Source organism: Acinetobacter sp. BWR-L5, assembly GCF_039655985.1.
Classification (GTDB): domain Bacteria; phylum Pseudomonadota; class Gammaproteobacteria; order Pseudomonadales; family Moraxellaceae; genus Acinetobacter; species Acinetobacter johnsonii.
The window spans coordinates 288358-346028 of sequence record NZ_JAGFEV010000002.1 but is presented as its reverse complement, the minus strand read 5'-3'; the positions used below and the strand labels follow the sequence as shown (position 1 = coordinate 346028).

Genomic DNA, 57671 nt, shown 5'->3' with positions numbered 1-57671 from the left:
CAATACCAATCAAAGGACCTCGGGTAAAATATGCTGTTTCAGGTAGTTTCAGTAAGTTTTTCTGTGCTAGCGTATAGGCTTTAGGTAATTCATCTTCGAGCAATGCAAGCATTGGAGCAAGCCCGTGCTGATCATCATGTAATCTCAAGTTATCACTCGATTTAACTGTATCCCACAGCTGAATATAATGATTCGCAAGCTCAGTTTGATGGGTCAATAAGCAGACCCAAATCGTATCGTACAGTAAGTGAAAATGCTCTCCAAGGTCATCTTCAGGTATCTGCTTCACCAGCTCAAGTAAAGTATAGACACGACCATCTAAAACCAATTCTCGGCTCACATCTTCGAGTAACCTTAGTACCATAACTTGATCATGTGCTTGCTGCGCATGATAGATAGCTTCCATTAGGAAACCTTGTGTTTGATACCAAAGCGCGGCTCTGTGGTGTGCTTGCTCATACTGTTTTATGTCAGTCGCTTTAAATCGGTTTTCCAAGAACTCACGAAACAAATGATGTACACGGTACCAATAATGTTGCTCGTCGATGGCTAAAATAAATAAACCACGTTGTTGAATCTCGCCCAAAAAGCTCTGTGCGTGTGGGTGCTCTGTCACTGCTTGCACCAAGGGCAAATTGACTTTTTTCAGCACGCTCATGTGTAATAAAAATATTTGGACACTTGGTGGAAGCTGCGCAAAGACTTGTTCACTCAGATAGTCGACTATCTGCGTATGCACACCACTTAAACTTTGAATAACGGATGCAGCATCATGGTAATTCTTCAAATATAAGTTGGTGAGTTGAATTCCTGTAAGCCAACCTTCAGTTTTATCAATCAGTTGTTCAGCTAATTCTGTTGTTAGGGTAATGTCATCAAAGTTTTGCTGATGCAAAAATTGAATGAGCTCCCTACTTTCTTGTGGCTTAATACTGAGATGAGCTTCAGTCACCCACTTTAAACGACCTGATAAATATTCTTTAGTAAAACTCCAATTGGGTTTGATCCGTGAAGAAATCACCAAATGACAGTTACTAGGTAAATACTGATATAACCACCAAACAATATCTAAACACTCTTGGTTTTCCAACGCATCTAATTCATCAATAAATAAAACGATGTCGGCTTCAATTTCTGCTACTTTCTGAGTTAATTCAATAATGTTTTGCTTATAAATCTGCCCATGTGCAACCGCATACAATGCATTTGATCCCAAAAGTGCCAAACGTAAATACTGATATAGTCGAATGGGATCGTTGTCATCACTATCTATAGTTAACCAGCTTACTTGTTTAGTTTGAGCTAATAGTGCTTCACTTAGTTGATACATCAACGTGGTTTTTCCATAACCCGCTGCAGCATGAATAAATACTAGAGAAGACTGACAATGCTCTACCATCTGACTTAACAACAAAGGACGTTGCATTGCCCTGTCATTCATCATGCTCGGACGACTAAGTTTAGTCTTCAACACTTGCATTTTTACTCATCCAATCTTTTTTATTCAACTACATTCGCAAACTTCACTTCCCTGAAATTTGCATTACTCACAAAATCATGTTCAACCATAATCTTATGCTTATTCAATACTCCAAGCGCCTATAAATTAGTAGAGGGCTGGCTATGACACAATGTGATATTGAATCAAAATCATGATTTCAAATATATATTTTAAACTATTCATTCGCACAATTCTCAAACAATTCTAAATCCATTCTTTCGAGTGGTTTGTATTCATTCAAACATTGTTATGCTCGAAGACATGGAAACATTAGATACCCATACATGGTATCGCATTCTGAAATAACGACATACAAGGAGTTTGTCATGAGTATTGCACAATCTATTAAACATCAAGATCGTTTATTAACTATCAACATCAAAGAAGGTGAAATTCAAAATGCTTTGCCAGGCGTGCATGTTACACCATGCTTTTTAGATCCTGACAATGGTAAATGGATTATCTACGCTCGTTTTGATGCTGGCGTTGTAATGCCACGCCACTTCCACACAGGTGTTGTACATTTCTACACAACTGCTGGTTCATGGCATTATGTTGAATATCCTGAAGATGTTCAAACTGCCGGTAGCTATTTATTCGAACCAGCTGGTTCTATCCATACCTTATCAACCCCTGAAGGTGCTGAAGGCTTCATCATTGTTGAAGGGGCCAACGTGAATCTAAATGATGACGATTCACTCATGTTCATTATGGATGCAGGCTGGATTGAGCGTACATTAATTGCTGTATCGCAACAAACTGGTCAAAAATTGCCAAGCTATATTAAGCCAGGTGCAGAAGTCGCATTTAACGACAAATAAGCTCAGACCTTGAGGACTTTTAGTAAACCCTAAGAGTCCTTATATATTAAAAAAACGGCTTCCAAGGATGAATGAAATGTTTGGCAAAATGATGCATCAATCTTTGTTGATTAGTAATTTAATCGAGCATGCAGCAAAGTACCACTCTGATACCTCAATTATTTCACGTGAAGTGAATGGTCAAATTACAACGACTAATTGGCTACAAGTTCAGCAAAATTCTAAACGCTTAGCAAATGCTTTCACTTCTTTTTATCTACAACAAGGTGATCGTCTAGCGACTATTGCATGGAACAACCATCGACATTTAGAGACATGGTATGCTGTTTCAGGTAGTGGTTATGTTTGCCATACAATTAACCCTCGACTGTTTCCTGAGCAACTCATCTTTATCATTAATGATGCTCAAGATAAAGCCATTTTCTTTGATTCAACCTTCTTACCATTAATCCAAGCGATTCAAGGTAAAGTCCCAACCGTTGAGAAATTTATCTGTTATGGCACACGTGACGAAAAAGTTGCAGCTGCTCTACCCGATGTAATTTTCTATGATGAATTAATTCAAGATCAATCTCATAAATTTGAGTGGCCACAGTTTAACGAAGAAACACCTAGTTCTTTATGCTACACCTCAGGCACAACAGGTAATCCGAAAGGCGTACTTTATAGTCACCGCTCAACACTATTACACAGCATGGCAACGTGTTTCCCAGACTCACTCAACTTGTCTGCATCAGATATCGTGATGCCTGTCGTACCAATGTTTCATGTGAATGCATGGGGCGTTCCATACTCAGCAGCAATGGTAGGTTGTACTATTGTCCTTCCGGGGCCAAATCTGGATGGTGATAGCTTAGCCAGCTTAATTGATGACTATAAAGTAACCATCGCTTTAGGTGTCCCAACCATCTGGCAAGGTTTACTTGCAGCTGCAAAAAAACGCGGCACAACCTTAGACAGTATGAACCGCAATGTTGTAGGTGGCGCTGCGTGCCCACCGTCGATTATTCGTGATTTCAAAGATAACTACGCTTGTGACACCATTCATGCATGGGGTATGTCTGAAACCAGCCCGCTTGGCACCATCAACCAACCTAAAGCAAAACATTCAGCTTTAAGCACTGAAGACTTTGAAAAACTACGCTTAACCCAAGGTCGCCCACCTTTTGGTGTTGAACTTCGCATTGTGGATGGCGATAGCCTAAATCCTTTACCAAACGATGGTCATACTCAAGGTAATCTTCAAATCCGCGGGCCTTGGATTGTTGATCATTACTTCAACCAAGAAAAAAGTGCCACCACAGCAGATGGTTGGTTCGATACAGGCGATATTGCAACATTAAATGCAGACGGCTATATGACCATTTGTGACCGTGCTAAAGATTTGATCAAATCAGGCGGTGAATGGATTTCTTCGGTTGAAATTGAAAATATTGCAGTTGGACATCCTGAAATTCGCATGGCTGCCGCAATTGCAGCACGTCATCCAAAGTGGGACGAGCGTCCAATCTTAATTGTAGTAAAACAGGAAAATTCAATACTCACTGAAGATGAAGCCCGAGCTTATTTTGAAAATAAAATTGCACGCTGGCAGATTCCGGACGTAGTCATTTTTGTAGATGCACTGCCAGTCAATGGCACAGGAAAAATTGTGAAAGCAGAACTCCGCACACAATTTGGTGATGTACTTATCAACAATAAAACGGTTGAATCCGTTTAACTAACTCGAAACACTCATAAGGATATTGAGATGAAAAAGAATATGAAAACAGCATGGATCACAGGTGGTAGTAGCGGTATCGGGCTTGAACTAACCAAGCGATTACTTAAAGATAACTACCAAGTGTGTATTTTCGCCCATGCTGGTATTGAACAAGCGATTGGTGACTTACAAAAACGTTCTCCAGCGGTTTGCGGTTTTGAAGTCGATGTGCAAAACGAAAGCACCCTAGATGCAAAATTTGCAGAAGCAGTAGCTACATTTGGTACGCCCGACTTGTTGATTAATTCTGCTGGTATTAGTATTGCGAAATCTTTTGAAGACATGAGTTCTGAAGAATTTTTACGCCAAATTAATATTAACCTTGTCGGTAGCCGTAACGTTGCACATGCTGCTTTACCTTATTTAAAACAAACTGTTCAGCAAGGTAAAACACCTAAAATCGTGTTTATTGCTTCAGCTGCAGGCTTGGTTGGTTGCTATGGTTATACGGGTTACTGCGCATCTAAATTTGGTGTGATTGGTTTGGCTGAAGTACTCCGCATGGAACTGCGTAGTGAGAAAATTGACGTTGCCGTGGTTTGCCCACCAGAAGTAGACACGCCGCTGGTGACTGAAGAACGTAAAAATGGCTCACCTGTAACAGCTGCATTAAAACAGTTGGGTGGTAGTATGCCTGTTGAAAAAGCTTGTCAAGAAATTTACAGCGGTATTTTCTCTTCTCAGTTTATGATCATTCCAGGCGCACAACTGCGAATTTTGACTAAGATTTCACGTGTCATACCAGATGTATACCGCGGTCAAATTGACAAAAAACTAGATAAAATTCTCAGTAATTTACGTGCAAGTTAAGTGAGTCCTCACTTAAGGACATAATAATTATGTCCCGTCCAAACCCAAGTAAATCATTTGTCTGTTCTAGATAGTATGTTTACTTGGGTTTTTCTGTTTTACGCGCATCTGTAACAATAATTCTTTTACACACCATTCAATATATTAGATGCCATATTGTGTTCAGGCTTTTACTCTTCCCTAATGAGAGTAATTCAGTTCAAATCAAAACAAAACCAGATTATAATTGTCACCTAATTCCTTATTTCGCGTATTTCTCTGACCTTATGAGCAAACATGATTCCTCGCTTTCTAAAGAGCAGTTTAATTTACTGAAAGACTTTAAAAAGCAAATCACTAACCCGCATTCGACTGCCATCAAACAGTCTGAGGCCCAAGCTCAAGTTGCTCCGCCCGAGCCAGAAGATGATTTCGCGTTGTTCCAAAAACAAATGCAAGGTGTCCAAAAAATGGAGACCGCGAACATTGCCAAAATAGAAAAAAATCCAAAGAAAAAAATCGATGCGCAAACTTTAGCAAAACGTGCAGCGGCTGAAGGCCCTATGCATACAGATGCAACTGAGCTGTCCGATACTCAAGCAATGCTCAACCCTGTAGCGAGCCAAGCTGCACTCAGTTATCGCATTGCTACATTACAACACAAAGTATTTGAAGATTTAAAAGCGGGTAACATTCGTTGGTTTGAAGCAGTCGACTTGCATGGTTGCACCGTTGAAGAAGCCCGTGTCGCAGTTTTACAAGTCATTCAAATGGCCAAAGATGAAAATCAAAATGTCATTAAAATTGTACACGGCAAAGGCCCAGAAGCCATTTTAAAAACCTATGTGAATGGTTGGCTGCGTCAACACCGCGATGTATTGGCTTTTGTCAGTGCGCCGGAGAAGCAAGGTGGCACAGGTGCAGTTTTAGTGTTGCTAAAACGTGCTGAAAAGAACCCAAAGTTTAAACAGTAATCGGATTTTTGTCCAAAATAAGGCATTGGAATAGTTTTCTGCTACAATGCCGTCCTTGTTCAATATCAGTGTAAGTGAACACGTCTTATGTCTATGCAGCAATCCTACGCTAACATCTTAACTGCCGTTGGTGAAGACCTAACCCGTCCAGGTCTCCTCGATACGCCTATGCGTGCTGCTAAAGCTTTTTCGTATTTAACGTCTGGTTATAGCAAAAGCTTAGAAGAAGTGACCAATAATGCGGTGTTCCCATCGGACAACCGTGAAATGGTACTGGTTAAAAATATTGAATTTTACTCACTCTGTGAACACCATTTATTGCCTTTCTATGGTCGCGTACATATTGCGTATTTACCTGAAGGCAACGTCCTTGGACTCTCTAAATTTGCACGCATTACCGAAATGTTTGCGCGTCGTCTACAGATTCAAGAAAATCTGACGCAGCAGATTGCAGAAGCGGTTGCAGAAGTGACGGGTGCACGTGGTGTAGCGGTCATGATTGATTCGGCACATATGTGCATGATGATGCGCGGCGTCGGCAAGCAAGAATCAACTACTCGCACGGTTTCTTTTATTGGTGACTTTAAAACCAATAAAGAAGAGCGTCGTGAGTTTTTAAGTGCAGTCCCTGAAAGCTATTAATTGAAACATAAAGCCTCAACCACTGTTGGGGCTTTTTTTATGCATATATCATTGAACGATTCATTTTTTGTTTAGAGGAATACGCAATGTCAGCAATTTGGTTAGCAGGTCATGGTTTGACCCAAGGCGAACAGAGTATTGATTTTCCACGTCCAGACCGTTTGGTCCAAGGCAACCCACAGCGCAAGACCTATAGTCTATATGAACACCCACACATGGGCTGCGGGATTTGGCACTGTGAAGTTGGCTCATGGAATATTCAATTTTCCGACAATAAACAGGAATTTTTTCAAGTGATAGAAGGGATCATCCGTATTCATGATGCCCACACTCAAAACTTCATTGAAGTCAAAGCAGGTCAGGCAGGAATTATTCCACCGAGTTTTATCGGCACATTTGAAGTGATTGAAGCTGTAAAAAAATACTATGTGATTGTTGAGGTATAAGCACCTCAACAACCGATTTGAAACGTCTTAGAACAGTTCGTGTTTAAGTCTGAGATTTAAACACTCAGGACTTTTTCAGTCACATGAATACAGTTACGCCCTTTATTTTTGGCTGCATAGAGTGCCGAATCGGCAGTGTCTAAAAAGCGTTGATAGTCAGGATGACCATTATAAACCGTACAGCCAATACTGACGGTAAAACTAAAACTTTGCCCATGAGCGGTACGAATTGGGGTTTCTTGTATCCGCATGCGAATCGTTTCAGCGATTTGTAAAGCACGCGTGAGATCACTGTCGACCAACAGCAATAAGAACTCTTCGCCACCGACACGGAAGGCATAGTCACTACCCTTCGCTACATCTAACAAGACTTCAGCAATAAAACGCAGTGCCAAGTCCCCTGCGGTATGCCCATATTTATCGTTGATACGTTTGAAATAATCCGCATCAATTGCTAGTAGGCTCAACGCAGCATCATTTTTACGGGCAAAATTAATTTCACGCGACACAATCGTACTTAAATAACGACGGTTTAACAGCTGAGTCAGTGAGTCATTGCCTGAGTCTATATATTCGGTCACTTGAAACAGTTGATCGACCAAATGCTGAATCTGTCGGTTCACGTCACGAATTTCTTGAATGCGTTCTACCTTCTGAGCCTGATCCTGACAGTCGAGCACGTCAAAATTGAGGGTATCGACCTGTTGAATCAGCCTGATAATGGTCTCCACCTGCTCTGCACCCGTAAAGGCATACGCTGCTTTATGCACAAACCATAGACCAAATTCTGACTTAGACAAAGCAATGTGTTGTAACTGTGGATGCTCGGAGAAGACTTTGAACATCAACTCATTTTCCCAGTCGAGCAAAATGCTACGCTGCTTATCTTTTTGTACCGCGACATCTTGCATTGCAGAAAATAAACGATAGCTATGCTTAACTTCGTGGCTTCGCTCAGTATTGGCTTCATAGGATCTGCACATAATTTCTGTCGCAAAACCCATAATTTGCAGCATATAACTCAGCATGTGGTGGTTATTTTCTAGCGGAAGTCCAGCCAAGAGTTCCAAGATCTTGTTTTCAATCTCACGAATACCGCGCATGATCAACCAAGAAGGAATGCCCACCCGCGCATGTACCTGCCCAACTTTTTGTTGTTTTTCAACTGCTGCATAATAAGCTTCATTCACAGCCACGTCGAAACTTTCAATGAGCCATTGGTTTAAACTGTTTTTTAAACGTTGTTGAATGATGTCATCTTTAAAAAAATCTGCAGCCTCAGGCTCCAAGACAATATTGCTATAAAATTCATTGACCAATACAGACGAATGCTGCTGAATAAAATTTTGCGCTTTAACGTGATCATTCACTGAATAATGTTGGCAAATTTTCCCCCATTGCTCGGCCAATTTAGCCATGCATTCATCATTCATAAAACTTACCTATTTATATATTTTTGAGACTTACTAGACATTTATGTGATTAATATAACAAATTTCAATACTTATTTTCACCATCAGCTTTTATTTTCAGCGCTTTATAAAAAGTAAGGCTCGCGTTTGGTTGTTTTAACAGCAATGACTTCCATAAAAAAAGCCCCATTAATGGGGCTTTGAAAAGAGGATCGAACTAAAAGAAATGGAGATAACTCAGACCCGTCTGATCCCAATCTTTTCCTTTTTGCTGTTGATACTGCCAATGAAGCCTCAACGCATGTTGCTGATTGAATAAATATTGCAGCTGAGTATTCAGTCTGACTTGCCATTGATGGCTATCTTCCCAATATGGCAGCTCGACCTGTACCAAACTATTGATATGTTCGCTCCAGATGTTCTGGCAGCCTACCGTTGGCCCAAGTCCCACGCGCCAACCTCGGTCTAAAGCTTTGCCTGCTTGAATATGATTTTGCAATTGTGCATAGCATAAATGTTGATGCTCTTGATCTGCCACACTATAGCCAAACTGACTGGATAGATTGAATACACCGTGTTGATCCTGTTCACTAAATGCACCATCTCGATTTAGTGCTTCTTGTTGCCAACCCATGTTAAAACCCCAGCTTAATGGTGTTTTAAAAGCAGTCAATGGACTGTAGGCATTGACCTCCAGCACATTCAGCTCTTGCAGTTTTAGTCGATCATCGCGATATTCGACGCTACCATCTAGAAACTTAAGCTGTGTACCCAAACGAAAGCCGCCTTGCGGGTCAATCAAGTCATGATAGGCCTGACGATGACTCAGTCGGAAATAAGAGTCTCCTTGTACTTCACCCGCTTCAAACTGAACAGTTCGCGCATGGTGGCCTTTTACTGGATCTACTTTTGGTGCTTCGACCACTTGACGCTGCTTTTCCAAGTCAATCTGACTCCGCAAACCCAGCAGTTGTCGAATACGCGGTTGGGCGTCTTCTGCCGCAATCTTTTGTGCAATTAACTGTAAATATACATGGTCATAGGCCATTTCTAAAATACGTGCCTGATCCACCAAAGCATAGCGATTCAAATAATCTTGCATTTGAGCAGGTTCAAGTTGCGCAACCTGATGCGCAGCCGCTGCCAAAGCTTGACCATGTTGTTTGGCTTGTGCCAACAATTGAGTTTCTAAAGCTGGACGGTAAACACTTTCTGCAATTAGATGGTTTTCATCGACCGCCTTAATAGTCTCAACAGGAATCGCAGCGGTTTTAAATTGTTTTTGTAGGTTGACCTCTGGCCGTACCAAATCAATTAAACCCAGTAAACGATAGGCACAGTTATCACTGATAAAATAGTAAGGAAATTGCACATGCTTGAGTTCCCAAATATGCTCAACCATGGTTTTGGTTTCTTCTGGCGTCAGGGCTAACTCGTACTCCCACAAATCGCGGCTTTCCAAATCACCATATTCTTTCACTTTTCGATAGTACGGCATGAGTGAGTACTCACCAGGGTACTGCCCGGTTAAGCCCTTCCATGCAAAAGAAAAGCTGTCGCTATTGGCCACTGTCGCTGCGTAATTCACGGCATAAGAGACTAAGTTCAGCTGTTTTTGGTCTTTAGGATCGAGCCTTAACAGGGTATGCCCAAACATCGAACTGGGGTTACCCATAAAGTCCGTGGCATAAATTAAAGTCGCCTTATACGGCTTAATTTGCCCAAGCCACTCATCCAGCTCAGGACATGAGGCTTTAGGCAGTTGGTTTGATGCAATATTCAGTTGTCCTATGAGCCATTTTGACCGGGCTGGAAAGCGACATTGAATCGATTGATTAGCTTCGGTTGGAATAAAGAGTGCTGCAATATTGGCATCAAGCTCTTGTTTGAGCTGAGTTTGTCCGTGCGCACTATAAAAGAACGGACGGTAAGTGACTTCACTTTGTCCTGATGAAGTATTGGCATACATCAAACGTTGCCAAGTTACATTTGAGGCAAGCTTAAGCTGCTGTGCTTTTTCAATATAAAACTCTGCTGAGCTAGGTGCTTGAGCAAAGATGGTGGTGCTGAATAGCACGCTTGAGAGGAGGACAACAGATTTCATGCAGTGCTAGCTATTCTTCTTTTTTAGATATGAAAAACCCTGCCGAATGGCAGGGTTTTATGGTGCAATTAAACGTATGCTTTCAATACGTCATCAGTTGCCATTACAGCTTGTAATGATGCTAAAACTTGAAGTGCATCTTGGTTCTGAGCTGAATAGATTTTTGCAAAGTTTTGTTTAGAAACTTCAAAGAAACGTGCTTTATCACCAGATTGAATGTTGAGTAATTCAGCAAGGACATTCAGACTTTCACCCTCACCGACTGCCATATCACGCGCCAAGGCTTCAGCATTTTCGTTTGTAAATGTTACAGCCTGAGCAGTCACAGTACCTGTACCACTACACCCTAAAGTACCAAAAGTGATACCAAAAAGTTGGTTAGCAAAAATACCGTTTGTTGTACCCGCTAAGATTTTAGCGACTTTACCTGACTGACCAGCCCAAATTTCTGAACCAATACCACAACCGACATCATTATCTGCAAATGTAGCGGTCGAACCAACTGCCAAAACCGCAGCCAATGCTATTTTTTTCAACATATGTATTCTCCAGACTCGATTATGTCCGAGTATTTTTTATTGTTCCGTGTCGTGTATATTTTAATCTACACTCCTGTAAGATAACGGTAACAGCCGCATAACGCAAAACAATTTATACTAAAGTGAAGAGGTATATATAAAAAAATTTATGAGCGATATAAGGACCAATTACCGCGTAGGTCTCGTTTGCCTAAAATTTTTAACACCAACACCAAACTTAAGAGTAGCAATAAATACCATGATCCAAGTTTACCCCAACCGACCATATGCCATGCATCGACTTGACTTGGGTACAGCCAGATTTGGTAAAACGTACTGATATTTTCCGCAATCCAAATAATAAAAGCCAACAGTAAAAGTACGGGTAACATCGGCAGTTGAAAACGGTGCTGCTGTAATTCAAAACCAATCTTGGTTTTCCAAAACAGCACTATGCTCCACGCAAACAAAAGGTAACGAATATCGGGAACAAAAAATTTGGACATAAAGTTGATATAAGACAACACCGCCAAGGTCAGCATGAAGGAGAAACGGGGTAAGTATTCAAAAGAAACGTGATAGAGACGTAATGATCGCGCAAAAAAACTGCCCACAGCCGAATACATAAAACCTGCAAACAAAGGCACAGTGAGGATTTTAAACACAGCGGGATGCGGATACTGCCAGGATGCAATTTGTGGATGGGTCAAAAAGATTTCCATCACCATTGCCATCACGTGAAATAGCGCAATCACTTTGGCTTCTGCCCAAGACTCAAGTTTTAAATAGAGCAGACAAACTTGAATCAGCACAGCATAAAACAGTAAATAGTCATAACGGAAAAAGCCGAAATATTCCTGACTTCCCATACTGGCTGTGAAGGCAAAAGCCAATAACAGTAATATCCCAAATAAGGCAGCCGAAGCTGCCTTAGATGAGAACTCAAAACATGATTTTAAAATCGTGATCACGCATGAACCCTAATTGAATTGAAGCTGTGAAACTTAGAGATATTTGGCACTGTATTCATGCACAGTATCAATAAAGGCTTTCGGGTTTTCAGGATCAACCCACTGGGTAATGCCATGCCCTAAGTTTGCAACATAACCTGTTTTCTCACCGCCTGCATAAGCGTCATCTAACATGGCTTTGGTGGCTTTCACGATGGTCTCATGTGAACCATATAATGTTGCAGGGTCTAAGTTGCCTTGCAGTGCCGCACGGTCAGCCACCGTTTGGCGAGCCACATTTAATGGCGTAGTCCAATCTAGACCAAAAGCATCCGCTCCTGTTGCCACCATTGGCTCTAACCACTGACCGCCACCTTTGGTGAATAAGATCACAGGTACTTTACGTCCTTCATTTTCACGCTTTAAACCTGCAACAATTTTTTGCATGTATTTTAAAGAAAATTCTAAATATTCACGGTGTGCTAGCGCCCCGCCCCAACTGTCAAAAATCTGTACGGCTTGAGCACCTGCATCAATTTGCGCATTTAGATAGTCAATAACCGCATCAGCCAAACGATCGAGCAGCGCATGTAAAACTTCAGGTTGCGCATACATCATTTGCTTAGTGAAACGGAAATCTTTGCTCGAACCACCTTCAACCATATAAGTTGCTAGCGTCCAAGGACTGCCTGAAAAACCAATTAATGGCACTTGGCCGCCAAGCGCTGAACGGATCGTCTTGACTGCATTCATCACATAGTCGAGATCAGACGCGGCATTAAACTTAGGTAAATTCGCTACATCTTGTTCAGTACGAACCGTTTTATGAAATTTAGGCCCTTCCCCAGCTTCAAAATAAAGCCCTAAACCCAAAGCATCGGGTACAGTTAAAATATCTGAAAATAAAATGGCAGCGTCGAGCTCATAACGACGTAAAGGCTGTAAAGTCACTTCACAAGCAAATTCGTTATTTTTACACAGCGAAAGGAAATCACCCGCTTGAGCACGGGTTGCACGATATTCAGGTAAATAACGCCCTGCTTGACGCATCATCCAGACGGGTGTGGTATCTACAGGTTCACGTAATAAAGCACGTAGAAAACGATCATTTTTAAGCGTCGTCATTTACTTTCCCATCTCAATTAAATTTGCCCACCATCATAACAAAAAGGTCGAATTTTTAATAACTTCTCATAACACTAAAATTCGATCAGGACAAAGATGCAAACGAATATTTACACAAAACAAATACTGCATCTCCATCTTTTTTCTGTAATACTTCACTAGTTTTTACTTTGTAAATGAATAATTCTTAAGGTTGAATTACATGTTCGTTCGCACAATACTCGCGATGAGTTTAAGTTGCATTCTTGCTGGTACAGCGTTTGCTGCATCTACTACTGAACAACCCTTGACGCCAAAAAAGATCATTGATACTTCAGTTCAAGATCCTATTGATCCTTTAGCAACAGATGTCGCTTCAGCTTCTACTGCGGTTGCAAACAACCAAATTACAGCAAAAGAACAAGCAGACTTAAACCAAGCTTCGCAAACTTTAGATCAACTTGAACAATCTGAAGATAAAACAGCTGACGTTGGTGCTGCACCAAGCAAAACCAGCACTGCACCGACCACCACGACGACCAATCCTGCTGCAGCAAAAGCATCGTGGACATTAAATGGTTTAAACAGTGCAGAATGGTTTGACAATATTGGTAAAGGCCAATTCCCTGTCTATGCACGTGCTCACGTGATGTTGAATAATGCGCATGCGTCTCCGGGTGCAATTGATGGCATGAGCGGTAAAAATACCCTCAAAGCCATTGCCTCTTTCCAGCAAATGAGCGGCTTAAAAGCAACAGGTACCTTAACCAAAGAAACTTGGGATGCTCTAATGGCAAGCCAAGGTTCTAAACCTGCATTTATTGAATACACCATTACCGAAGCAGACTTAAAAGGTCCTTATGCTGCATCAATTCCACGCGATTATGCACTACAAGCCAAAATGAAAGGTTTGTACTACACTCGTGTGACTGAAATGCTAGGTGAAAAGTTCCATATGGATGAAGACTTCTTGCAGAAGTTAAATCCAAAAGCAACCTTCAAAAAAGCGGGCGAAAAAATTATTGTGGCCAATATCCGCAATGAAGTACCAGAAGACATTCATTTGATCGTTGCGCACAAAGGCGCAAAACAGTTGTATTTATTTAACAGCCGTAACCAAATGATTGGTTCTTTCCCTGCAACCATTGGTAGCTCAGACACTCCGTCTCCAACGGGTACTTATAAAGTTACGGGTGTTGCGCCAAATCCATGGTATAGCTACTCACCAAGTAACTTTGTACAGGGCAAAAACTTAAAACCACTTTCTCTACCACCGGGTCCAAACGGTCCTGTAGGGAATATCTGGATTGGTTTAAGCAAAAAATCATTTGGTATTCACGGTACACCAAACCCTTCAGCTATTTCTAAAACAGCATCACACGGTTGTATCCGTTTGACCAACTGGGATGCCAATGATCTTGGCAAAAAAGTGAAGTCAGGTGTTACGGTTAAATTCTTAGAATAATTGGCTTTCTAAGGCATTTACGCTATAAAAGGTGTTCTCTTGAGAGCACCTTTTTTCAATTACAACAATATAAAAATGACGATGAACGCTTTAAAAATAATACTGCCCGTGGTCTGCTTACTATCTTTCTCAACTTATAGCTTTGCCGAATTAGATGAAGAAATCGTGACCAGCGTAGATGCTTCTGCTTATGTGGTGGAATCTGACCATCCATTCGACAGTCTGGATGATCATGAAAAAATCCGTCATCCGCAATACATTCCAGAGCAAGACAGTCTCAGAGAGCCTCTTTTGAATGCACGCTATTACGTCATCGCAGGCAAGTCTCCGATTCACTATTACGCGATTCGAACAGGAGCAAAGCCTAAACTACTTTATTTAAACCAGCCCCACTCTGCGGTTTTTTCAATAGGCGAGGCATATGCTGAAAATCGAGAAAAAATCACCCTACAGCCTCAACTCGACAATACAGTCAAAGATCATGAGCTGTTTTCGATTATGCCCGTCGCGAAGCATCTCGCACTGATTTTTCGTACTCGCTATGCCTATACTCCTACAGAGTTAAAAGCCAATGCGGCCATGAACGCCATCTATGCCAACAATCGCTACCGATACAGCTATGAAATTATTGAAATCGACACGAATGGCAAACAGCTCCACCGCGTGCAATTTGTGGCTCCAATCATTGAAGATGGAATGAGTTTTGGCCCCAAATGGGATGAAGACTTATCAGATTATAATAATGCAATACTTGAATACAGTACCAAGTCGCCAGGCGACTACCAAACCTTGCATCCTTATAACCTTGAAACCCGCTATGAGTACCAACATGGTCAATTGAAGCACTTTGAACAAAAAGTTCTGCTCACCGCCAGTGACAAAGTGTTCTTAAAGAATCCACCCAACTCGATTAATTATGAAAATTATCTCGATGATCAAGATGTACCACTCTCCGTTGAAAGCAGTACTTGCCTTGATGACTATTTTGTTTTTAAAGACAAAGCGGCTCCGCTCGGTGTGAAATGGGGCAATGACTGGATGCAACAGCAGCCGAAGCTACATCAACAATTTTTAGCTGAATATGCGCAAGGCAAAAACTACGTCTGGAAAGATTTCCGTGTACGGTATTGTGATTTAGACTAAGGCTGCAATGTTGCGTTCAATCATTTCAATATTGAAACGCAACATTGCAAATTCACTATTTTAGCGATAAATATAAAACGCTAAAATTACTCCATAGATTAAAAATAAGATTGGAGTTGAAAATGGATGCATTCATTCATCGCAGTCAAGACCGTGGTCATGTCAATATCGGCTGGCTAGAGTCTAAACACAGCTTTTCTTTTGGCAGTTGGTATAACCCTCAATATATGGGCGTAAGTGCATTACGTGTCATCAATGACGACGTGATCGCGGGCCATCAAGGTTTTGGGCAACACCCCCATGACAATATGGAAATCTTGACCTGTGTGCTCAATGGTACCATCACCCATAAAGACAGCATGGGTAACCATGGTGGTATTTCTGCTGGTGAATGGCAACTGATGAGTGCAGGTACAGGTGTACAGCATAGCGAAATGAATCAGGGTGATGAGCCAGTACATTTGCTACAAATTTGGATTACCCCAAATCAAAGAGATGCAGCTCCAACCTATCAGCAGATTCGTCTTGATCCACATGAGCAGCCAAATCAATGGCATGTAATATGTGGTCCAAATGACAATGCTGCAATGCATATCCGTCAAGATGCCGAAGTCAAAACGGCTGTGATTGAAAAAGATCAAATGCTAGAAATTAAAGCTACACAGCATATTAACTACGTGCATGTGATTTCAGGTTCAATCCAAATTGCAGAACATACTCTTCATGCAGGTGACGCGATTGCTTTCTTAGAAGCAAGCGACGTTAAAGCTTTGGAAGAAGCACAAGTGATTTGGTTTGATTTGCCTGAAGTCAAATAAGTCATCACTCACAATAAAAAGCCAACGTCTAGACGTTGGCTTTTTTAATGCAGAACTCAAGCAGTTGTTTCATTTGGTTTAGAGAAAATTCACTGCAAGTAACGCCACAGCCGCAGGTAAGGCTTGAATGTAGATAATTTTCTTACTGGCGGTCAACCCACCATAAATCCCAGCAACCAAAACGCAGCCTAAAAAGAAATTGGCCAGTGGCAGTGCATAAGTTTCGGGTGCACATAGCGCCCAAAATAGACCTGCAGCCAAGAAACCATTGTATAAACCCTGATTTTGCGCCATGACTTTGGTCAGTTGTGCTTTTTCAGGCGTATTACCAAAGGCTTTTAGACCATAAGGCTTATCCCATAAAAACATCTCTAAAACTAAAATATACACATGCAACAGTGCAATTAAAGCAATCAAAATTTGTCCCATCATACGCTTTATCCTTATTTTTGATGAATGATGCTAGATCAGCTTCACAGCTGATCTAGGTCGAAACTCTTAGGGTTTCAAAAGTACTTTACCCTGACGCGCGCCTTGCGTCGCTTTCAGTGCAGCACCTTTAATTTGTGCAAAGCTGAAGATACCTTCAACAGGCAGCAGTAATTTTTTCTGTGCAGCAAGCGTCAATAACTCCACAATTAACGCTTTTTTGCGTTCAGCAGACAATTGCTTATTCACCACACTTGCCCAAAAACCTTTGACTGTGGCTTGTTTAAAAATCAGATCTCCCGAAGAAATCTGCATGGTCTCACCTGTCATGCTACCAAATGAAACCAATAGACTATTTTTGCTCAGTAAAGCCAACATTTCACCACTGGCCTGACCACCAATGGAGTCTACACCCGCAATCAGTGGCTGATCTGCATGAATCGCTTTGACTTGTTCTTTCCAATCAGCTTGGTCTGTTGCTACCACATTTTGAATGCCTAAGGCCTGCATTTCAGCTACAGCCTCAGTACGGCGAACCAAATGAATTACCTTTTGACCACGCGCTTTTGCAATCATTGCCACGGTTTTACCCACCGCACCATTGGCAGTGTTCTGAATCAACCACGAATCTGCCGGCAAGTCGATAAAATCTAAAAGCATCAGTGCACTGATCGGCATCCCAATCAACTGCGCTGCCGTTTCATCATCAATCGCGTCAGTTAAAGGCACGACGCCATGCGCTGGCGCAATAAAATACTCGGCCCAACTGCCATGAACTGCAGCAACTGCTACACGCTGCCCTACCGATACGCCTTGTACACCCTCACCAAGCGCATCAATCACACCCACAGCTTCGCTACCACCAATTGCAGGCAGTGTTGGTTTATAACCATAACCACCACGCACTGTCCACACATCGTGGTTATGCATTGGCGATAGAATCATTTTAATACGTACTTCACCCGCTTTCGGTTCAGGTTGCGGCATATCTGCAGCTTCCAAGACGTCAACAGGTTCACCAAACTGGTGATGAATAATACTTTGCATTTGCTATTCCTTTATCGGCTGTAATAGTTGCTGGGTAGTTTCCAAAGCGAGGTAAAGGGGCTGCTTATCTCGGGCCAGTCTTGCCAATAAAGCTGCTCCCAACCACAATTGATACATGGTTTGTGCCATTTTTTCAGCGTCAATATGCGCTGGAATTGAACCATCTTGCTGCCCGGCTTGGATTAGACCCGAAATACGTTCTGTTAACTTACGCACCCCGAAGTTCAAAATCTGACGCATATCTTCAGACAAATCTGAGACTTCTGCTGCCAATTTGACGATCAAACAATTCTCCGCCCATCCCCCATCGCTATGATGTTCAACATCACTTTCAATATGTGATGAGTTATCAATCCATGCTTGCCAAAGTGCCATCAGGCTTGCATAGGCGCTTCGCTGTTCTTGCTGTATCAGCTGATCGATTTTGACCTTATAGTCGGCTAGATACTGCTGAAGTAGCGCACAGCCGAAAGCCTCTTTCGAAGCAAAGTAATAATAGAATGAACCTTTCGGCACATCACAATTCTTTAGAATTTCCTGTAAGCCCACTCCGACAAAACCTTTATGTAACACCAGTTGAAAACTGCTATTTAAAATGTGTAGTCGTGTTGCCTCACTTTTATCTGATCGTTTCATATCCACACTATAAATCAATAATAGACCAGTCGTCTATAAAATAATGCATCTACCTTTGATACTTCATCTCGAATCATTGGATTACATATAAATTTTGCTGATTAAAATTTTGATATAAATGATTGAAATAAATGTTACATTATACTATAACACAAATTTTCAATTCATCTTATGTCTACACCTTCACAACGTTTACAAGCGATTGACGCCCTCAGAGGATTGGTTATTCTGATCATGATGGTCGACCATGTCAGAGAAACTTTTTATCTGCACCAGCAAGTCCCCGACCCGATGCTGATTCCAGGAACCGAAGAATCCCTTTTCTTTAGCCGGATCTTGGCTCACTTATGTGCACCTGTTTTTGTGGTATTAACAGGCTTATCGGCTTATCTTTACCAAGCAAAAAACAACAGCGTTCAAATGACACGTGAATTTTTACTCAAACGCGGTCTATTTCTGATTTTTCTCGAACTGATCATCATCAACTTCGCTTGGACTGGACAGTTCCCGCCCGATGTCATCTATTTACAAGTGATTTGGGCCATTGGTCTCAGTATGGTGGTTTTAGCTGGCTTGATTGGGCTATCGCAAAAATGGCTCTGGGTGATCAGTCTCAGCATTATTTTTGGACATAATGCGCTGGATCAAGTGTCATTTTCACAGATGCCGATCCTGCAAAATATGTGGTTTATTTTACATGAACGTGGTTGGATCGAATTTGGAGATCTGATTCGTTTTAGAACCTCTTACCCTGTACTGCCTTGGATTGGGGTGATTACCCTCGGCTATTGCATCGGTCATACCGTATTTAACAGCACACACGATGTCTCAAAAAGAAATCAAATCTTGTTAGGCTTCGGGCTGGCCAGTATCAGCTTATTTATCGTTTTAAGAATGATCAATCTCTATGGCGACCAAGCATGGTCAATCATGCCGACCAGCACTGAAACCGTTATGAGTTTTTTGAACTTGACCAAGTATCCGCCATCGCTGCTGTTTATTTTGTGGAATGTCGGACTAGGTTTAATCCTGTTAGTGTTACTTCAAAAGGTTGAAAGTAAACCTTGGGCCAAACCCTTGATTGTCTTTGGTTCCGTGCCGATGTTCTTCTATATCGTACACTTATATGTGCTGAAAGCCCTCTATCTCACTGCGGTCACACTGTTTGGCACAACCCATGGCGAATACTTCGGCGTCGATCATGTCTCCACCCTCTGGCTCATTTCGATTATTTTAACGGTGGCTCTCTATCCGTTGATGTTAAAATTCTCAGCCTTTAAACATAAAAACAAACACATTCGCATTCTTAAATACCTCTAAGGATTTAAGGTGTATAGCCCATTTCACTGAAATAAGATTGATGCTTAGTCCAACTAGGCATCAGATTTCCCGACACCCAGCAAATATGCTTTATGCGCCAACGAATGTCTGAAGCAAAAATTTACTTTGCTTTAGTCTGCAATGCTAAGCAGATTGAAATTAAAACCATCCCAATCCAACCGATTGGTGCAAGTTGTTCTCCCACCAACAGGATTGCAAATACAGCGGCAACCAAAGGTTCAAACAAGGTCAAGGTAATGGCTTTACTGGCAGGCACAGTTTTTAAGCCATATCCAAATAAAACATAGCCCAAAAACATTGGGATCAACATCATATACCCCACGACATAAAGGTTGATGTTTTCTTCAAACAAGTTTGAACCTGTTATCCATAAAGTCGGAAGTAATAATAAAGAACCGAGTCCGAAGATGAGCCCCATAGACGCTTTTGCATCCATTCCTTGGTCAATCATTCGTTTTGCCGCCCAAGAATATAAAGCATAGGTCAATCCCGCAACCGCCCCTAAAGCAATACCCAACATTGGTCGATTTTGGGACAAATGCTCCGTGGTTGCTACAGCATGTGATTCCCCGAGAGAAAGTAGCGCAACGCCCGTCACTCCCAATACGAAACTCATCAGCCATGTCATCGAAAGTGCTTTTCGGTCAAACACCCTTTCTAAAAGTGCAGTAAATAAAGGCGCCGTACCAATCGACACGACCGTACCAATGGTGATGCCTGCATAGTGCATCGATGAATAAAAGGCCAACGGATAAATAAAAACCGCAATTACGCCTACACCGAGCATCACCGCATTGGCTTTGATATGTGCCAGATGGTTGATAATACTTTTTCGCGCCAAAAGTGCCTGTAACAGTCCACCACCACCCATCGCAGCAGCGCCAATAGCCAAAGGACTCAAATTAGGTGCAAAAGATGCCACTGTGCCCGTCGTTCCCCATAGAAAAGCAGCGAACAGCACCGCGATGAAACCATAATTCGGTACCGCAGAAACAGACTGATTCACGTACTGATTTCCTGTGCTAAAAGTGTTTTCACCATCGCTGTTGCAGCTTGTACTTTTTCGCTCGAGCTTTCCAAGCCTGCTCGCGCAATCGATCCCTCTAAAACAAAAGACAACAACAAAGCCATTTGTTTGACCTTGTATGCGTCCGAAATGATATTGGCAAGCTGTGTAGAGATAATGTTTTCAATTTCATCCTTATGCCGTTTTACAGCCAAGCGCTCGGCGCTGTGCGCTGGGAACTCAGCAGCAGCATTCAACAAACCACAGCCCCGAAAACCTTTTTCATAGGCAAACTCAGCATGATCTTGATAGGCTTCAAAAACCGCAACAATTTTATCAATAGGGGTATTTGCCTGTTGGTTTCGAAGCGCATACAAATCTAACCACTCTTGATGCCGTGCTTCTATATAAGAAGTGATCAAGTCAGCCTTCGTCGGGAAATTATTATATAAGGACATTTTGGCAACTTTGGCCTTATCGGTAATGCTGTTAATCCCTGTACTGGTGATGCCATCGTTATAAAACAGAATTGCAGCTGCATCTAAAATTTTCTGTTTCGCAGTTTTCGTATTCATCACACTCAACTAAGTAGACCGATCTACCTAATTTATAGAATCTGTAAAAATATGCAAGTCACCTTTGCTTATTTAATGAAGGAAATATCAGATGAATCAAATACAGGAGAATACCCTTCAATCACCCCATCGCGATGGCGGTGGATAGAAAGCGAAACGGAACAATCGCTCTATACTTTTACAAAGCATATGTAGTTCCAACTTAGAGGTAATGAGTTGCTAGATAAACCAAACGAAGGATGCTAAAAAAACCCATCTGAGAAATTGAGAAACTTTCGAAAAACTGATCTACAGAAATGACTGCTACGCATTACAACTGCATAGTCTCTATAACTGTTTGCCTAAAACGAATAGTGAATCTAAAAAGGGATCGAGTTGGACAGCTCAATAGTTATAAAAGAAGGTTAAATACCTTAAATAAAAAAAGCAGTAAGAGAAGGTCTGACTGCTTTTTTTAGAATTTGATCACTGCCGATCTATGTGGTGTTCCCCACACTACTTGACGTAATGGCCCAACTTAAACTTGGGTTATCGATTAATGATTCGTTTTAATTTGTATTTAAAAATAATTTGGCGGAAGCGGTGAGATTCGAACTCACGGAGGACTCACACCCTCGTCGGTTTTCAAGACCGGTGCATTAAACCGCTCTGCCACGCTTCCATGGGCGCTATCATATAAATAAAAATATTTTTTGGCAAATATTTTTCATCTCACGGCCTGCAAAAAGCCACTATTCAGCTAAAAAATATTCAATCTCAATAAGATATTAACTTTACAGCCCACATATGCCAGAAAATTGAGCGATAACTCTGGCATCTTTTAGAAATTAATTTAAAAAAGGCATAAAAAAACCCTGACTCAATCAGGGTTTTTTGAATTTGGCGGAAGCGGTGAGATTCGAACTCACGGAGGACTCACACCCTCGTCGGTTTTCAAGACCGGTGCATTAAACCGCTCTGCCACGCTTCCATGGGCGACATCATATAAACATTCAATCTACTTGGCAAATACTTTTCTTCAAAAATCACACCAAGTGGCTAAAATTAAAACAAAATCTTTTAGTTCTCTGAACTTTCAGGTCTGTCATAACGAATTGAATTGACATACCAGTGTTTTTTTCCAGTTGGCGTCAACACTTCAAATTCATCATTGACTTGTTTGGACAGTAAAGCCCGTGCCATCGGTGAGTCGATGGAGATGTGCTGCGGGTGATGATCGTAAATTTCATCCACCCCGACGATGCGTAAGGTTTTTTGTTCCCCTGCGTCATTTTCAATCTCGACCCAAGCGCCAAAATAAATCTTGCCAGCCTGCTCTTCAGAAAAGTCGATAATACGAAGTTCTTCGAGGCGTTTTCCCAAATAGCGAACCCGTCGATCAATCTTACGTAAGATCTGTTTGTTGTACTGATAATCCGCGTTTTCACTACGGTCGCCAAGGCTCGCCGCCCAGTTTACTTTCTTGGTAATTTCAGGGCGTTCTTCATGCCAAAGCTGCTTTAATTCCGCCACCAATTTGTCGTGACCTGCACGTGTAATTAAGTTTGATTTCATGATGAATGCCGTCTAAATCTGCTTATTGATTTACAACAAAGGATTATTTTATCCCTTATTTCTCCACAACAGAAGTTTATAAAATAAATTCCTGAATTAAATTAAATCTTTATGTTACATTTTTCAAAAAAATATTGCACAAAATTTGACACTTTTAAAATTGCTATATATTATGCGCACATCTTAAATTAGTTGCCTATTTTTTAATCTATGTAGTTTTTCTACATAATCTTCTTAATCCCATGTCATTTTGAATGACGTCATGAATGCCCAACCTCTTATTGAATTTAGACAACTTGAACTCGTTTTAAGGCATGTTTTTGCCTTTGCGTTCTAGGGCATAAATTACTTGTAGCGGAGACAACATGCACAGTAGTTCAACTTCTGGATCGAGGCTTTGCCTTAATTCATTAACTTTCTCTCTCCCGTTGAAAGCCCTTGCTTTAAGTACTTTGTTAATTCCATTTCATAGTATTAATGCAAGTAAGACCTACCAGTATGATAACGTCGTCAATCATAATAAATTGACTGTCGTTTCAGTGGAAAACCCAACGACCGTTTTTAAAGATGGTCAGCATTTGCATGGTTTTGGTTATGACCTTGCACGTAACTATGCAGACAGCTTAAATGTAAAGCTAGACTTCAAAACCGTCCCCGATAATGCGACAGCACTGAAATGGGTAGCACAGGGCAAAGCAAATTTTGCAATGACGACGGCAAGTGTTCAAACGATTGAGCAAAAAAGTCTCGCAACCTTTTCTGCTACTTGTGGTGATTTAAACGTTTTACGTAAAAATGGCCTCAATACTGAGCTGAACTGGGTATTTAAACATGCGAATGATCCATTGACGCAAACGGCGAGTGGATTTGTCTGCCGTGGTAAACAATCTGGTTCAATTGGTCAATTGGCCTCATTTTACAACCGCAATGTCGTGAAGCCTGAAAACTGGAATACGATTCAACGCGATTTGCGTCAGCGTATGCCGATCTATAAGGCCAGTTTTAAAAGCACAGCGCAAAAGTACGATTTAGATTGGCACTTATTAGCAGCGATTGGTTATCAAGAGTCTTATCTTAAACCGAACTCCATTTCTCCCACGGGTGTCCGCGGTTTGATGATGTTGACCAATAGCACAGCCAAAGCCATGGGTGTAAGTAACCGTACCGATCCTGCGCAAAGCATTCAAGGTGGTGCCAAGTACTACGACCAAATGCTGAGTCGCTATGATGATATCCCCTTTCCTGACCGGAACTGGTATGCACTGGTTGCGTACAATATGGGACCGGGTGCGGTGAATCAGATTCAAAAACGCATTCAGGCACAAGGTCAAGACCCAAATAACTGGCTCAATTTGTATGCTTACTTACAACAGAACCAAGCGAAGAATGGCCGTTACCGTCAAGCACTACAGTATGTGACACGTATCCGTGCTTATCTTGAGCACATTAAAACCACGCCGCAGCTGGTCAATATCTAAAAGATCCTCTCTAGTGGCATAAAAAAAGCTTACCTTTATAGGTAAGCTTTTTTTTATTTCAGAACGCTTAAGCCGTTTGCTCAAGCACTTTCTTAAATAAATCTTTTTGCTCTTGGCTTGGCTTCGCTGTTTGCAATGCCATCAACTGTGACATATCACCTTGAACTTTTATTTTACCTGTCATGAACGCTTGCATTGCTGCAGCCATATCAAACTCAAGGAACACTTTACGCAGTGTTTCAGCATCCATGTTCAAGGTTGTTTTCGCGTTTGAAGACAAGCCTTTTTTAATTGCGCCGCCATCTAAAGATAATTCGGTATTACCCGCATTGTCAGCAACAACTAAGTTAATTGCAAGATTCGCAAGTGCTGGCGGCAGGTTCAAATTCCCCGCTTGAGCAGTTAATGTTTCTACAGTTGAAAACCAATCATCAGTTAAAAAAGCAGGCATGATGTTTCCTCAATTCTTTGTTCGTTGTGTGCTGCCTATCCAGACGGCATCATTGTGAAGCTAAATATGCTCGGAGATTGTTATAGCATGTATATCCTACATGTGCCTAAAGTTTTTTGTACGTACCGTTCATATTTTATATTTCTTATACAAAGTTTATCAAAATCATCCACATAAAAAAAACACCAATCATTGATTGGTGTTTTGCATTGGCCTAACTGACAAAATTAGTCTGCTGCAAAGCCAAGATTAACCATGTTAATGCGTTTGTTCTCCGATTCATCTTCCGTTGAACAACTTTCACCTTTAAAGTCGAATTCACGTTCGCTATCTAACGCTTCAAAATCGAATAACTCACGATCCGCCAACTGCGATGGCGAGACATTTTGTAAAGCACCAAAAATACTGTGTAAACGTTTCGGATGCGCTTTATCCCACTCCCGCAACATGTCATTTAACATGGCACGTTGCAGATTTTCCTGTGAACCACACAAGTTACACGGAATAATCGGGAACTGACGCATTTCAGCATATTTAATGATGTCTTTTTCTTCCACATAAGCCAGTGGGCGAATCAAGATATTCTTTTTATCTGACGATAACAATTTAGGAGGCATCGCCTTTAAGCTGCCGCCATGGAATAAATTTAAGAAGAAAGTCGCCAAGATATCATCACGATGATGCCCCAATGCTACTTTGGTCGCGCCAATTTCTTGCGCAAAGCCGTATAAAGAGCCACGGCGTAAGCGTGAACAAACTGCACAGTAGGTTTTGCCTTCAGGCGTTAAACGTTTGGTGATGCTGTAGGTGTCTTTTTCTAAGATATAGTAGGGAATATTATTCTCTTCTAAATAACGTGGTAACACGTCCTCAGGGAAACCGGGTTGCTTCTGGTCCAAATTCACAGCCACCACATCAAAATTGATCGGTGCAATGCGTTTAAACTGCAACATAATATCGAGCAAGGTATAACTGTCCTTACCACCGGAAATGCAGACCATCACTTTATCGCCTTCTTCGATCATTTTAAAATCGCGAATGGCATGACCCACCTGACGGCGTAACTTTTTCAACAGACGATAATACGCAGAGCTAGTGGGTAGTTCTGGTTTAAAATTAAATCCCTGATTGGACTCAACTGGCGAGAACATAGACGAGTTAAACCTTAAAAAAAATACCGCGCAATTTTATCCGATTCGCAGCCATCTCGCACCTAAAGAATGTAAATTCTCATGAATTGTCATTGCTGTCATATTCATGTATTGAAATCGGTTTAACTTTGAACGATTGCGTTCATATTTTAGCTGAACTGCTTATGTTTTGGACTTTTCCACATTTTTCCACAAAAGCTGGGGATAACTTTGTGGATTCTAATCGACTTGACAGGGTGTCCCCCCCACTCTTTAAGGCTTCTATTTAAATTGATCATTTTTTGATCAATTTATTTACTATTAAATTTCAATGACTTAATCCAGTCAAGCAATCCTCATTAAAAATAAATTAATTATTTTTTTTGATTACTTGCTCAACAATTTGACTTGATTTTTACAAAGACATGGATTTTTTGAACTTAAAATAGTTTCAGACGGTTCTTTTTTTGCTAAACTCATTTCTAGTCACTGAAATCGATTTTTTTACGATTAATAATAGATAATGAAAAATAAGCTGCTTTTGAGTCGTTTTTACGTTTTGGGGTGTATGACGATTTCGTTCATGGCACTAGATTGTCACGCGGGTCAAACCATCTACCAATTGAGAGACTCCAACGGCACGACCTTGTTAACCAATAAACAAAGTCGTTATAGCAACTTAAAAGTCGAAAAGAAAACCTATTATCCAGACAGTAATATCCACAGTTATAGTAACTGGGGGGGGTCTGAGTCCTCCGTGTTGCCCAGTTATAGTCGCAACAAAAATGCTTTTGACCACATTATTCGCCAAGCGGCTCAAACCCACGGCGTTTCTGAAGGTTTAATTAAAGCGGTCATGCATACCGAATCAGGCTTTAATGTCAATGCACGCTCACCTGTTGGGGCTCAGGGGCTTATGCAACTCATGCCTGCGACAGCACGGCGCTTTAATGTCTCTAATGCGTATGATCCACAGCAAAACATTAATGCGGGTGCAAAGTATTTGGCATGGCTGATGAAACGCTTTAACGGCAACACCAGTCTTGCGCTTGCAGGCTACAATGCTGGAGAAGGCAATGTACAAAAGTACGGCGGTATTCCACCCTTCCGTGAAACTCAAGACTATGTTCGCCGCGTGAGTAGCCGTTATAGCAATCTATATGCGGGCGGGATTAACATTTCTGCAGGCTCGAATAACACACCAGCCAATGCTCAAGTCATTGCGCAATCTGCACATTACGATACGGACTCTTCCCAAAGCACACAACTCAGTGTGAGTCGTAGCGCACCTTCACGCCAAATTATCCTCGCAGCCGATGGCAGTTTTACTGATGCGCCTGGTTCCTATGCCACAGCCAATGCAACCGCCTCTGCCCGCATTCAAATTTCAGAATAATTTTTATAGCAGTTTTATTATTTTTTCTTGAATTTTGAAGAGTTTCACCTCATATTGAGATCAATGATTTTCGATTTATAAATCAGATTATTTTTTTATTATAAGAGGATTTTCTCAATGATGCGGATTGGTTTGTTCTTGCTAACCAACCTCGCGGTACTGGTTGTAGCTGGCATTATCTTGTCACTCTTCGGTGTCGGTAGTTACCATGGCGCGGGTGGCTTAAATCTAGGTAACCTACTGGTTATCTGTTTTGTCTTTGGTATGGTTGGCTCAATGATTTCTCTATTCATGTCAAAATGGATGGCGAAAAAAACAACTGGTACAGAGTTAATTGACCCAAATGCCCCGCGCAACCAAGCTGAAGCATGGTTGTTACAAGAAGTCGCTCAATTGGCGCAACGTTCTGGTATTAAAATGCCAGAAGTCGGTATTTTCCCGTCTTACCAATCTAATGCTTTTGCTACAGGTTGGAACAAGAACGATGCATTAGTTGCCGTTTCTACCGGCTTACTTGAGCGTATGAATAAAGACGAGCTTCGTGCAGTCTTGGCTCACGAAATTGGTCACGTGGCCAATGGTGACATGGTGACTTTGGCGCTCGTTCAAGGTGTCGTGAACGCCTTTGTGATGTTCTTTGCACGTGTCGCAGGTGATTTCATTGACCGTAATGTCTTTGGCCGTGAAGACGGAGAAGCTCCAGGTTTAGCTTATTTTGCCATTACCATCGTGCTGGATATTGTCTTTGGTATTTTAGCTTCTGCAATCGTGATGTGGTTCTCCCGCTACCGCGAATATCGTGCAGATGAAGCAGGCGCACGTCTTGCAGGCAAACAAGCAATGATTTCAGCCTTGTTACGCTTACAAGCGGAGTCACAGCTTCCAGATGCGATGCCTAAAGAAATGAAAGCGTTTGCGATCGCGGCAGGTCAAGAACAAGGCTTCAGTTTAGCCGCTTTGTTCCAAACTCACCCGACGATTGAACAACGTGTTGCTGCTTTACAACAGCTCGATTGTCCATAAACAATTCGTTCACAAGATTTTAAAAAGCCTCCACTTGGAGGCTTTTTTGTGATTCTGCATAACAGAACATTTTTATTCAATCGTCACTTCGATACAGCGTAATAAACTGCCATTTGGGTCAATGATGCAAAACTGGCGGATCTCATCAAAATCCTGAATATCGGTCATACGAGCGCTTTCCCACAACGACCAATTCACTTTAGACCAGTATTCATAATAGGGTTGAATTTCCGCTACGCGAATACAGGCACTATGCCATGAACTGTTAGGGTCTAAATGCGGATGATGGAAAAATTCCAGTGTCATTTCGCCCAAACGCATAATCATCCACTCGGGGGACTGATACACCAGATCAAAGCCCAAGCTATGATAAAATGAAGCAGTGCACGCCAACTCAATCGCTGGCAAATTTGCCGTAATCTGACCTTCAAATTTCATGAGTGGCTATCCTAAGTTTAGTCCCTGTAACCAATGCCACATCACACTGCCACCCCACCACAATAAGCCCATAAAACACACCAAAAAGATCAGGCCAAACAAATCGGGGATGTGTAGCCAAAGCCATGCCACTACTGGATTTCGCCAAAATGCGGATTGCTGCTGTTTCTTTTCCAATTTTTCATGAAGAAAAGGATGCGTCACATGATGCTCTGAATGGATTTGGTATTCTTCCCGAATATGGTCATGAACCACATCCAGTGCTTTACGACTCGGACGTATAAAAATATCAAACAATGTCCCTAACACTGGGATAAAACCGACCACAGCGTCAATCATAGCCAGCTTCAATACAGGGCTCAATTTCTCTTGCGGCACGCCAATTTGCTTGGCTTTATAAATGGCATAACACGTTAGGGCAAAACCTGCGATATCCCCAGCAATCGGAACAGTACTCAATGCGGCATCGGCACCGACTCCCTGCTTGGTGAATGGGATACGTACCACAGAATCCATCATATTGGCATATTTGGCCAAATCACGCTCTAACCGAATGACATCTTGCTGGCTCATTTTTTTTTGTTCTAAGGGTTCAGGCATGTTGTTACTGACCTCCATCATTTCAACCACTTTAACATCATAAAACCACTGAATTATGCTGGTTTTCATGACTTTTTTCTGTGCTAACTTTGTGCTGAAACAATTACTTATTAGCTTAAGACAAGGTCAGGATTTGTGACGCAATCAGTAGATATACCACCACGCCTGACGCATCACAAATTGAGGTGACTAAAGGTGCAGATGCACTGGCGGGGTCGAGTTTCATTCGGTTTAATATAAACGGCAGACTCATACCAATCAGACAACCCATCAACACAATGCCCATCATACTCAGTGCCAATACTACAGCGACCAAAATGTCCCCACGGAAATAGCCCAAGATAGAGACTGCCGTTGCCATGGTTCCACCCAAGCACAGCGCAACCAAACTTTCACGTCCTAGCAAATAAAACCAGTCTTTAAAATGTACATCACCAGTTGCCAGTGCACGTACCATTAAGGTTGCGGATTGAGACCCCGCATTTCCTCCACTTCCCACCAGTAAAGGTAGGAAAAATACCAAAACAATATGTGCCGCAATCAAGTCTTCAAAGTGCGCAATCCCCAGCCCTGAGAGTAAACTGCCAAAAACCAGAAACACCAACCAAAACACCCGCTTCTGATACAGTAAGAGGATTGGAGCCGTTTTAATACTCATCTGCGGACTGGCCGCAACCGCACTACTTTTTAGAATATCTTCTGTGGTTTCTTGTTGTACCACATCCATTGCATCGTCATAAGTCACAATCCCCAATAGACGCTGCTGCTCATCGACAATGGGCAAAGCCATAAAATCATAATGAGCCAGTTTCTGTGCAATACTTTCCTGATCCTCACTGACTAAACCCGTAATGACATGGCTGGTCATAACCTGTCCAATCAATTGCTCAGGCGGAGACTGAATAATTTGCCGCAGCGAAATCACACCGTGTAAATAACGCGAGGCATCGGTCACATAGATGAGATATAAAGTTTCACTTTCCGCTGCATGCTGTCGTATATGTTGAATCGCCTGTTGCATGGTCATTTCGGCATGTACCGTAATGACCTCGGTGCTCATAATTGCACCCGCAGACTCAGCTGGATAGTGCATTAAATCATTCAGCTGAGCTTGAACATGCGTATCTAACTGCGGAAAAATATGACCTTGAACGTCCTGCGCCAAGCTTTGAAATAAATCGGTGCGGTCATCCGAATGCATATGAGCCAGTAGCTTCAGCAACAAAGCCTGAGGCAATTGTGCTGCTAGCTGCTGCTGCTCGGTTAATGCTAAAAACTCAAAGACATAACTGGCTTGGGGTAATTGTTCCAATAACCGAATTTGGTCATTTATAGGCAGGCCCATTAAAATATCAGCCAAATCCGCAGTGCTGTACTGTTTCAGACTTTGGATAAAAGCATGGTTATCGGGCTGATTTAATTGCTCTTGGAAATCTTGCTGTGAAAATGACGGATTTGGCATACACCACTCAAATATTGTTTTTCTTTATCTATGCGAGTATAGCAAAGGATCTTTAAATGTCAGGCCTTTCAGCCTGATTGGGTTAAAGGTTCGCTTTGCTTATTCATACTGCACAAGAATGTTTCGGATTCGATCTTAAACCTCGTCCTGAGGTGTTCGTCCATGAAACACACGGCGAACCAAGACATACATTAAAGGAATAAATAGCAATACCAACACCGTGCCAAAAATCACGCCACCGAGTACACTCACCCCAATTTCCTGACGACTTGCTGCCCCTGCACCAAAGGCAAAGACCAGAGGTGTGACACCCGCGCCAAAAGCCAAAGACGTCATTAAAATCGGGCGTAGACGTAAGCTTGCGCCTTCCAAGGCAGCTTCAATTGCGGTTTGGCCTTTTTGCTGCGCCAGTGAAGCAAACTCCACAATTAAAATCGCATTTTTACAGGACAGACCAATTGTAGTCAGCAAGGCAATTTGGAAGTAAATATCATTCGGAAAACCCGTCAGATAACTGAACAAAATATTGCCACCGATACCGAGTGGAATTGCACTCATGACTGCAGTTGGAATACTCCAACTTTCATAAAGTGCAGCAAGGCATAAAAAGATAAAGCCTATGGAGACCAAATACAGCAGCAATGCTTGGTTATTGGACTTGTTTTCCTCGAACGATAATCCGCTCCATGCCAGATCAATACCATCATGCCCTCGTACCATATCTTGTACGTCTTGCATGGCTTGTCCCGAACTGACATTTTGTGCTGTATCCGCTTCCATTTCTAGTGCGGTATAGCCCATAAAGCGATTCACCACCTCAGGGCCTCCGCTCCAAGACACTTGGGCAAAATTTGTAAATGGAATCATTTGGTTCAGATCATTACGTACGGTCCACGCTTGAAGATCATCAGGTTTTGAACGAAATTCGGCATCCCCTTGCATAATTACCCGCTTAATCCGACCACGGTCAATAAAGTCATTGATATAACTTCCGCCCCAAGCACTGGATAAAGTGCTATTAATGGCGGTCTGGCTGAGTCCATTGGCCAAAGCTTGCTTTTGGTTCACATCCACTTTGAGTTCCGCTTTATCTGGGTTAGAACGTTTATCTAAATTGCTAAAACTAGAATACTGCTTCGATGCTTCCTGCAAAGTTTTGAACTGTGCTTCTAAATAGGCACGACCTTCGCCATTGATATCACGTATCCAAAACTCCATGCCATCGGTTTGCCCTAAGCCACTGACTGAAGACGGCATATTTACATTAATTTGTGCATTTCGATGCGATCTAAAATGAGCAATCGCCCGTTCTCGAATCGCTTGTGCGGAGTTCTCTTTCCCCTTACGTTCATCCCAATGTTTCAGCGCAATAAAACCTTGACCTAAATTTTGTCCCGTCCCCGAGAAATTACGACCATAGCGGATCATCACTAAATTGATATTGGCCTGTTCTTTATCTAAAAAGTATTGGCGAATTTCTTCTCCCACCACACGGCTTTGACTCAGCGGTGCACCATCGGCCAATTTAAACTGAACACTTAAAATGCCCTGATCTTCACTGGGAATAAAACTGGTCGGCAAAGCCCGATAAAACAGCGCAAAGACGGCAATTAACGCCACAAAAACCACCAGCATGATTTTACTGTGCTGAATGGTCTGCTTACTCAACTTTAAATAACGCTGTTTTAACTGATCTAGCTTCAGATTAAACCAAGTTGCCCATCGTGCCGATTTATCATTGGGTTTTAAAATTAAGGCACATAGTGCAGGTGTCAGAATCAGTGCAACCAGCAGCGATAGCGCCATAGCAGCAACTAAGGTCATTGAAAACTGACGGTAGATCACTCCTGTCGAGCCGCCGAAAAAGGCCATAGGAATAAACACTGCGGTTAACACCAAAGTAATCCCAATCAATGCCCCACTGATTTCCTGCATCGATGCAATTGAGGCTTGTTGAGCACTCATCTGCTGTTCATGCATCAGCCGCTCAACATTTTCCACCACCACAATCGCATCATCCACCAGAAGCCCGATGGCTAAGACCAATGCAAATAAGGTTAAGGTGTTGATACTCATGCCGAGCACATACAGAATGGCGAGCGTGCCTAAAATTACAACAGGTACTGTGATAGTAGGAATCAACGTTGCACGCCAATTTTGCAAAAAGACAAACATGACCACAATCACCAAAAGCACTGCTTCAAACAGTGTTTTGACCACTTCCTTAATCGACTCTTGCACAAAAGGCGTGTTATCACGTGGATAAACAATTTGATAGCCTTCAGGCAGTTTAGAAGATAAACGGGCAACCTCTTGCTTAATCAATGCAGACGTCGCTAAGGCATTGGCACCTGAAGACAGTGAAATGCCCATCCCCGCTGAAGGAAAACCATTAATGGTATTAAATGACTGGTAATTTTCCGCGCCTAGTTCCACCCGTGCGACGTCTTTTAAATAAATAAAACTGCCATCGCGGGTCGATTTAACAATGATGTTTTCAAATTCTTCAACGGTTTTTAGACGTGTACCCGAAGTAACTTTGGCATTTAAATATTGATCTGACAGGCTGGGTAACTCGCCAATTGCCCCTGCGGCCACTTGCGTGTTTTGCGCTTCAACCGCCGCACGAATATCACTCGGCATCAGTCCATATTGACGCAATTTGTGCGGATTCAGCCATAAGCGCATGGCATACTGCGCGCCAAAGACATCAACCTCACCCACCCCATCAATACGGGCTAAATCTTGCTCCAAATGCGTCATCATATAATCAGAGAGTGCAATATTGCTGCTTTTGCCTGTTTGGTCATATAGGCCAATTACCATATGCGTATCGCCAAGCGACTTATAGACATTGACCCCTTGACGCTGTACATCTTCTGGTAAACGGTTAATCACCCCATTGATGGCATTTTGAACTTGAACCTGAGCGGTATCTGGGTCTGTTCCATTTTCAAAACTAATGCTGATTCGACTACGGCCATTCGAGTCACTGCTCGAACTAAAATACAGTAAATGATCAATCCCTTTAATTTGCTGCTCTAAAACCTGAGTAACGCTCTCCTCCACCGTCTCTGCCGACGCACCTGTATATGTTGCACTCACCGTAATTCGCGGAGGTGCAATATCGGGGTAGCGCTCTACAGGCAACTGAAAGGTGGCAAATAAACCAAATGCCATCACGATAATCGCCAGCACACCAGCAAAAATTGGACGATGAATAAAAAATTTAGACAGCATGGGTCTGCGGTACTCTTGGGTCTGAGGCTAGATCTAGAAACTGGGCATCACTTCATGCTTGATCTTCTATGACGAATCATTAAAAAACAAGACTTAACAACATGAAATAGAACATTAGAGCTAAATATGAAGAAACTATGAAGAAAGCTTTTTGACCAATTGATGACATCCTGTAATTTTTCGCAATTTGTCATTGATCTGAGATATTAAAATTGAACACTGAGTCCGCAACACCACAATAAAATGTTGAGGAACACATGTTAAAAAGAACATTATTGAGTTTTATTTTTTTAGGCTTATTGGGCTGTCATCATGATGAGAAAGACAATGCAACGTCGCAACCACCGCCAAACAACGCCGAATACATTGAGCCTAAACTCCTCATTATTGGACATCGCGGCGCCAGTGCGCTACGCCCTGAACACACCTTAGCCGCTTATCAAAAAGCGATTGATGATGGTGCAGATTTTATTGAGCCTGATTTGGTGCCAACTCTAGACGGTTATTTAGTCGCTCGCCATGAAAATGAAATCGGAGGAACCACCAATGTCAGCAGCTTACTGCAGTTTGCAGAACGGAAGACCAGTAAAGTCGTTGATGGCGTGACTTACACAGGTTGGTTTACTGAAGACTTTACTTTAAACGAGCTGAAGCAACTGAAGGCACGAGAACGCATTCCAGAGATTCGTCCAGCAAATGTCCGATATAATGATCAATTTGATCTGCCCACTTTAGATGAAATTATTGAACTCGTAGATGCGCACTATAAAAAGACAGGAAAAATTGTGGGCCTGTATATCGAAACCAAACATCCCAGCTATTTCCAAGGTCTTAATTTAGCCATGGAGCAACTTCTATTAACCACGTTGGCCAAACACACCTACAGTCGCGATATTGCGCCGGTTTATATCCAGTCGTTTGAAGTCAGCAACTTAAAACAGATGCGTCAGCAGTTGAATCAATTAAAATCGATTCGACATGCCAAAATTATTCAACTCTATGGCGGCAAGTCCGAACAACCTGCCGATGCTGTGCTTGCCAAATCAACACTCCGCTATAGTGATATGGCAACACCTCAAGGGCTAAAAGATGTCGCAAGTTATGCGCATGGTGTTGGGCCAAGTAAAACCTATATCGTGCCGAATACTCAGCCAGCGACCCCGACCAGTTTTGTGAACGATGCACACGCAGTGGGCTTAAAAGTACATCCTTATACCCTACGCCCAGAAAACAATTTCTTGCCAGACTATTTAGACTGTAGCGCCATTGCCGCTGAAAAGTGCGAAAAAGGCGCACTGGCAGAGTTTGAGATTTTATTTAAAGCGGGAGTGGATGGTGTCTTTACCGATGATCCCGCTTTAGGTCGTCAAGCCGCCGATGCTTTTTTGAAAAAATAGAATAGATCATCTACGAAGCAAACCAGACAACTGAGCATCTCGTTTACTTCCAACCCATATCCACCCTTTAACTATAGAGATTAAAAAGCAGGCTTTTTAATCTCTTTTCTCTTATTTTAGGTATACATAGATTAAGCACTTTTTGAATACTATAATTAAGTGACTTTTAATATAGATCATGTATTGTGGCTGAAATTTTAAAATGGTTGATGGTATGAACCAATATTCCCCACTCAAAGGCAAGTCAGGTTTTAGACGTATTTTTAATGCAACACATTATTCTATTTCAGGTTTTAAGGCCGCATTTGCGCACGAAGCTGCTTTTCGCCAAGTCCTGTTGATTAACCTGATTCTGATTCCAACAAGTTTTTTCTGTGATGTCAGTCGCTTAGAACAAGCCCTCATGGTAGCCGTCTGTTTACTTGCAATTATTGTTGAGTTATTCAACTCAGCGATTGAGGCGATTGTGGATCGTATTTCACTGGAGCGGCATGAGCTTTCAAAAAATGCCAAAGACATGGGTAGTGCTGCACAGTTTGTTTCTTTAAGTATTATTTTTATTGTTTGGCTACTGATTCTGATGCCTTAACATTTTTGTTCAATATTTCACGCGCAAGCTGTTCAACAAGCTTAAAATTAAGTCATAAAAAAACCCTGCTTTCGCAGGGTTTTCTTTTGAATCAGTTCAGTGCTTAGTGAGCAGCGAATTGGTTCATTGTGTTTTTAGCATCATCGTGCGCTTTAAGAGCGTTGTCACCAGAGAAGATTTCTTTGTGATCATCACCGATGTCAGAACCCGCCATTGCTTGGTGTTTAACACAAGCGATACCACCACGGATTTCTTTACGTTGTACGCCAGCAACATAAGCCAACATACCTTCAGAACCGAAGTAACCTTGTGCAAGCTCATGAGTAGAAAGCGCAGCAGTGTGGTAAGTCGGAAGTGTGATCAAGTGATGGAACACACCCGCTTCACGAGAAGCATCTGCTTGGAACGTACGTACTTTCTCATCAGCATCAGCAGCTAATTCAGTTGCATCGTACTCAGCGCTCATTAATTTAGCACGGTCGTAAGCAGAAACGTCTTTACCTTCAGCAACCCAACGGTCGTAAGCTTGTTGACGGAAGTTCAACGTCCAGTTGAATGATGGAGAGTTGTTGTAAACAAGTTTCGCATTTGGAACTGTTTCTTTAACACGGTTAACCATGTGCGCGATTTCGTCAACGTTTGGAGTCGCAGTTTCGATCCAAAGAAGGTCAGCACCATTTTGAAGGCTAGATACACAGTCAAGAACAACACGGTCAATTTGTGTGTCTGGACGGAATTGGTATAAACCAGAAGCCAAACGTTTTGGACGGTGAAGTTTACCATCACGCTTGATTAGGATTTCGTCTTCTTGAGCATCAGCAATGTCAATTTCAACAGTGTCTAGGAAACCGATGTATTGAGAAGCGATGTCGCCTGGCTCTTTAACCACTGGGATTTTCTGAGTCAAGTCAGCGCCTTCAGAGTCAGTACGCGCAACGATGATACCGTCATCAAGACCCATTTCTAAGAATGCATAACGTAATGCATGGATTTTAGAGATGAAGTCTTCGTGAGGAACAGTTACTTTACCAGCTTGGTGACCACATTGTTTCGCGTCAGATACTTGGTTTTCGATTTGTAGTGCACAAGCACCCGCTTCGATCATTTTCTTAGCAAGTAAGTAAGTCGCTTCTTCGTTACCGAAACCAGCATCGATATCCGCAATAATTGGTACAACATGAGTTTGGAAACCGTCGATTTGCGCGGTGATTTCAGCAGCTTTAGCTGTATCGCCTGCTTCGTTTGCTTTTTTAAGCGCACGGAATAAGTCGTTTAATTCTTTAGCATCAGCTTGGCGTAAGAACGTGTAGATTTCTTCGATCAACGCAGGTACTGAAGTTTTTTCATGCATAGATTGGTCAGGAAGTGGACCGAATTCTGAACGAAGCGCAGCAACCATCCAACCAGAAAGGTAGATGTAACGACGTTCAGTCGTACCGAAGTATTTTTTGTTCGCAATCATTTTTTGTTGTGCGATGAAACCGTGCCAGCAACCCAAAGACTGAGTGTATTTGCTAGAGTCAGCATCATAAGCAGCCATATCACGACGCATAATTGCAGCTGTGTATTTAGCGATATCTAAACCAGTTTTGAAACGGTTTTGGATTTGCATACGCGCAGCATCTTCAGGACTGATGTCTGCCCAAGTGCTACCGAATTTTGCTTTTAATTCGCGGATTGCATCAATCGCTGTTTGATATGTAGTCATGATATTTCCTGTAATAATATTAGGATTTTCTTCAACGAAAAGCTAAAATCAGACCCTCAAGCTTTTGCTTAGATTTAGAGCGCTTCGTTGCGATGAATACAGATTAGATTGACAGAAAAAATTAATCCAATATTCTGCATTAATTTTCAGTATTTATTTAAAAAATATATAGATAAAAGTCTAATTATATTTCGAAAAATCAAAGCCAAGTATTTGTTATTATTAAATTTAAATAAAATAAGAAAACCGTAAAAAATACATACTTTGTCGAATATTTCTTCATTAGACTTAAGTCTCGGCCGTTGAAAAAAAGAGTTCAAACCGAAAATCAATACTTAATTTGACCCAAATGACAAAAGTTCAATATTCAGCAAAAAGAGTATTTATCACGCTTTTATTCAACCAACAATAAGCCATCTCAAGCCATTTTCTAGGCGATAATCTGAGCCTCAATTTACGCATATTGAGACATTGCTTAGGACTAATATGCTCTCCGTTTTTAAGCATAAAAACCCATTTTCTGAGAAAATGAAGGGGGTATTCTTTATACAACCCGATGCTTTTTTTTTCGTCAGTTTATTACACAAGCCCGATGGCTTATGGCATAATGCAAATAATTTCATGATTTTATTCTCGGTATTTATTTTATGAATCTGGAGCGGGTTGATCTAAACCTCTTAATTTACTTGGACGTACTTTTACGCGAAAAAAATGTAACCCGAGCAGCTGAACAATTGGGTGTCACCCAACCAGCAATGAGTAATATTCTACGTCGTCTTCGTAACTTATTTAATGATCCCCTGCTAATTCGTTCTTCTGAAGGTATGACACCGACCGAACGGGCTTTAGAATTACAACCCCGCATACGTGACGCTCTTTCTGATCTCTCCATGATTTTGGAACCTCGTACCGAGTTCCGTCCTTATACCTCAAATCGTGTTTTCCGTATTATGACTTCGGATTATGCCGAAGCAACCTTAGTTCCCCGCCTCGTTAAAGCATTACGTTCTGAAGCTCCCAATGTGGTTTTAGACTTCTTAACTCCAAGTGATGTGTCATATCGTGATATGGAACAAGGTAAAGTTGATCTAGCGATTAACCGATTTAACGAAATTCCACAAAGCTTCCACCAAGTTTTGGTCTGGCGTGACAGTTTTTCATGTTTGCTCAACGGTAAACACCCCGCTGCCAGCAACTTAAACCTAAAAAGTTACCTTGATGCACAGCATATTTGGGTTTCTAAAACAGGTATGGGCGTTGGTTTCGGTGTTAACCCTGAAAAACAAGCAGGCCTCGGTTGGATTGATCAAGCTTTAGAGCGTATTGGACAGAAACGTAAAATTTCGGTCTTCACTCGACATTATCAAATGCCTGCACTATTGGCTTCAAATGTAGACTTAGTCGCGACTTTACCTACCCGTATTGCACGCCTACAAGCCAAAAGTCAAAATCTCCTGATTAAAGATCCACCTTTTTATATTCCAGAATTTGAGTTGAAAATGGCATGGTGTCCACTGTTGCATCACCATCCTGCACATCGCTGGCTTAGACAGCTGATTTTGTATGTGGCACGTCAAATGATTGAGGAAGAAAATCGTGAGTTTTTAGGCAATAACTCGCAATTCTCACATTATTAAGCATTCAAGCTCTAAATAATTCATTTTCATACCAATAACTCAGGTATGATAGAAGACAGTAAGTGATTACTGTCTTTATTTTTTTGTGTTAAAAATATTCATAATAACGATGAATCACAGGTGGATTCCGTGAGCCTTTTTCAAAACATAGTTATCATTCTAGTCCTGATTGCTGGGGCGGGTTTCTTGTCTCTGACAGAAATTGCACTGGCTGGAGCACGTAAGGTCAAGCTGAAAATCTTGGCTGAGTCGGGCGATGATCGCGCACAGAAAGTTTTGAATTTACAAGAAAATTCTGCTGACTTCTTTGCCGCTTCACAAATTGGCTTAAACGCAGTGGCGATCTTGGGCGGTATTTTAGGTGAAGGGGCTTTTCGTCCTTACTTCATGAGCTTTGTTTCTCGTTTTTATACTGGCCCCTGGTCTGAAACTATTAGCTTTGCTCTATCTTTCACTTTAGTCACCTCGCTATTTATTTTGTTTGCTGACCTCATGCCAAAACGTTTGGCCATGATTGCCCCAGAGAAAATCTCTATTGCGGTGATTAACCCCATTCAGGTATTTATTAAGGTCTGCAAACCTTTGGCTTGGATTATTAATGCCCTTGCCAACTTGTTATTCCGCCTGTTTAAAGTGAATACCACACGTGATGACAACATTACCTTTGATGACATTTCTGCAGTGATGGATGCGGGTGCGCAAGCTGGGGTGCTACAAAAGCAAGAACATCATTTCATTGAAAACGTATTTGAGCTTGAAGAGCGGAACGTTCCTTCAAGTATGACCACGCGTGAAAATGTGGTGTATTTTACTTTAAATGAATCCGAAGCCAGTATTCGTCAAAAATTGGCTGAATATCCTTATTCTAAGTTTTTAGTCTGTAGTGAAAATATTGACGATGTAATTGGCTATGTCGATGCCAAAGACATTCTGGTCCGTATTCTGAATAATCAATCTTTACTGCAACTCAATGAAAGCACTATTCGTAATGTTTTAACTATTCCAGACACATTAACCTTGTCTGAGTTATTAGACCGTTTCCGCTCCACCAAAGAAAAGTTTGCCGTTGTGATTAACGAATATGCTTTGGTCGTGGGCGTCATCACCCTGTCAGACATTATGATTACGGTGATGGGCGATTGGGTTACTCCAATTGAAGCCGAACAACAGATCATTAAACGTGATAATAATTCATGGCTGATTGATGGCAGCACACCGATTGAAGATATGAAGCATGCACTGGCCATTGATGAAATGCCGGATGAAGAAAATTATGAAACTTTGGCTGGTTTTATGATGTACCGTCTGCGCAAAATTCCACGCCCTGCCGATACCGTAGAATACGCAGGCTTTAAATTTGAAGTGGTCGATGTCGACCATTTTAAGATTGACCAACTTTTAGTGACGCGCCTACTTGAAGAAACACTACAGCCTGAAACCAAAACAGTCGATGAATAGAAACATCGCCTTGAATCAAAACCTTGCAACTGCAAGGTTTTTTTATGGCTTCAGTTGTAAGTATATGGAGTTATACAAAATAAGTATCTTAACCATACTTTATAGATATATATTATTTATTAGAAAAATAGAACGAAAAATCACATATGTTTAAGAGCATTTAAAAATCATGCTGAATTGCATACTATCGCTGTCACTTGATGAATAAACAGACTTAACACGTTCAAAGGATTGATCCATGCTGACCATTTTAGGTTTAGGCATGATTATGTGCTTCATGTACTTAATCATGTCCAAACGACTGAGCGCTCTTGTTGCTTTAACTTTAATCCCTATCATTTTTGCATTACTTACTTATGTTTTAAGTCTCTTTGTTGACAACCTTGCTGGATTTGATATTGCTGAACTTGGCAATATGATGATGGAAGGCATTAAAAAGCTCGCTCCTACGGGCGTAATGCTCCTTTTCGCAATCCTTTATTTTGCAATTATGATCGACACGGGTCTATTCGACCCTTCAGTGAAGTGGATTTTAAAGCAGGTTAAAGGTGATCCTTTAAAAGTGACCCTTGGCACCATTACGCTGACTTTAATTGTTTCCTTGGATGGTGACGGTTCAACCACTTACATGATCTGTGTTGCCGCAATGCTACCACTGTATAAGCGTATTGGTATGAGCCCTTTAATTATGGCCTGCCTAATGATGCTCGCGAGCGGCATCATGAACCTAACCCCATGGGGTGGACCAACGGCACGTGCTGCAACCGCATTGCATGTCGATCCAAACGATGTCTTTGTTCCGATGATTTTACCAATGCTCGTTGCAATTGGGTGGTTATACTTCCTCGGCTTTATGTATGGCCGTATGGAGCGTAAACGCATTGGTATTGTGGAATTAGATATTAGCCATGGTGACAGTATTCAGATTTCGCAAGAACCAGAAGCTAACCGTGCCCACTTAAGATGGTTTAACGCACTACTGACTTTGGTCTTGATGGTCTGCTTAGTGATGGGTGTTTTACCTGCGGCTATTCTGTTCATGGTTGCCCTGTGTATTGCCTTGGTGGTGAACTATCCTGATTTAGACATGCAAAAGCGTTTGGTTGGTAACCACTCTGCCAGTGCCCTAGCTGTAGTCGGGATTATCTTCGCGGCAGGTATTTTTACCGGTATTTTATCGGGTACAGGTATGGTTGAAGCCATGTCTCAAGAACTGGTTGCCATTATTCCAGAAAGTATGGGGCCGTATTTAGCACCTATCACGGCTGTGATTAGTATGCCACTGACCTTCTTCATGTCGAATGATGCCTTCTACTTTGGTGTACTGCCTGTACTCTCTGAAGCCGCTGGACACTATGGTATCACTCCTGTGGAAATGGCTCGTGCATCGATTGTCGGTCAACCTGTACACTTACTGTCTCCACTGGTTCCATCGACTTACTTACTCTGTGGGTTGGCAGGAATTAACTTCGGTGAACACCAAGAATTTACCATCAAGTGGGCGGTGATTACCTGTTTAGTGATGCTGGTTACAGCAATGGTCTTTGGTATTTTCCCACTTTACTCAACGCTGGGCTAATTAAATACCTACACTGAGTTATAACGAAACTTAAGCTCAATAATCGATAAATACCCGATGTATCACATCGGGTATTTTCATTTATAATGCCTTGATATAACAATACAATAGAGTCAAGCTTATGTCTTTTTCATTGCCTGCTATTTTGGCATGTACTTTCTTTTATTCTGCGCTGTATCTGATTTACTATTATTTCGCCCAATACAGCCACACACTGCTGATCGTAAGTGCGATTGTTTTGCTGATTTTAGCATGGCGAATTACACCTTATGCTTATGAACGTGGGCAACGCAGCTTTAATGATACTCTGTCTTTTGGACAGTATTTTTGGGATCCACTGATTACATGGTGGCGACTGTTTGTTTGGCCCATCAGCTTATTACTGGCTTGGATTTTTCATAGTTAAATAGAAGCCATAAAAAAGCACCCGAAGGTGCCTTTGATACTACGATCTTAACGACCATACAATTCAAGCAATTTATCTAAAGTCGCTTGATAGTGAATGGTAATATCTTCAGATAAAATTTTATATGCGCTGTCAAACTGAACCATTGGCCAGCCTTCTTTCCAAAATGGGAAGATGTTGTGCAAATCATGGGTCACAGTCGCATCTTCACGTACAATGGCTTGTGCTACTTGCGACAAAACTTGTGCTGTTTCCGCACCATCAATCGCCATGTAGTCAATCCCACGTACTTTTAAAATACGGATGCGGTCTTTCTTATAGCGAATTTTTTTGGCTTGACCTTCATTCAGGCCCAATGCCAAAGCTACAGCTTCAACAAACTTACTTTCAAAAGATTGGTTCAAAGCCACAATCGCAAGTTTATGTGCTTCTTGACGACCCGCTTTACCGCCTTTACGAATCTCTTCTTTTGCCTCTGTATCAAGCTCATCGTCTTTCATAGACTGCAAGATGTCTAAAATTTCGATATCACTTAAAGATTCAGGAGAATGATCAGTCATGAACTGCCCTTAGACAAAAAAATTGAATCCGACATTTTCGCATAATTCAGAGTGAAAAAGCGAAATTGTTGTGCTTTTCTCTGTGAATATCCTGTTTCACGTATTTTTTTGAGCCATCCCCTTCCAAATCTACTATAGTAAAGGCTATTTTTCTCATACGCTCTTTTTTGACGATGCAATCCAAACAAGTTCAACTGTTACTGCAACAATTAGAGTCCCGCTACCCTGCCGCATTTAAACGTAATTACTTGCTTTATAGTCAAATCAAAACACGCGGTATTTTAGATGACCAACGTGAAATTATTCCGTGGGTTTTGGCGGTGATGATTTTTATTCCAATCAGCTTAATTCTAAAAGATTTTTACTTAACTCACTTGGAGAATCTTGATCCGCTGCAAAGTCACAGTTATGCCATTATTAGTATTTTATTGGTGCTGATGTGGGTCTTACCCTTTGTCATTAAGCAAATTAAACATTCATCAAACTCCTTGTATCAACTGCAACGCCATGCGCCCATCAAACTCGCTGCAGTGATTCTTTTAAGTGGACTAAATCTGATGTTCCTTGAAAGCAGTTTGCTGATGTGGGTCTTGTTTTATTTTGGTGTGAACTTTGGTTTTGTGCGCTTCTATAAAGAAAATTTATTTCGAGACCACAGCCAGTCGGTTGAACATCATCAGTTACAACAACTCAGACGTGTCTGTTTTTGGGCCTATAAGCAAACGGTCAAATCTCGATTCCAGTTGCGCTTTAGCTCCCATCAATCTGAAGATTATCAGGCACGGAAAACCCAGCTGGGGCATGAAGCAGATTTATATGTGCAACTGCTGAAGTATGAGCATGCTTACTGTAAGCAGATTAAGCACATCGATCTCGACAGTTATATCGATGAAAAACTATAAAAAACCGAGCAATGATGCTCGGTTTTTCTAAGGTCATTTTATGCCGTTTGTTTTAATGCACTGACTGGCAATAATGTCGAGTCTAATATCACTTGATGCGAGCGAGTTTCGTCAACGATGTATTCTTTGTGCTTAATGCTATCCACAAAAATCCAATCCGCTTGCACCTGCTCTGCGGTAAAACGGACTTTCAAATAACCGCGCTGATTTAAATTGCAATAACTCAGCTCATCAATCAAGGTTGTAAAAGCAAACTCAAACTCTTGGAGTTGTTGCATTGGAATAGACAAATACTTTTCCATACCTGGCGAGGAAACTGAACTTGTCGCTAACTCCACACCCACAAATTGCCCTGTTAAATCGTGTAAGTCCGAAGCCCAAGCATTATGTGTATCACCAGCCAAGACCACGACTTTTTTATTTAAATACTGCAGTGTGCCGTACAGCGTCTCCCTTTCAACCGCATAACCATCCCATGCATCTAAATTGTAAGGAACCACAGTTTTAATACGAGACAACTGCTCTACTGTTAAAGATGGATCATGATTTAAGTAACGAAGTTTTATTTCTACTAATTCTTTAATGAGTTGATTAACCTGCGCCAAAACCTCTGGAGTCACCGCGCCGCTACTGATTGCACTGAGCACTTGTAACATCTCGGCTGGAACAAGCATTTTGCTCATCAACACCTGCTGACCCAAAACTTGCCATGTGGCTTTAGAGCTCGCAAGTTGCTGTGTTAACCATGCGCGTTGATTCAACCCCAGTAACGTTCGATTTGGGTCTTGCATATCTGTAGTAAAGCGCACAACATCCAAACCCGATGCGGTTAAATAATCTGCATAATCTAACTGTTTACTCCGCGCTAGAATACGCGTATCCAACATATTCAACTGCACTAAATTACCAAAGTTAAACTGGCGATAAATATTCAAATGATCTTTTTCAGAAAGCGGACGGATTGGCATCCACTCAAAATAGGCCGCCAGTGCCGCAAGTTTACGTTCAAGGAAATCGCCTTCAGTATCTGACTGATGATTTTCAGCACCCTTTTCCCATGTATCATTTGCGAGTTCATGGTCATCCCAAATCACAATAAAAGGATGACGTTGATGCGCGGCCTGCAAATCTGCATCTAGTCGGTATAAAGCATAACGTTTGCGATAGTCATCTAAGCGAATAATTTCTAAGCTATTATCATCCGCCAGTGCACGCCCCATCTCTACTGCTTCTTCTGTTGCATAGCCTCCCATACCATACTCATAGATGTAATCTCCCAAATGAATGACAACATCCACATCCTGTTTGGCCATTTCTTTATAAACATGGAAATAGCCCGCTGGATAATTTGAGCATGAGCAGACCGCAAACTGTACCGACTGTACTTGCGTTGCCAAGGTTTTGGTTTGCCCTGTGGTTGAATATGTCGACGCCGATTTAAAACGGTAGAAATAAACTTGCCCCGCAGCAAGTCCCGTCACATCCACTTTCACCGTAAAATCTTGTGCAGCTGTAGTCAGCACCTTTCCTGTTGCTGTAATGTGTTTAAAGTCTGCATCTTTTGCCACTTCCCAGAGCACCTCTAAACGCGCACTGCTATCCGATGGTGTTACGCGTGTCCAAATGATAACTTGAGTTTGTAAAGGATCACCACTGGCAACCCCATGCAAAAACTGCACTTGCGTAGTGGGCTGTGTGTTTGAATCGGCGTCATCACCACAAGCGGTCAGTGAAATAGGTAAAGATAAAGCACCAAATCCTGCCAAAGTTTTTTGAATAAGTTCTCGGCGGTTCATTTTTTTTGTCATGTGGATTGCCTAAAGACGATATGGACTTGAAATTTATGCGAAAAAGATGACATCCATATCTCAAGTCGATGACATTTTTATGACGCCTGAACAAGTGCAGACAGATAATTTTGCTATTTTTTAAACATAAACCGCTGAATTGATTGAAAAGAAAGCAAATAATCACAAATAGACTTGCCAACTTTTATTTCGTCCTCTATTATTGCGCTCATGCCCGAGTGGTGAAATCGGTAGACACAGGGGATTTAAAATCCCCCGCCCACAAAGCGTGCCAGTTCGAGTCTGGCCTCGGGCACCATTCTTAAGCTAATTAAGATGGTGCAATAAAAAAATCCAGCGATATGCTGGTTTTTTTATGTCTATAATTTATGCATCGAAGCACATAACAATCACAATATGAAAAAGAATACCTTCATTATCATCCTGAGCCTAGTTTTTGCAAACGTCAGCCATGCAAACCCCACCTCACAGCAAACAGATAGCGATACCTTTTATGACTTGTTTGCAGGCACAATTATTGAAAAAGACCGTCAACTCTATTTACATGCGTGTAAATCAGTAGATGCTCATTTTAAATTAAGCTTTAATCACACTAAAGATGAGCAACATATTCGTAAGGTCATGAAAAAGCATCCAAAATTTTGGCTGAATCTCAGTGCAAATGCTGAAATGGTCGAAGGCGAATACGTGATGACAGTCGATGCGATTGGAGATGAACATTTGAACCAAAATTGTCATCTCACCGATCTTTTAGATGAGTTATAACAGCAATCTCAGCTTCTAAAGCAAAACCAACAGAACTTGAAATGAGAGAGTGGCTCACCACTCTCTGTTCACCACCAATTCTTCCATTTCAATATCCATAAACCCAGCATCTTGTACCACCATCATCATCGCTTCAGCAATAAAATCAGCAGCAGAGTCATCTAATGATGAATCTAGATCTTCAAAATGCGGCTTCATTTCATTAATTTCAGCCACTGTGGCATTGGCATATTGATAAATATCACCCTCAGATTTTGCTTTTACAATTTTTTTAGCAAAAGTCTCGACATGCTGCTTCACTTCAGCAACAAGAATATCGGGATAATATTCATCATCAAACATAGGGAGAAGTAAATCTGCAAACATACAGGCACTCAAAATGAGAAACTTAAAAAACGAGTCTGTATAACATAAACCAAACAAATCGCCAAATAAAAAAGCAGCATCTGAAGATGCTGCCAGTCTAACAATCTGATATAGATCAAATTTTCAAATTAAATCATTAGCTCGGCATTCCGCCGCCCCATTAAGCCATATTCATCGCTTGCCAAACCTTGATCGCATCACTCATGGCTTTAACATCATGGGCACGCACCATACACGCGCCTTGTTGAATACTCAGCAAATGTCCCGCTACAGAACCCACAGCCCTCTGCCCTGCATCTGCCCCACCTAAGGCTTCGCCGATAAAGCGTTTCCGTGATAATGCGGACAAGATAGGATACCCAAGTTGATTCAGCTGATGGAATTCTTTTAAAAGCTTAAGGTTCTGCTTTGCATTTTTAGCAAAGCCAAAACCCGGATCAATCATGATATTTTCAGCTTTGACACCAGCCTTGAGTGCATCCGTCACGCGCTGGGAAAGCTCAGTCATCACATCTAGAGTGACATTATCATATTGATCTAAACCATTCATGGTGGTCGGTTCACCACGCATATGCATGATAATCACTGGAATATTCAGTTCAGCTGCCGTCTCTAAAGCATTAGAACGTGTTAATGCTCTCACATCATTCCAGATATGTGCGCCTGCTGCGACTGCAGCTTGAATCACTTCAGGTTGAGAGGTATCAATCGAAATGACTACATCAAGTTCAGCCAAAGCTTCCACCACTGGGACGACACGACGAATCTCTTCTTCAACCTCAACTACAGATGCACCTGGACGTGTAGATTCACCCCCAACATCGATGACTGTCGCCCCATCCACAATCATTTGCTGAGCATGCGCAAGCGCTTGTGCTTCGCCATTATGTTTACCACCATCACTGAACGAATCTGGCGTCACATTTAAAATACCCATCACATGCGGTACCGATAGATCGAGTGATAGCTCACCACAACGTAGGATTTTCTTCGGCAAAGCCATCAATTGCATGTGATATTCTCCAGTTCAACTTGCGTTATCTTAACGCGTTCCCACTTTTACGTGCTTATTTTTCTTCATCGGTGGCGGAAAATCGCGCAATAAAAAACCACCCGAAGGCGGTTTTTTATTTTAACTTTTAAAAATTAAGTTGCTGATGGTAATGGTGGCGGTGTGCTTGGACCATCTGTTGGAGTTACATCAATCACAGGATTTTCTGCAACATACACTTTTGGTGGTTGTGGCTCACGACCTTCCATAATGTCACGAATTTGCTCTCGATCAATCGTTTCCCATTCCATCAAAGCTTTCACCATCGCATGAGCAATATCTTTATTGTTTTCCAAGATATTGCGTGCGACATGGTATTGCTCATCGATGATACGGCGAACTTCAGCATCTACTTGCTGCTGCGTTGCTTCAGAAATCGTACGACTACCAATGCTGCCCATGAATGATTGCTGAGAATCATCTTCATACACCATTACACCAAGTTTGTCAGACATACCGTACTTAGTCACCATCGCACGTGCCATTTTAGTTGCGCGTTCAAAGTCGTTTGAAGCACCTGTCGACATTTGGTTGATAAAGATTTCTTCAGCAATACGACCACCAAACAAAATTGAAAGTTCATTCAACATTTTGTCTTTATAGTGGCTGGTTTGGTCATGTTCAGGCAACTGCCATGTTACGCCCAACGCCCAACCACGCGGCATAATGGTCACTTTGTGTACAGGGTCTGTACCCGGTAGAATTTCAGCCACAATCGCATGACCAGCTTCATGGTACGCGGTTGCACGACGCTCTTCTTCACGAATCACCATCGACTTACGTTCAGGGCCCATGTACAACTTGTCTTTTGCATCTTCAAAATCATGCATATCGACAGTGTTCTTGTTACGACGCGCAGCAAATAATGCAGCTTCGTTCACAAGATTCGCCAATTGTGCACCCGAGAAGCCCGGCGTACCACGTGCAAGCACTTGTACATCGACACCAGTCACTGAAGGTAATTTTTTCATGTGAACATTTAAAATTTGCTCACGACCTTTAATGTCTGGCAGACCAACCATTACTTGGCGGTCAAAACGACCTGGACGGAGTAAAGCTTTATCCAGTACATCGGCACGGTTTGTCGCAGCAATGACGATAATACCTTCATTACCTTCAAAGCCGTCCATTTCCACCAACATTTGGTTCAAGGTTTGCTCACGCTCATCGTGACCACCACCTGTACCTGAACCACGATGACGACCCACAGCATCAATCTCATCAATAAAGATGATACATGGTGCATGACGTTTCGCTTGTTCAAACATGTCACGGACACGAGACGCACCCACACCCACGAACATTTCAACAAAGTCAGAACCAGAAATACTAAAGAATGGTACTTTCGCTTCGCCTGCAATTGCTTTTGCAAGTAAAGTTTTACCTGTACCCGGTGGACCCACCATTAACACGCCTTTAGGAATCGTTGCACCTAAACGTTTAAATTTTGAAGGGTCTTTTAAGAAATCAACAATTTCTACAACTTCTTGCTTTGCTTCATCACAGCCAGCGACGTCGGTAAAAGTCACTTTAATTTGGTCTTCTGCCAACATTTTTGCTTTTGACTTACCAAAACTCATTGGACCGTTTTTACCACCTGCTCCGCCACCCATGTTGCGCATAAAGAACATGAATAACAAAATGATTAAAAGTACAGGGAAGCTTGCGATCAAAAGTTGCATCAATAAACCTTGACGTGCAGGTGCAGTACCTTCAACGACAACGTTATTTTTAATCAGATTAGGCATAAGCTCTGGGTCTTGAACCGCAGGACGAATACTTTCAAACTCTGAACCGTTTGATTTTTGGCCATGAATTCGTTCGCCATCAATTGTCACTTGCTTAATTTGACCAGCATTCACCGCAGCAACAAACTCTGAATAATTCATCGCTGTCGGCTTTTCATTGCTACTGACATTACTGAAAATAAGGATCAGTACGCCCAGTATCACTAGCCACAATATGGCATTCTTGAAGAGATCGCTCAAAGCTTTATTCCCATATCAATCTAATTTGATCATGCCCTATCGGGTGACCTTAAAGTTTCTGCTGAAGATCAGCTTCGCAAAATAATAAAAAGGTACAAAATGCACAATTTTTAACGACTTGGCAAGTAAACTTTATTTGAAAGCCTTCTTACGGCCTTGCCCAACTAAGAATACTTCCTTAGATCGGGCACGTGATGCAGCAGGTTTTACTGTCTTTAACACATCAAAGTTGTCGACTACTTGCTTACGGAACTCGTCAAAGCCTGTACCTTGGAATACCTTTACAACAAATTGACCATTTGGACCGAGCACTTTCGTAGCAAAATCGATGGCCAATTCACAGAGGTAAATCTGGCGAGGTTGATCTACAGCCTTGTTACCTGAAGTATTGGGGGCCATATCTGAAATTACAACGTCTACTTTACGTCCATCTAAAATATTTAACAATTTATCGAATACTTCTTGCTCACGAAAGTCACCTTGCAAGAAGGTCACATCTGGAAGTGCATCCATTTCCAAAATATCAGATGCAACCACTAATCCTCGATCACCGACCAGCTTTCCTGCAATTTGTGACCAACTTCCAGGTGCAGCACCCAAGTCAACCACGGTCATGCCAGGACGAATGATGTTATATTTTTCTTGAATTTCAAGTAATTTATAAGCTGCACGTGCTCTATAACCTTCTTTTTGCGCTTTTTTCACAAAATGGTCATCAAGGTGCTCTCTCATCCACGCACGGCTACTTTTGGATAACTTTTGGTTGGTAATGCGTGTTGCCATATCTCTCTAAAACATTAAAATTTCTTAAACTTAATTGTACGTTAAATTCTCTAGGCTTGCAGTATACATCTGTATCCAAATCTTGGGTTTTAGTTGTTTTTTTCTATTATCTAAATCGATTATTTCCACAGAATATACAGCGTTTAATTTCGCAGTTTGTTATACTAAGCCGTTTTTAAAATTAGGTTATCTTTATGGCGACTTTATCCATTCAGGAACGCAAGCGTTTGCGTCAAATCGGTCATGCTTTAAACCCTGTGGTAATGCTTGGCGGTTCAGGTCTGACTGAAAATGTCGTTGAAGAAATTTTACGTGCTTTAAACGACCACGAATTGATTAAAGTCAAAGTCGCGGGTGAAGACCGTGAAGAGCGCGCTGCAATCATTGCAGAAATTGCCTCAACTACAGGTGCAGAAATTGTACAGACCATTGGTAAAATTGCGTTGCTTTACAAAAAAGCGGCGAAACAAAATGCCAAATTGTCTAATTTAGTTCGTTTCGCTCACGCAGCAAAATAATTGTAGTTTTTTATGGCAAGTTACGAACTCAGTGCATTTGATCGTCGCTTTCAAGCAATTTCGCTTGTTGGTGCGATTGAACAACAAAGCCCATATGCTCTCAATATCGGCTTTTGGTTACGCGATCCCAATTTGTACATGCACTGGCCCGAAGTCGTGAATGCAAATCCTCGTCAAGACTTTTTATGGGAAAACACCTGTTTTGAAGTCTTTATCGGGGTAAAAGGCGAAGATTATTATCGCGAGATCAATCTCTCCCCTTCGCAAGCTTGGCAGGCCTATCAGTTTGAGGAATATCGCTATCCTGAAGATATGCCGCCACAGGTCGCTTACGATATTGAACTCAATCAATTGAAGCGCACCCACTATGGTTTAAATGTCAGCATTGATCTGACTGAATTTATGCTGCAACACAAACTCAAATGGGCTGACCTATATCTGGGTTTATCCGCGGTGTTGAATACATCACAAGGTCAACAGTTCTATGCCATGCAGCATAGTGGTCAACAAGCTGATTTTCACAATAAACGTGACTGGTTGCATCAGTTTTAATCCAGACAAATAAACCAGAGCAATAAAAAAGTGAGGCTATGACCTCACTTTTTTATGCACTTAATCTTGAGCCTCGTACAGCTAGATTACTTACTTGAAACCTTATTCCACGCATCTAAGGTGTGTTCTTTTGAACGCTTGAAAGTTTCAGTCAACTGATCTTTATGTTTTACTGAAATTTCGCTGACATCACCTTTTAACTCTTTACCTAGTTTGGTCAAGTCATCTAAAACGGCCGTAAACTCAGTTTTAACAAACTCTTTTAGTTCAGTTAAGTCTTTTTGAGAGTTCGATAGCTGCCCTTTAATGGTTTCTAAGCGCAGTAAAAGATCTTGTTTAAATTGGCGGAGTTGCTCTTGCACACTGGCATTCAACTGCTTCGCTTCAGCCTCAAGCTTTTCTTTACTTTCAACTACCGCTTCAGTGACCTGCTCTGTCGCTTCTTTCGCCACTTGCTCAAGCTTTTCAGTGCTTTCTGCAACGACTTCTTTCAACGCTGGCTTTGGTTTGGTCACTTTGTCTTGTTCAGTCATGATGTTATTCCTGTTGTTATATACACAGCGACAGCTTAGCGTGATTCGATAAAATTTAGATTTTGATTTGTTAGACAATTATTTGTTGTTACATTTTTCTTTACAAAACTTAGAAACAGCTTCCGCTACAAAATAAAAGCACTTTATCTTGCTAATTCCATCTTATTGGCATGGACTTTGTTAGTGAAGTTGCGTATAGTGCCATGTTAAGTTCAAGCGAGCAGACATAGGGAGGGTAGGTTTTTAGATAGCCTTCCTTTTTTTTCGTCTACTCGCTTTTTTACAGCCTAAATTTCAGGAGCTTTGGTTTGAGCACCCCAGCAATTTTAGCCCTTGCCGATGGTACGATCTTTAAAGGAACGTCTATTGGTGCATCGGGTAGTACGACTGGTGAAGTCGTTTTCAACACTGCCATGACTGGCTATCAAGAAATTTTGACTGACCCGAGTTATGCACAGCAACTTGTGACTTTAACATACCCTCATATCGGTAACACAGGTTGTAATGATGAAGACGCTGAGTCAGGTCGAATTCATAAAGTATGGGCCAACGGATTAATCATTCGTGACCTACCTTTATTGCATAGCAACTTCCGATCAACGCAATCTTTAGGCGAATACTTAAAAGAACATAATGTTGTCGCAATTGCGGATATTGATACACGTAAATTAACACGTATTTTGCGTGACAAAGGTGCGCAAAATGGTTGCATCCTTGCTGGTGAAAATATTTCTGAAGAGCAGGCTTTAGAAAAAGCACGCGCATTCGGTGGTTTAAATGGTTTAGACCTAGCGAAAGAATGCTGTGATCCAACTGGTTTCGAATGGACAGAAGGTTCTTGGGTATTAGGCAAAGGCTTCACACAACCTGAACTTAAATTCCATGTTGTTGCATACGACTACGGTGTCAAAACCAACATCTTACGTATGCTTGCAGACCGCGGTTGTAAACTCACTGTCGTGCCTGCACAAACTCCTGCTGCTGACGTGCTAGCATTGAATCCAGATGGCGTGTTCTTATCGAACGGTCCTGGCGATCCAGCTGCATGTGACTACGCAATTGAAGCTGTAAAAACAATTGTAGAAGACGCTCGCAACCTACCCGTCTTTGGTATTTGCTTGGGTCACCAAATTCTTGCACTTGCCTCAGGTGCAAAAACAGTGAAAATGCCGCATGGTCACCACGGTGCTAACCACCCTGTTCAAAACATGGAAACAGGCACAGTGATGATTACTTCTCAAAACCACGGCTTCGCAGTGGATGCAGAAACACTTCCTGCAAACTTGAAAGCTACGCACAAGTCTTTGTTCGATCAAACTCTTCAAGGGATTCATCGTACAGACAAACCAGCGTTCAGCTTCCAAGGTCACCCTGAAGCAAGCCCTGGTCCGCATGACTGCGCACCATTGTTCGATCATTTCATCGAACTTATCGAAGCATCTAAGAAGTAATTAAGGAAGCGATCATGGCTAAACGTACAGACATTAAAAGTATCTTAATTATTGGTGCAGGTCCGATTGTCATCGGACAGGCATGTGAGTTTGACTACTCAGGTGCGCAAGCGTGTAAGGCTCTTCGTGAAGAAGGCTACCGTGTTATTTTGGTGAACTCTAACCCAGCAACCATTATGACCGACCCTGCGATGGCAGACGCAACATATATCGAGCCAATCACTTGGCAGACTGTTGCACAAATCATTGAAAAAGAGCGTCCAGATGCTGTCCTTCCAACAATGGGTGGTCAAACAGCATTGAACTGTGCGCTTGCACTTGATGCCAACGGTATTTTAGAAAAATACAATGTTGAATTGATTGGTGCGACTAAAGAAGCAATTGAAAAAGCTGAAGACCGTAAACTGTTTGATGAAGCAATGCGTAAAATTGGTCTTGAATGTCCAAAAGCTGCGATTGCTGAAAACATGGAAGAAGCTTTAGAGATTCAAGCGCGCTTCGGCTTCCCTGTGATTATCCGTCCGTCATTCACGATGGGTGGTTCGGGTGGCGGTATCGCTTATAACAAAGAAGAATTCCTTGAAATCTGTGAACGCGGTTTCGATCTTTCTCCAACCAAACAATTATTGATTGATGAATCTTTAATTGGTTGGAAAGAATACGAGATGGAAGTTGTTCGTGACAAAAACGACAACTGTATTATCGTTTGTGCGATCGAAAACTTTGACCCAATGGGCGTGCACACAGGTGACTCAATCACTGTTGCGCCTGCGCAAACATTAACAGACAAAGAATATCAATTGATGCGTAATGCATCTTTAGCAGTTCTTCGTGAAATTGGTGTAGAAACAGGTGGTTCTAACGTTCAGTTCGGTATTTGCCCAGATACTGGCCGTATGGTGATCATCGAGATGAACCCGCGTGTATCGCGCTCATCTGCCCTTGCATCAAAAGCAACAGGTTTCCCGATTGCAAAAATCGCCGCGAAATTGGCTGTCGGTTATACCCTTGATGAATTAAAAAATGACATCACGGGCGGAACGACTCCTGCTTCGTTCGAACCTGCAATTGACTACGTGGTAACAAAAATTCCACGTTTCAACTTCGAAAAATTCCCACAAGCAGATGCAACACTGACCACACAGATGAAATCTGTGGGTGAAGTAATGGCCATTGGTCGTAACTTCCAAGAGTCTGTAAACAAAGCACTTCGTGGTCTTGAAGTGGGTGCGTGTGGTTTTGATGAAAAAATCGCAGTAGGAACTGAAGGCGCGAAAGAAAAGATCTTGGTTGAACTTAAAGTTCCGGGTCCAGAGCGTATTTGGTATGTGGCTGACGCATTCCGTCATGGTTTCACCTTAGAAGACGTGTTCCAAGCGACGAAAATCGATAAATGGTTCTTGATCCAAATCGAAGACATCATCAAAACTGAAAATGAAATCAAAACTTTAGGTTTTGGTGATCTAAACGCAGACAACATCCGTTCGTTCAAACGTAAAGGTTTATCTGACCTTCGCATCGCGAACTTGATGGGTATTTCACAAAAACAATTCCGTAAGCACCGTTGGAACTTGGGCGTAACGCCAGTTTACAAACGTGTGGATACCTGTGCAGCAGAGTTCGAATCTGACACTGCATACATGTATTCAACTTACGATGATGAGTGTGAATCAAACCCATCTGATAAAGATAAGATTATGGTGATCGGTGGTGGTCCGAACCGTATTGGTCAAGGTATCGAATTCGATTACTGCTGTGTGCACGCGGCACTTGCAATGCGTGAAGATGGCTACGAAACCATCATGGTGAACTGTAACCCTGAAACAGTTTCAACAGATTACGACACTTCAGATCGCTTGTACTTCGAACCAATCACTTTGGAAGATGTACTTGAAATCGTTCGTACTGAAAAGCCAAAAGGCATTATCGTTCAGTATGGTGGTCAGACTCCGCTTAAATTGGCTCGTGCTTTAGAAGAAGCAGGTGCGCCAATTATCGGTACATCACCAGATGCGATTGACCGAGCAGAAGACCGTGAACGTTTCCAACAAATGATTCAACGTCTTCAACTTCGCCAGCCAAACAACAGCATTGTAAAATCTGCTGAAGAAGGTATGGCTGAAGCATCGAAAGTAGGCTACCCACTGGTGGTGCGTCCTTCTTATGTACTCGGTGGTCGTGCGATGGAAATCGTATACAACGACGAAGAGCTTAAACGCTACTTACGTGATGCGGTACAAGCATCAAATGAAGCGCCAGTTCTTCTTGACCGTTTCTTAGATGATGCGATCGAAGTTGACGTAGACTGTGTATCTGACGGTAAAGACGTTGTGATTGGCGGTATTATGCAGCACATTGAACAAGCAGGGATTCACTCAGGTGACTCAGCATGTTCGATTCCTCCATACTCACTCTCAGTTGAAATCCAAGACGAAATGCGTCGTCAAACCGTTGCTATGGCGAAAGAGCTTGGCGTTGTTGGTTTGATGAATGTACAGTTTGCTGTGAAAGGCGAAGACGTTTACATCCTAGAAGTGAACCCACGTGCGTCTCGTACTGTGCCATTCGTTTCTAAATGTATCGGTGAGTCTTTAGCGAAAGTTGCTGCGCGTTGTATGGCGGGTCAGTCTTTAGAATCTCAAGGATTCACTAAAGAAATCATCCCGACTCACTTCTCTGTAAAAGAAGCGGTGTTCCCGTTCAACAAGTTCCCGGGTGTTGACCCTATTCTTGGCCCTGAGATGAAATCTACAGGCGAAGTAATGGGTGTAGGTAAAACATTTGGTGAAGCATTCTACAAAGCTGTGTTAGGCTCGAATGAACGCGTACCGGGTCTTCCTACAGAAGGCGAAGTGAAGCATGCATTTATCTCTGTGCGTGATTCAGACAAGCCTCGTGCTGTTGGTATTGCGAAGCAACTGGTAGGCTTTGGCTTCAAAGTACTTGCGACTGGCGGTACTTATGAGTTCATTAAAGCTGCGGGTATTGAGTGTGAACGTGTAAATAAAGTCACTGAAGGCCGTCCTAATATCGTGGACCGCTTGAAAAATGGCGAAGTTCACCTCATTATCAATACAACTGAAGGCAAACAAGCTCAACAAGATTCGTTCTCGATTCGTCGTTCAGCGCTTCAAGCGAAAGTGTATAACACTACGACCTTGAACGGTGCTGATGCTGTATGCCAAGCTTTTGCGATTCAATTGCCAATGGATGTATACCGTTTGCAAGATTTACAAACTGTAGGTTAATTCGTTTACCGAGAAGTCCCGTCACCTCTCGGTGGCGGGCTTTTTTCATTTATAAACCTATATTTTTTACACTCATAGACTTGAGGGACAACAATGCAACGTTATCCTATGACTCCC

The 57671-nt window shown here is 41.9% G+C and carries 52 protein-coding genes and 3 tRNA genes (2 of these 55 only partly in view); 27 read left to right on the top strand and 28 right to left on the bottom strand.

The genetic code is table 11. The features are described from left to right. Positions 1–1480, bottom strand: the 5' portion of a protein-coding gene (locus JZ787_RS05140; protein WP_346311824.1) for a LuxR C-terminal-related transcriptional regulator. 1202 nt of this gene lie to the left of the window's left edge; only the first 1480 of its 2682 coding nucleotides appear in the window; it begins with the start codon at positions 1478–1480; its stop codon lies beyond the left edge, outside the window. Between the two features lie 347 nt (positions 1481–1827). Between JZ787_RS05140 and JZ787_RS05135 the strand changes: the two genes are divergently transcribed. The 6 genes from JZ787_RS05135 to JZ787_RS05110 all read left to right on the top strand — a co-directional run bounded on the left by JZ787_RS05135 (position 1828) and on the right by JZ787_RS05110 (position 6935). Next, the gene (locus tag JZ787_RS05135) at positions 1828–2322 is read left to right on the top strand and encodes a 2,4'-dihydroxyacetophenone dioxygenase family protein (protein ID WP_168158110.1); all 495 of its coding nucleotides are present in this window, start codon (positions 1828–1830) and stop codon (positions 2320–2322) included. A 76-nt stretch (positions 2323–2398) separates the two neighbouring features. Beyond that, a complete protein-coding gene (locus JZ787_RS05130; protein WP_346311823.1) occupies positions 2399–4042 on the top strand; it encodes a long-chain fatty acid--CoA ligase in 1644 nt (547 codons plus the stop codon). Between the two features lie 30 nt (positions 4043–4072). Further along, entirely contained in the window at positions 4073–4894 is an 822-nt protein-coding gene (locus tag JZ787_RS05125; protein WP_234964691.1) for an SDR family NAD(P)-dependent oxidoreductase, read from the top strand. 266 nt (positions 4895–5160) lie between these two features. Further along, entirely contained in the window at positions 5161–5847 is a 687-nt protein-coding gene (locus JZ787_RS05120) for a Smr/MutS family protein (RefSeq protein ID WP_004695682.1), read from the top strand. Between the two features lie 93 nt (positions 5848–5940). Continuing rightward, positions 5941–6489, top strand: coding sequence for a GTP cyclohydrolase I FolE (gene folE, locus JZ787_RS05115; RefSeq protein WP_171054237.1), 549 nt, complete (start codon positions 5941–5943; stop codon positions 6487–6489). An 86-nt stretch (positions 6490–6575) separates the two neighbouring features. After that, positions 6576–6935, top strand: a complete 360-nt coding sequence (locus JZ787_RS05110) for a cupin domain-containing protein (RefSeq protein ID WP_279735427.1) — start codon at positions 6576–6578, stop codon at positions 6933–6935. Between the two features lie 56 nt (positions 6936–6991). Here the strand turns inward: JZ787_RS05110 and JZ787_RS05105 are convergent, their stop codons facing one another. The 5 genes from JZ787_RS05105 to hemE all read right to left on the bottom strand — a co-directional run bounded on the left by JZ787_RS05105 (position 6992) and on the right by hemE (position 13044). Further along, positions 6992–8368 carry a diguanylate cyclase gene (locus JZ787_RS05105; protein WP_234964692.1) on the bottom strand — a complete coding sequence of 459 codons (1377 nt, stop codon included), beginning with the start codon at positions 8366–8368 and terminating at the stop codon, positions 6992–6994. A gap of 196 nt (positions 8369–8564) precedes the next feature. Next, positions 8565–10451, bottom strand: a complete 1887-nt coding sequence (locus JZ787_RS05100; protein ID WP_346311822.1) for a DUF4105 domain-containing protein — start codon at positions 10449–10451, stop codon at positions 8565–8567. A gap of 68 nt (positions 10452–10519) precedes the next feature. Next, positions 10520–10990 carry a DUF3015 family protein gene (locus JZ787_RS05095; RefSeq protein WP_346311821.1) on the bottom strand — a complete coding sequence of 157 codons (471 nt, stop codon included), beginning with the start codon at positions 10988–10990 and terminating at the stop codon, positions 10520–10522. A gap of 146 nt (positions 10991–11136) precedes the next feature. Then, positions 11137–11937, bottom strand: a complete 801-nt coding sequence (locus JZ787_RS05090) for a DUF817 family protein (RefSeq protein ID WP_346311911.1) — start codon at positions 11935–11937, stop codon at positions 11137–11139. A gap of 36 nt (positions 11938–11973) precedes the next feature. After that, positions 11974–13044: a uroporphyrinogen decarboxylase gene (gene hemE, locus JZ787_RS05085; protein ID WP_346311820.1), complete on the bottom strand. Its 1071-nt coding sequence runs from the start codon at positions 13042–13044 to the stop codon at positions 11974–11976. A gap of 202 nt (positions 13045–13246) precedes the next feature. Here hemE and JZ787_RS05080 point away from each other — a divergent pair, with 202 nt between their 5' ends. The 3 genes from JZ787_RS05080 (at position 13247) to JZ787_RS05070 (ending at position 16449) form a co-directional block, all read left to right on the top strand. Next, entirely contained in the window at positions 13247–14488 is a 1242-nt protein-coding gene (locus JZ787_RS05080; RefSeq protein ID WP_346311819.1) for a L,D-transpeptidase, read from the top strand. 81 nt (positions 14489–14569) lie between these two features. Further along, positions 14570–15631 (top strand): hypothetical protein, encoded by a 1062-nt coding sequence (locus JZ787_RS05075; RefSeq protein WP_346311818.1) that lies wholly within the window; start codon positions 14570–14572, stop codon positions 15629–15631. A 122-nt stretch (positions 15632–15753) separates the two neighbouring features. Beyond that, positions 15754–16449 carry a pirin family protein gene (locus tag JZ787_RS05070; RefSeq protein ID WP_346311817.1) on the top strand — a complete coding sequence of 232 codons (696 nt, stop codon included), beginning with the start codon at positions 15754–15756 and terminating at the stop codon, positions 16447–16449. Between the two features lie 78 nt (positions 16450–16527). On the opposite strand, the gene JZ787_RS05065 is transcribed toward JZ787_RS05070, so the two are convergent. From JZ787_RS05065 to JZ787_RS05055, 3 genes are all read right to left on the bottom strand, one after another. Then, complete coding sequence (locus tag JZ787_RS05065) at positions 16528–16881, bottom strand: DUF1304 domain-containing protein (protein WP_168158118.1); 354 nt, start codon at positions 16879–16881, stop codon at positions 16528–16530. Positions 16882–16947: 66 nt separating this feature from the next. After that, positions 16948–17925: a zinc-binding dehydrogenase gene (locus JZ787_RS05060; protein WP_346311816.1), complete on the bottom strand. Its 978-nt coding sequence runs from the start codon at positions 17923–17925 to the stop codon at positions 16948–16950. Between the two features lie 3 nt (positions 17926–17928). Further along, entirely contained in the window at positions 17929–18561 is a 633-nt protein-coding gene (locus JZ787_RS05055; protein ID WP_005400463.1) for a TetR/AcrR family transcriptional regulator, read from the bottom strand. A 171-nt stretch (positions 18562–18732) separates the two neighbouring features. Here JZ787_RS05055 and JZ787_RS05050 point away from each other — a divergent pair, with 171 nt between their 5' ends. Beyond that, positions 18733–19881 (top strand): heparan-alpha-glucosaminide N-acetyltransferase domain-containing protein, encoded by a 1149-nt coding sequence (locus tag JZ787_RS05050; RefSeq protein ID WP_346311815.1) that lies wholly within the window; start codon positions 18733–18735, stop codon positions 19879–19881. A gap of 121 nt (positions 19882–20002) precedes the next feature. Here JZ787_RS05050 and JZ787_RS05045 read toward each other — a convergent pair whose 3' ends face one another. The 5 genes from JZ787_RS05045 to greB all read right to left on the bottom strand — a co-directional run bounded on the left by JZ787_RS05045 (position 20003) and on the right by greB (position 23037). Beyond that, positions 20003–20908 carry an EamA family transporter gene (locus tag JZ787_RS05045; RefSeq protein WP_346311814.1) on the bottom strand — a complete coding sequence of 302 codons (906 nt, stop codon included), beginning with the start codon at positions 20906–20908 and terminating at the stop codon, positions 20003–20005. Beyond that, on the bottom strand, positions 20905–21483 hold the full coding sequence (locus JZ787_RS05040) for a TetR/AcrR family transcriptional regulator (RefSeq protein WP_346311813.1): 579 nt from the start codon (positions 21481–21483) through the stop codon (positions 20905–20907). The genes JZ787_RS05045 and JZ787_RS05040 overlap by 4 nt, the downstream gene beginning before the upstream one ends. 571 nt (positions 21484–22054) lie before the next feature. Next, a tRNA-Ser gene (locus JZ787_RS05035) sits at positions 22055–22144 on the bottom strand. Between the two features lie 219 nt (positions 22145–22363). After that, a tRNA-Ser gene (locus JZ787_RS05030) sits at positions 22364–22453 on the bottom strand. Positions 22454–22542: 89 nt separating this feature from the next. Further along, entirely contained in the window at positions 22543–23037 is a 495-nt protein-coding gene (gene greB / locus JZ787_RS05025) for a transcription elongation factor GreB (RefSeq protein WP_346311812.1), read from the bottom strand. A 365-nt stretch (positions 23038–23402) separates the two neighbouring features. Between greB and JZ787_RS05020 the strand changes: the two genes are divergently transcribed. Next, positions 23403–24515, top strand: coding sequence for a transglycosylase SLT domain-containing protein (locus JZ787_RS05020; RefSeq protein WP_279688138.1), 1113 nt, complete (start codon positions 23403–23405; stop codon positions 24513–24515). Positions 24516–24582: 67 nt separating this feature from the next. Here JZ787_RS05020 and JZ787_RS05015 read toward each other — a convergent pair whose 3' ends face one another. Together JZ787_RS05015 and ttcA are read right to left on the bottom strand one after the other, a co-directional pair. After that, on the bottom strand, positions 24583–24966 hold the full coding sequence (locus tag JZ787_RS05015; protein WP_004695646.1) for an SCP2 sterol-binding domain-containing protein: 384 nt from the start codon (positions 24964–24966) through the stop codon (positions 24583–24585). A 227-nt stretch (positions 24967–25193) separates the two neighbouring features. Next, positions 25194–26117: a tRNA 2-thiocytidine(32) synthetase TtcA gene (ttcA, locus tag JZ787_RS05010; protein WP_224468602.1), complete on the bottom strand. Its 924-nt coding sequence runs from the start codon at positions 26115–26117 to the stop codon at positions 25194–25196. A gap of 502 nt (positions 26118–26619) precedes the next feature. On the opposite strand from ttcA, the gene JZ787_RS05005 reads away from it, so the two are divergent. Then, on the top strand, positions 26620–27492 hold the full coding sequence (locus JZ787_RS05005) for a lytic transglycosylase domain-containing protein (RefSeq protein ID WP_346311811.1): 873 nt from the start codon (positions 26620–26622) through the stop codon (positions 27490–27492). A gap of 117 nt (positions 27493–27609) precedes the next feature. Continuing rightward, entirely contained in the window at positions 27610–28515 is a 906-nt protein-coding gene (gene htpX / locus JZ787_RS05000) for a protease HtpX (RefSeq protein ID WP_004695643.1), read from the top strand. A gap of 72 nt (positions 28516–28587) precedes the next feature. On the opposite strand, the gene JZ787_RS04995 is transcribed toward htpX, so the two are convergent. From JZ787_RS04995 to JZ787_RS04980, 4 genes are all read right to left on the bottom strand, one after another. Next, positions 28588–28953, bottom strand: a complete 366-nt coding sequence (locus JZ787_RS04995) for a bleomycin resistance protein (RefSeq protein WP_168158125.1) — start codon at positions 28951–28953, stop codon at positions 28588–28590. Positions 28954–28959: 6 nt separating this feature from the next. After that, the gene (locus tag JZ787_RS04990) at positions 28960–29553 is read right to left on the bottom strand and encodes a DUF4112 domain-containing protein (protein WP_005400444.1); all 594 of its coding nucleotides are present in this window, start codon (positions 29551–29553) and stop codon (positions 28960–28962) included. A 115-nt stretch (positions 29554–29668) separates the two neighbouring features. Then, positions 29669–31015, bottom strand: coding sequence for a magnesium transporter (mgtE, locus tag JZ787_RS04985; protein ID WP_218289006.1), 1347 nt, complete (start codon positions 31013–31015; stop codon positions 29669–29671). 135 nt (positions 31016–31150) lie between these two features. After that, positions 31151–34255 carry a multidrug efflux RND transporter permease subunit gene (locus JZ787_RS04980; protein ID WP_346311810.1) on the bottom strand — a complete coding sequence of 1035 codons (3105 nt, stop codon included), beginning with the start codon at positions 34253–34255 and terminating at the stop codon, positions 31151–31153. 257 nt (positions 34256–34512) lie between these two features. Here JZ787_RS04980 and JZ787_RS04975 point away from each other — a divergent pair, with 257 nt between their 5' ends. Both JZ787_RS04975 and JZ787_RS04970 read left to right on the top strand, forming a co-directional pair. Further along, on the top strand, positions 34513–35652 hold the full coding sequence (locus tag JZ787_RS04975) for a glycerophosphodiester phosphodiesterase (protein ID WP_346311809.1): 1140 nt from the start codon (positions 34513–34515) through the stop codon (positions 35650–35652). A 214-nt stretch (positions 35653–35866) separates the two neighbouring features. Then, on the top strand, positions 35867–36241 hold the full coding sequence (locus JZ787_RS04970; protein ID WP_183173011.1) for a diacylglycerol kinase: 375 nt from the start codon (positions 35867–35869) through the stop codon (positions 36239–36241). Positions 36242–36344: 103 nt separating this feature from the next. Here JZ787_RS04970 and JZ787_RS04965 read toward each other — a convergent pair whose 3' ends face one another. Next, the gene (locus JZ787_RS04965) at positions 36345–37949 is read right to left on the bottom strand and encodes an isocitrate lyase (protein ID WP_005400439.1); all 1605 of its coding nucleotides are present in this window, start codon (positions 37947–37949) and stop codon (positions 36345–36347) included. Between the two features lie 647 nt (positions 37950–38596). Between JZ787_RS04965 and JZ787_RS04960 the strand changes: the two genes are divergently transcribed. The 4 genes from JZ787_RS04960 (at position 38597) to JZ787_RS04945 (ending at position 43029) form a co-directional block, all read left to right on the top strand. Next, positions 38597–39586 (top strand): LysR family transcriptional regulator, encoded by a 990-nt coding sequence (locus tag JZ787_RS04960; protein WP_005400438.1) that lies wholly within the window; start codon positions 38597–38599, stop codon positions 39584–39586. Positions 39587–39715: 129 nt separating this feature from the next. Then, complete coding sequence (locus JZ787_RS04955) at positions 39716–41044, top strand: hemolysin family protein (RefSeq protein WP_087013174.1); 1329 nt, start codon at positions 39716–39718, stop codon at positions 41042–41044. 238 nt (positions 41045–41282) lie between these two features. Beyond that, on the top strand, positions 41283–42623 hold the full coding sequence (locus JZ787_RS04950; RefSeq protein ID WP_005400436.1) for a CitMHS family transporter: 1341 nt from the start codon (positions 41283–41285) through the stop codon (positions 42621–42623). Positions 42624–42744: 121 nt separating this feature from the next. Beyond that, the gene (locus JZ787_RS04945) at positions 42745–43029 is read left to right on the top strand and encodes a hypothetical protein (protein ID WP_346311808.1); all 285 of its coding nucleotides are present in this window, start codon (positions 42745–42747) and stop codon (positions 43027–43029) included. 47 nt (positions 43030–43076) lie between these two features. Here JZ787_RS04945 and JZ787_RS04940 read toward each other — a convergent pair whose 3' ends face one another. Continuing rightward, positions 43077–43589, bottom strand: coding sequence for a hypothetical protein (locus JZ787_RS04940; protein ID WP_004695616.1), 513 nt, complete (start codon positions 43587–43589; stop codon positions 43077–43079). A gap of 173 nt (positions 43590–43762) precedes the next feature. On the opposite strand from JZ787_RS04940, the gene JZ787_RS04935 reads away from it, so the two are divergent. After that, positions 43763–44491: a hypothetical protein gene (locus tag JZ787_RS04935; protein WP_346311807.1), complete on the top strand. Its 729-nt coding sequence runs from the start codon at positions 43763–43765 to the stop codon at positions 44489–44491. A gap of 38 nt (positions 44492–44529) precedes the next feature. On the opposite strand, the gene JZ787_RS04930 is transcribed toward JZ787_RS04935, so the two are convergent. Continuing rightward, complete coding sequence (locus tag JZ787_RS04930; protein ID WP_346311806.1) at positions 44530–46299, bottom strand: alkaline phosphatase D family protein; 1770 nt, start codon at positions 46297–46299, stop codon at positions 44530–44532. 212 nt (positions 46300–46511) lie between these two features. Between JZ787_RS04930 and JZ787_RS04925 the strand changes: the two genes are divergently transcribed. Both JZ787_RS04925 and JZ787_RS04920 read left to right on the top strand, forming a co-directional pair. After that, positions 46512–46597: transfer RNA gene (locus JZ787_RS04925), tRNA-Leu, on the top strand. A 98-nt stretch (positions 46598–46695) separates the two neighbouring features. Next, positions 46696–47064: a hypothetical protein gene (locus JZ787_RS04920; protein ID WP_346311805.1), complete on the top strand. Its 369-nt coding sequence runs from the start codon at positions 46696–46698 to the stop codon at positions 47062–47064. A 54-nt stretch (positions 47065–47118) separates the two neighbouring features. On the opposite strand, the gene JZ787_RS04915 is transcribed toward JZ787_RS04920, so the two are convergent. The 4 genes from JZ787_RS04915 to rlmE all read right to left on the bottom strand — a co-directional run bounded on the left by JZ787_RS04915 (position 47119) and on the right by rlmE (position 51252). Further along, positions 47119–47430 (bottom strand): DUF5713 family protein, encoded by a 312-nt coding sequence (locus JZ787_RS04915; RefSeq protein ID WP_004982696.1) that lies wholly within the window; start codon positions 47428–47430, stop codon positions 47119–47121. 160 nt (positions 47431–47590) lie between these two features. Beyond that, on the bottom strand, positions 47591–48442 hold the full coding sequence (folP, locus tag JZ787_RS04910; protein WP_346311804.1) for a dihydropteroate synthase: 852 nt from the start codon (positions 48440–48442) through the stop codon (positions 47591–47593). 134 nt (positions 48443–48576) lie between these two features. Beyond that, complete coding sequence (ftsH, locus tag JZ787_RS04905; RefSeq protein WP_005400430.1) at positions 48577–50469, bottom strand: ATP-dependent zinc metalloprotease FtsH; 1893 nt, start codon at positions 50467–50469, stop codon at positions 48577–48579. Positions 50470–50601: 132 nt separating this feature from the next. After that, positions 50602–51252, bottom strand: coding sequence for a 23S rRNA (uridine(2552)-2'-O)-methyltransferase RlmE (gene rlmE, locus JZ787_RS04900; protein ID WP_004695608.1), 651 nt, complete (start codon positions 51250–51252; stop codon positions 50602–50604). Between the two features lie 194 nt (positions 51253–51446). Here rlmE and yhbY point away from each other — a divergent pair, with 194 nt between their 5' ends. Together yhbY and JZ787_RS04890 are read left to right on the top strand one after the other, a co-directional pair. Beyond that, positions 51447–51770, top strand: a complete 324-nt coding sequence (gene yhbY, locus JZ787_RS04895; protein ID WP_004695606.1) for a ribosome assembly RNA-binding protein YhbY — start codon at positions 51447–51449, stop codon at positions 51768–51770. Between the two features lie 12 nt (positions 51771–51782). After that, the gene (locus JZ787_RS04890; protein WP_004695605.1) at positions 51783–52322 is read left to right on the top strand and encodes a DOMON-like domain-containing protein; all 540 of its coding nucleotides are present in this window, start codon (positions 51783–51785) and stop codon (positions 52320–52322) included. A gap of 86 nt (positions 52323–52408) precedes the next feature. Here JZ787_RS04890 and JZ787_RS04885 read toward each other — a convergent pair whose 3' ends face one another. After that, a complete protein-coding gene (locus tag JZ787_RS04885; RefSeq protein WP_010327273.1) occupies positions 52409–52855 on the bottom strand; it encodes a hypothetical protein in 447 nt (148 codons plus the stop codon). A gap of 308 nt (positions 52856–53163) precedes the next feature. Between JZ787_RS04885 and carA the strand changes: the two genes are divergently transcribed. The 3 genes from carA to greA all read left to right on the top strand — a co-directional run. Then, complete coding sequence (gene carA / locus JZ787_RS04880) at positions 53164–54306, top strand: glutamine-hydrolyzing carbamoyl-phosphate synthase small subunit (protein ID WP_346311803.1); 1143 nt, start codon at positions 53164–53166, stop codon at positions 54304–54306. A gap of 14 nt (positions 54307–54320) precedes the next feature. Further along, on the top strand, positions 54321–57554 hold the full coding sequence (carB, locus tag JZ787_RS04875) for a carbamoyl-phosphate synthase large subunit (protein ID WP_010327274.1): 3234 nt from the start codon (positions 54321–54323) through the stop codon (positions 57552–57554). 93 nt (positions 57555–57647) lie between these two features. After that, positions 57648–57671: the start of a transcription elongation factor GreA gene (greA, locus tag JZ787_RS04870; RefSeq protein WP_004695598.1), read on the top strand. Its footprint extends 453 nt past the window's final position; only the first 24 of its 477 coding nucleotides appear in the window; its start codon is at positions 57648–57650; its stop codon lies beyond the right edge, outside the window.

Excerpts from the sequence above, each read along its gene's own strand:
- JZ787_RS05135 (WP_168158110.1), top strand. The coding sequence starts at position 1,828 with ATGAGTATTGCACAATCTATTAAACATCAAGATCGTTTATTAACTATC.
- JZ787_RS05130 (WP_346311823.1), top strand. The coding sequence starts at position 2,399 with ATGTTTGGCAAAATGATGCATCAATCTTTGTTGATTAGTAATTTAATC.
- JZ787_RS05125 (WP_234964691.1), top strand. The coding sequence starts at position 4,073 with ATGAAAAAGAATATGAAAACAGCATGGATCACAGGTGGTAGTAGCGGT.
- JZ787_RS05120 (WP_004695682.1), top strand. The coding sequence starts at position 5,161 with ATGAGCAAACATGATTCCTCGCTTTCTAAAGAGCAGTTTAATTTACTG.
- folE (WP_171054237.1), top strand. The coding sequence starts at position 5,941 with ATGCAGCAATCCTACGCTAACATCTTAACTGCCGTTGGTGAAGACCTA.
- JZ787_RS05110 (WP_279735427.1), top strand. The coding sequence starts at position 6,576 with ATGTCAGCAATTTGGTTAGCAGGTCATGGTTTGACCCAAGGCGAACAG.
- JZ787_RS05105 (WP_234964692.1), bottom strand. The coding sequence starts at position 8,368 with ATGAATGATGAATGCATGGCTAAATTGGCCGAGCAATGGGGGAAAATT.
- JZ787_RS05100 (WP_346311822.1), bottom strand. The coding sequence starts at position 10,451 with ATGAAATCTGTTGTCCTCCTCTCAAGCGTGCTATTCAGCACCACCATC.
- JZ787_RS05095 (WP_346311821.1), bottom strand. The coding sequence starts at position 10,990 with ATGTTGAAAAAAATAGCATTGGCTGCGGTTTTGGCAGTTGGTTCGACC.
- hemE (WP_346311820.1), bottom strand. The coding sequence starts at position 13,044 with ATGACGACGCTTAAAAATGATCGTTTTCTACGTGCTTTATTACGTGAA.
- JZ787_RS05080 (WP_346311819.1), top strand. The coding sequence starts at position 13,247 with ATGTTCGTTCGCACAATACTCGCGATGAGTTTAAGTTGCATTCTTGCT.
- JZ787_RS05075 (WP_346311818.1), top strand. The coding sequence starts at position 14,570 with ATGAACGCTTTAAAAATAATACTGCCCGTGGTCTGCTTACTATCTTTC.
- JZ787_RS05070 (WP_346311817.1), top strand. The coding sequence starts at position 15,754 with ATGGATGCATTCATTCATCGCAGTCAAGACCGTGGTCATGTCAATATC.
- JZ787_RS05065 (WP_168158118.1), bottom strand. The coding sequence starts at position 16,881 with ATGATGGGACAAATTTTGATTGCTTTAATTGCACTGTTGCATGTGTAT.
- JZ787_RS05060 (WP_346311816.1), bottom strand. The coding sequence starts at position 17,925 with ATGCAAAGTATTATTCATCACCAGTTTGGTGAACCTGTTGACGTCTTG.
- JZ787_RS05055 (WP_005400463.1), bottom strand. The coding sequence starts at position 18,561 with ATGAAACGATCAGATAAAAGTGAGGCAACACGACTACACATTTTAAAT.
- JZ787_RS05050 (WP_346311815.1), top strand. The coding sequence starts at position 18,733 with ATGTCTACACCTTCACAACGTTTACAAGCGATTGACGCCCTCAGAGGA.
- JZ787_RS05040 (WP_346311813.1), bottom strand. The coding sequence starts at position 21,483 with ATGAATACGAAAACTGCGAAACAGAAAATTTTAGATGCAGCTGCAATT.
- greB (WP_346311812.1), bottom strand. The coding sequence starts at position 23,037 with ATGAAATCAAACTTAATTACACGTGCAGGTCACGACAAATTGGTGGCG.
- JZ787_RS05020 (WP_279688138.1), top strand. The coding sequence starts at position 23,403 with ATGCACAGTAGTTCAACTTCTGGATCGAGGCTTTGCCTTAATTCATTA.
- JZ787_RS05015 (WP_004695646.1), bottom strand. The coding sequence starts at position 24,966 with ATGCCTGCTTTTTTAACTGATGATTGGTTTTCAACTGTAGAAACATTA.
- ttcA (WP_224468602.1), bottom strand. The coding sequence starts at position 26,117 with ATGTTCTCGCCAGTTGAGTCCAATCAGGGATTTAATTTTAAACCAGAA.
- JZ787_RS05005 (WP_346311811.1), top strand. The coding sequence starts at position 26,620 with ATGAAAAATAAGCTGCTTTTGAGTCGTTTTTACGTTTTGGGGTGTATG.
- htpX (WP_004695643.1), top strand. The coding sequence starts at position 27,610 with ATGATGCGGATTGGTTTGTTCTTGCTAACCAACCTCGCGGTACTGGTT.
- JZ787_RS04995 (WP_168158125.1), bottom strand. The coding sequence starts at position 28,953 with ATGAAATTTGAAGGTCAGATTACGGCAAATTTGCCAGCGATTGAGTTG.
- JZ787_RS04990 (WP_005400444.1), bottom strand. The coding sequence starts at position 29,553 with ATGCCTGAACCCTTAGAACAAAAAAAAATGAGCCAGCAAGATGTCATT.
- mgtE (WP_218289006.1), bottom strand. The coding sequence starts at position 31,015 with ATGCCAAATCCGTCATTTTCACAGCAAGATTTCCAAGAGCAATTAAAT.
- JZ787_RS04980 (WP_346311810.1), bottom strand. The coding sequence starts at position 34,255 with ATGCTGTCTAAATTTTTTATTCATCGTCCAATTTTTGCTGGTGTGCTG.
- JZ787_RS04975 (WP_346311809.1), top strand. The coding sequence starts at position 34,513 with ATGTTAAAAAGAACATTATTGAGTTTTATTTTTTTAGGCTTATTGGGC.
- JZ787_RS04970 (WP_183173011.1), top strand. The coding sequence starts at position 35,867 with ATGAACCAATATTCCCCACTCAAAGGCAAGTCAGGTTTTAGACGTATT.
- JZ787_RS04965 (WP_005400439.1), bottom strand. The coding sequence starts at position 37,949 with ATGACTACATATCAAACAGCGATTGATGCAATCCGCGAATTAAAAGCA.
- JZ787_RS04960 (WP_005400438.1), top strand. The coding sequence starts at position 38,597 with ATGAATCTGGAGCGGGTTGATCTAAACCTCTTAATTTACTTGGACGTA.
- JZ787_RS04950 (WP_005400436.1), top strand. The coding sequence starts at position 41,283 with ATGCTGACCATTTTAGGTTTAGGCATGATTATGTGCTTCATGTACTTA.
- JZ787_RS04945 (WP_346311808.1), top strand. The coding sequence starts at position 42,745 with ATGTCTTTTTCATTGCCTGCTATTTTGGCATGTACTTTCTTTTATTCT.
- JZ787_RS04940 (WP_004695616.1), bottom strand. The coding sequence starts at position 43,589 with ATGACTGATCATTCTCCTGAATCTTTAAGTGATATCGAAATTTTAGAC.
- JZ787_RS04935 (WP_346311807.1), top strand. The coding sequence starts at position 43,763 with ATGCAATCCAAACAAGTTCAACTGTTACTGCAACAATTAGAGTCCCGC.
- JZ787_RS04930 (WP_346311806.1), bottom strand. The coding sequence starts at position 46,299 with ATGACAAAAAAAATGAACCGCCGAGAACTTATTCAAAAAACTTTGGCA.
- JZ787_RS04920 (WP_346311805.1), top strand. The coding sequence starts at position 46,696 with ATGAAAAAGAATACCTTCATTATCATCCTGAGCCTAGTTTTTGCAAAC.
- JZ787_RS04915 (WP_004982696.1), bottom strand. The coding sequence starts at position 47,430 with ATGTTTGCAGATTTACTTCTCCCTATGTTTGATGATGAATATTATCCC.
- folP (WP_346311804.1), bottom strand. The coding sequence starts at position 48,442 with ATGCAATTGATGGCTTTGCCGAAGAAAATCCTACGTTGTGGTGAGCTA.
- rlmE (WP_004695608.1), bottom strand. The coding sequence starts at position 51,252 with ATGGCAACACGCATTACCAACCAAAAGTTATCCAAAAGTAGCCGTGCG.
- yhbY (WP_004695606.1), top strand. The coding sequence starts at position 51,447 with ATGGCGACTTTATCCATTCAGGAACGCAAGCGTTTGCGTCAAATCGGT.
- JZ787_RS04890 (WP_004695605.1), top strand. The coding sequence starts at position 51,783 with ATGGCAAGTTACGAACTCAGTGCATTTGATCGTCGCTTTCAAGCAATT.
- JZ787_RS04885 (WP_010327273.1), bottom strand. The coding sequence starts at position 52,855 with ATGACTGAACAAGACAAAGTGACCAAACCAAAGCCAGCGTTGAAAGAA.
- carB (WP_010327274.1), top strand. The coding sequence starts at position 54,321 with ATGGCTAAACGTACAGACATTAAAAGTATCTTAATTATTGGTGCAGGT.